The organism is Methylomonas sp. EFPC1, from assembly GCF_016925515.1.
In the GTDB taxonomy this organism is placed as follows: domain Bacteria; phylum Pseudomonadota; class Gammaproteobacteria; order Methylococcales; family Methylomonadaceae; genus Methylomonas; species Methylomonas defluvii.
Window position 1 is genome coordinate 458612 of sequence record NZ_CP070494.1, and the last position, 57014, is coordinate 515625.

53 protein-coding genes and 1 riboswitch (1 of these 54 cut by a window edge) are annotated in these 57014 nt (G+C 51.8%); of the genes, 21 read left to right on the forward strand and 32 right to left on the reverse strand.

Features of this window, described 5'->3' with window-relative positions:
- Nucleotides 1–201: 201 nt before the first annotated feature.
- Nucleotides 202–1206, forward strand: a complete 1005-nt coding sequence (locus JWZ98_RS02145) for a polyprenyl synthetase family protein (protein WP_051669748.1) — start codon at nucleotides 202–204, stop codon at nucleotides 1204–1206.
- A 4-nt stretch (nucleotides 1207–1210) separates the two neighbouring features.
- Here the strand turns inward: JWZ98_RS02145 and JWZ98_RS02150 are convergent, their stop codons facing one another.
- Complete coding sequence (locus tag JWZ98_RS02150; RefSeq protein ID WP_205452931.1) at nucleotides 1211–1615, reverse strand: hypothetical protein; 405 nt, start codon at nucleotides 1613–1615, stop codon at nucleotides 1211–1213.
- Between the two features lie 195 nt (nucleotides 1616–1810).
- Nucleotides 1811–1918, forward strand: a riboswitch (TPP riboswitch).
- Between the two features lie 32 nt (nucleotides 1919–1950).
- Here JWZ98_RS02150 and thiC point away from each other — a divergent pair.
- From thiC to yacG, 7 genes are all read left to right on the forward strand, one after another.
- Nucleotides 1951–3819 carry a phosphomethylpyrimidine synthase ThiC gene (gene thiC / locus JWZ98_RS02155; RefSeq protein WP_205452933.1) on the forward strand — a complete coding sequence of 623 codons (1869 nt, stop codon included), beginning with the start codon at nucleotides 1951–1953 and terminating at the stop codon, nucleotides 3817–3819.
- Nucleotides 3820–4020: 201 nt separating this feature from the next.
- Nucleotides 4021–5736 carry a type IV-A pilus assembly ATPase PilB gene (gene pilB, locus JWZ98_RS02160; RefSeq protein WP_171696693.1) on the forward strand — a complete coding sequence of 572 codons (1716 nt, stop codon included), beginning with the start codon at nucleotides 4021–4023 and terminating at the stop codon, nucleotides 5734–5736.
- A gap of 2 nt (nucleotides 5737–5738) precedes the next feature.
- Nucleotides 5739–6956, forward strand: coding sequence for a type II secretion system F family protein (locus JWZ98_RS02165; RefSeq protein ID WP_205452935.1), 1218 nt, complete (start codon nucleotides 5739–5741; stop codon nucleotides 6954–6956).
- A 75-nt stretch (nucleotides 6957–7031) separates the two neighbouring features.
- Complete coding sequence (locus JWZ98_RS02170) at nucleotides 7032–7898, forward strand: A24 family peptidase (RefSeq protein ID WP_205452937.1); 867 nt, start codon at nucleotides 7032–7034, stop codon at nucleotides 7896–7898.
- A gap of 3 nt (nucleotides 7899–7901) precedes the next feature.
- Nucleotides 7902–8513 (forward strand): dephospho-CoA kinase, encoded by a 612-nt coding sequence (coaE, locus tag JWZ98_RS02175; protein ID WP_205452938.1) that lies wholly within the window; start codon nucleotides 7902–7904, stop codon nucleotides 8511–8513.
- Nucleotides 8510–9283 carry a cell division protein ZapD gene (zapD, locus tag JWZ98_RS02180; RefSeq protein WP_205452939.1) on the forward strand — a complete coding sequence of 258 codons (774 nt, stop codon included), beginning with the start codon at nucleotides 8510–8512 and terminating at the stop codon, nucleotides 9281–9283. The genes coaE and zapD overlap by 4 nt, the downstream gene beginning before the upstream one ends.
- A complete protein-coding gene (yacG, locus tag JWZ98_RS02185; protein WP_205452940.1) occupies nucleotides 9283–9486 on the forward strand; it encodes a DNA gyrase inhibitor YacG in 204 nt (67 codons plus the stop codon). Before zapD ends, yacG begins: the two co-directional genes overlap by 1 nt.
- Before the next feature lie 16 nt (nucleotides 9487–9502).
- Here yacG and JWZ98_RS02190 read toward each other — a convergent pair whose 3' ends face one another.
- The 11 genes from JWZ98_RS02190 to JWZ98_RS02240 form a co-directional block, all read right to left on the reverse strand.
- Nucleotides 9503–10447, reverse strand: a complete 945-nt coding sequence (locus JWZ98_RS02190; RefSeq protein ID WP_205452941.1) for a Nudix family hydrolase — start codon at nucleotides 10445–10447, stop codon at nucleotides 9503–9505.
- Nucleotides 10448–10459: 12 nt separating this feature from the next.
- Nucleotides 10460–11674: a bifunctional glutamate N-acetyltransferase/amino-acid acetyltransferase ArgJ gene (gene argJ, locus JWZ98_RS02195; protein ID WP_205452943.1), complete on the reverse strand. Its 1215-nt coding sequence runs from the start codon at nucleotides 11672–11674 to the stop codon at nucleotides 10460–10462.
- A 436-nt stretch (nucleotides 11675–12110) separates the two neighbouring features.
- Nucleotides 12111–13028: a Dam family site-specific DNA-(adenine-N6)-methyltransferase gene (locus JWZ98_RS02200; protein WP_205452945.1), complete on the reverse strand. Its 918-nt coding sequence runs from the start codon at nucleotides 13026–13028 to the stop codon at nucleotides 12111–12113.
- Nucleotides 13028–13855: an EcoRV family type II restriction endonuclease gene (locus tag JWZ98_RS02205; protein ID WP_205452952.1), complete on the reverse strand. Its 828-nt coding sequence runs from the start codon at nucleotides 13853–13855 to the stop codon at nucleotides 13028–13030. The genes JWZ98_RS02200 and JWZ98_RS02205 overlap by 1 nt, the downstream gene beginning before the upstream one ends.
- Before the next feature lie 496 nt (nucleotides 13856–14351).
- Nucleotides 14352–14576 (reverse strand): sulfurtransferase TusA family protein, encoded by a 225-nt coding sequence (locus JWZ98_RS02210; protein ID WP_205452954.1) that lies wholly within the window; start codon nucleotides 14574–14576, stop codon nucleotides 14352–14354.
- Entirely contained in the window at nucleotides 14573–15616 is a 1044-nt protein-coding gene (locus JWZ98_RS02215) for a tRNA (5-methylaminomethyl-2-thiouridylate)-methyltransferase (protein WP_205452956.1), read from the reverse strand. Before JWZ98_RS02215 ends, JWZ98_RS02210 begins: the two co-directional genes overlap by 4 nt.
- Nucleotides 15617–15800: 184 nt before the next feature.
- Complete coding sequence (locus tag JWZ98_RS02220; RefSeq protein ID WP_205452958.1) at nucleotides 15801–17555, reverse strand: methyl-accepting chemotaxis protein; 1755 nt, start codon at nucleotides 17553–17555, stop codon at nucleotides 15801–15803.
- Nucleotides 17556–17673: 118 nt separating this feature from the next.
- On the reverse strand, nucleotides 17674–20220 hold the full coding sequence (locus JWZ98_RS02225; protein WP_051669752.1) for a GGDEF and EAL domain-containing protein: 2547 nt from the start codon (nucleotides 20218–20220) through the stop codon (nucleotides 17674–17676).
- A complete protein-coding gene (locus JWZ98_RS02230; protein WP_129871332.1) occupies nucleotides 20217–20639 on the reverse strand; it encodes a hypothetical protein in 423 nt (140 codons plus the stop codon). The genes JWZ98_RS02225 and JWZ98_RS02230 overlap by 4 nt, the downstream gene beginning before the upstream one ends.
- 141 nt (nucleotides 20640–20780) lie before the next feature.
- Nucleotides 20781–21413 carry a response regulator transcription factor gene (locus JWZ98_RS02235; protein ID WP_033155855.1) on the reverse strand — a complete coding sequence of 211 codons (633 nt, stop codon included), beginning with the start codon at nucleotides 21411–21413 and terminating at the stop codon, nucleotides 20781–20783.
- Complete coding sequence (locus JWZ98_RS02240) at nucleotides 21410–23998, reverse strand: PAS domain S-box protein (RefSeq protein WP_205452960.1); 2589 nt, start codon at nucleotides 23996–23998, stop codon at nucleotides 21410–21412. Before JWZ98_RS02240 ends, JWZ98_RS02235 begins: the two co-directional genes overlap by 4 nt.
- Before the next feature lie 189 nt (nucleotides 23999–24187).
- On the opposite strand from JWZ98_RS02240, the gene JWZ98_RS02245 reads away from it, so the two are divergent.
- Nucleotides 24188–25345, forward strand: a complete 1158-nt coding sequence (locus tag JWZ98_RS02245) for a PilT/PilU family type 4a pilus ATPase (RefSeq protein ID WP_205454376.1) — start codon at nucleotides 24188–24190, stop codon at nucleotides 25343–25345.
- Nucleotides 25346–25575: 230 nt separating this feature from the next.
- Here JWZ98_RS02245 and JWZ98_RS02250 read toward each other — a convergent pair whose 3' ends face one another.
- The 5 genes from JWZ98_RS02250 to JWZ98_RS23100 all read right to left on the reverse strand — a co-directional run bounded on the left by JWZ98_RS02250 (nucleotide 25576) and on the right by JWZ98_RS23100 (nucleotide 27782).
- Nucleotides 25576–25899: a YqfO family protein gene (locus JWZ98_RS02250; protein ID WP_205452962.1), complete on the reverse strand. Its 324-nt coding sequence runs from the start codon at nucleotides 25897–25899 to the stop codon at nucleotides 25576–25578.
- A gap of 48 nt (nucleotides 25900–25947) precedes the next feature.
- Nucleotides 25948–26097 carry a hypothetical protein gene (locus JWZ98_RS02255; RefSeq protein ID WP_165385910.1) on the reverse strand — a complete coding sequence of 50 codons (150 nt, stop codon included), beginning with the start codon at nucleotides 26095–26097 and terminating at the stop codon, nucleotides 25948–25950.
- A gap of 9 nt (nucleotides 26098–26106) precedes the next feature.
- Entirely contained in the window at nucleotides 26107–26736 is a 630-nt protein-coding gene (lexA, locus tag JWZ98_RS02260) for a transcriptional repressor LexA (RefSeq protein WP_205452963.1), read from the reverse strand.
- Nucleotides 26737–27132: 396 nt separating this feature from the next.
- Nucleotides 27133–27393, reverse strand: a complete 261-nt coding sequence (locus JWZ98_RS02265; protein WP_205452966.1) for a hypothetical protein — start codon at nucleotides 27391–27393, stop codon at nucleotides 27133–27135.
- Nucleotides 27394–27575: 182 nt separating this feature from the next.
- A complete protein-coding gene (locus tag JWZ98_RS23100; RefSeq protein ID WP_225892983.1) occupies nucleotides 27576–27782 on the reverse strand; it encodes a winged helix-turn-helix domain-containing protein in 207 nt (68 codons plus the stop codon).
- Between JWZ98_RS23100 and JWZ98_RS23105 the strand changes: the two genes are divergently transcribed.
- A complete protein-coding gene (locus JWZ98_RS23105) occupies nucleotides 27781–28158 on the forward strand; it encodes a hypothetical protein (RefSeq protein ID WP_240348182.1) in 378 nt (125 codons plus the stop codon). The genes JWZ98_RS23100 and JWZ98_RS23105 overlap by 2 nt on opposite strands.
- 149 nt (nucleotides 28159–28307) lie before the next feature.
- Here the strand turns inward: JWZ98_RS23105 and JWZ98_RS02275 are convergent, their stop codons facing one another.
- The 4 genes from JWZ98_RS02275 to hisC form a co-directional block, all read right to left on the reverse strand.
- Nucleotides 28308–29027: a cytochrome c1 gene (locus tag JWZ98_RS02275; RefSeq protein WP_033155859.1), complete on the reverse strand. Its 720-nt coding sequence runs from the start codon at nucleotides 29025–29027 to the stop codon at nucleotides 28308–28310.
- Nucleotides 29028–29030: 3 nt separating this feature from the next.
- Nucleotides 29031–30428: a cytochrome bc complex cytochrome b subunit gene (locus JWZ98_RS02280; RefSeq protein WP_240348184.1), complete on the reverse strand. Its 1398-nt coding sequence runs from the start codon at nucleotides 30426–30428 to the stop codon at nucleotides 29031–29033.
- A complete protein-coding gene (petA, locus tag JWZ98_RS02285; protein ID WP_033155861.1) occupies nucleotides 30425–31024 on the reverse strand; it encodes a ubiquinol-cytochrome c reductase iron-sulfur subunit in 600 nt (199 codons plus the stop codon). The genes JWZ98_RS02280 and petA overlap by 4 nt, the downstream gene beginning before the upstream one ends.
- Before the next feature lie 148 nt (nucleotides 31025–31172).
- The gene (gene hisC / locus JWZ98_RS02290) at nucleotides 31173–32252 is read right to left on the reverse strand and encodes a histidinol-phosphate transaminase (protein WP_033155862.1); all 1080 of its coding nucleotides are present in this window, start codon (nucleotides 32250–32252) and stop codon (nucleotides 31173–31175) included.
- A 327-nt stretch (nucleotides 32253–32579) separates the two neighbouring features.
- Between hisC and JWZ98_RS02295 the strand changes: the two genes are divergently transcribed.
- Nucleotides 32580–33755 (forward strand): integrase, encoded by a 1176-nt coding sequence (locus JWZ98_RS02295; protein WP_205452975.1) that lies wholly within the window; start codon nucleotides 32580–32582, stop codon nucleotides 33753–33755.
- 153 nt (nucleotides 33756–33908) lie between these two features.
- Here the strand turns inward: JWZ98_RS02295 and fae are convergent, their stop codons facing one another.
- The 5 genes from fae to JWZ98_RS02320 form a co-directional block, all read right to left on the reverse strand.
- The gene (gene fae / locus JWZ98_RS02300) at nucleotides 33909–34460 is read right to left on the reverse strand and encodes a formaldehyde-activating enzyme (RefSeq protein WP_171696673.1); all 552 of its coding nucleotides are present in this window, start codon (nucleotides 34458–34460) and stop codon (nucleotides 33909–33911) included.
- Between the two features lie 257 nt (nucleotides 34461–34717).
- A complete protein-coding gene (locus JWZ98_RS02305) occupies nucleotides 34718–35164 on the reverse strand; it encodes an ankyrin repeat domain-containing protein (protein ID WP_205452976.1) in 447 nt (148 codons plus the stop codon).
- A 5-nt stretch (nucleotides 35165–35169) separates the two neighbouring features.
- Complete coding sequence (locus tag JWZ98_RS02310) at nucleotides 35170–35850, reverse strand: hypothetical protein (protein ID WP_205452977.1); 681 nt, start codon at nucleotides 35848–35850, stop codon at nucleotides 35170–35172.
- Nucleotides 35837–36619 carry a 4Fe4S-binding leucine-rich repeat protein gene (locus JWZ98_RS02315; protein ID WP_205452978.1) on the reverse strand — a complete coding sequence of 261 codons (783 nt, stop codon included), beginning with the start codon at nucleotides 36617–36619 and terminating at the stop codon, nucleotides 35837–35839. The genes JWZ98_RS02310 and JWZ98_RS02315 overlap by 14 nt, the downstream gene beginning before the upstream one ends.
- Nucleotides 36620–37174: a flavodoxin gene (locus JWZ98_RS02320; protein ID WP_205452980.1), complete on the reverse strand. Its 555-nt coding sequence runs from the start codon at nucleotides 37172–37174 to the stop codon at nucleotides 36620–36622.
- Between the two features lie 363 nt (nucleotides 37175–37537).
- Between JWZ98_RS02320 and JWZ98_RS02325 the strand changes: the two genes are divergently transcribed.
- Together JWZ98_RS02325 and JWZ98_RS02330 are read left to right on the forward strand one after the other, a co-directional pair.
- Nucleotides 37538–38536, forward strand: a complete 999-nt coding sequence (locus JWZ98_RS02325; RefSeq protein WP_205452982.1) for a hypothetical protein — start codon at nucleotides 37538–37540, stop codon at nucleotides 38534–38536.
- Between the two features lie 179 nt (nucleotides 38537–38715).
- Nucleotides 38716–39093: a hypothetical protein gene (locus JWZ98_RS02330; protein ID WP_033155869.1), complete on the forward strand. Its 378-nt coding sequence runs from the start codon at nucleotides 38716–38718 to the stop codon at nucleotides 39091–39093.
- A gap of 140 nt (nucleotides 39094–39233) precedes the next feature.
- On the opposite strand, the gene JWZ98_RS02335 is transcribed toward JWZ98_RS02330, so the two are convergent.
- The 4 genes from JWZ98_RS02335 to dcd all read right to left on the reverse strand — a co-directional run bounded on the left by JWZ98_RS02335 (nucleotide 39234) and on the right by dcd (nucleotide 46590).
- Nucleotides 39234–41657: an EAL domain-containing protein gene (locus JWZ98_RS02335; RefSeq protein ID WP_205452987.1), complete on the reverse strand. Its 2424-nt coding sequence runs from the start codon at nucleotides 41655–41657 to the stop codon at nucleotides 39234–39236.
- A gap of 116 nt (nucleotides 41658–41773) precedes the next feature.
- Nucleotides 41774–42757 carry a glucokinase gene (glk, locus tag JWZ98_RS02340; protein ID WP_205452988.1) on the reverse strand — a complete coding sequence of 328 codons (984 nt, stop codon included), beginning with the start codon at nucleotides 42755–42757 and terminating at the stop codon, nucleotides 41774–41776.
- An 8-nt stretch (nucleotides 42758–42765) separates the two neighbouring features.
- The gene (locus JWZ98_RS02345; RefSeq protein ID WP_205452989.1) at nucleotides 42766–45981 is read right to left on the reverse strand and encodes a glycoside hydrolase family 15 protein; all 3216 of its coding nucleotides are present in this window, start codon (nucleotides 45979–45981) and stop codon (nucleotides 42766–42768) included.
- A 42-nt stretch (nucleotides 45982–46023) separates the two neighbouring features.
- Nucleotides 46024–46590 carry a dCTP deaminase gene (gene dcd, locus JWZ98_RS02350; RefSeq protein WP_205452990.1) on the reverse strand — a complete coding sequence of 189 codons (567 nt, stop codon included), beginning with the start codon at nucleotides 46588–46590 and terminating at the stop codon, nucleotides 46024–46026.
- Between the two features lie 295 nt (nucleotides 46591–46885).
- On the opposite strand from dcd, the gene JWZ98_RS02355 reads away from it, so the two are divergent.
- From JWZ98_RS02355 to JWZ98_RS02375, 5 genes are all read left to right on the forward strand, one after another.
- Nucleotides 46886–47482, forward strand: coding sequence for a TetR/AcrR family transcriptional regulator (locus JWZ98_RS02355; RefSeq protein ID WP_205452992.1), 597 nt, complete (start codon nucleotides 46886–46888; stop codon nucleotides 47480–47482).
- 79 nt (nucleotides 47483–47561) lie between these two features.
- Complete coding sequence (locus JWZ98_RS02360; protein ID WP_205452994.1) at nucleotides 47562–47828, forward strand: hypothetical protein; 267 nt, start codon at nucleotides 47562–47564, stop codon at nucleotides 47826–47828.
- Between the two features lie 156 nt (nucleotides 47829–47984).
- On the forward strand, nucleotides 47985–48257 hold the full coding sequence (locus JWZ98_RS02365; RefSeq protein ID WP_205452996.1) for a DUF4242 domain-containing protein: 273 nt from the start codon (nucleotides 47985–47987) through the stop codon (nucleotides 48255–48257).
- 138 nt (nucleotides 48258–48395) lie between these two features.
- Nucleotides 48396–49709, forward strand: a complete 1314-nt coding sequence (locus JWZ98_RS02370; RefSeq protein WP_205452998.1) for a selenium-binding protein SBP56-related protein — start codon at nucleotides 48396–48398, stop codon at nucleotides 49707–49709.
- Nucleotides 49710–50184: 475 nt separating this feature from the next.
- The gene (locus tag JWZ98_RS02375) at nucleotides 50185–50667 is read left to right on the forward strand and encodes a cupin domain-containing protein (protein WP_033155875.1); all 483 of its coding nucleotides are present in this window, start codon (nucleotides 50185–50187) and stop codon (nucleotides 50665–50667) included.
- A 66-nt stretch (nucleotides 50668–50733) separates the two neighbouring features.
- Here JWZ98_RS02375 and JWZ98_RS02380 read toward each other — a convergent pair whose 3' ends face one another.
- Nucleotides 50734–51075 (reverse strand): hypothetical protein, encoded by a 342-nt coding sequence (locus JWZ98_RS02380; RefSeq protein WP_205453000.1) that lies wholly within the window; start codon nucleotides 51073–51075, stop codon nucleotides 50734–50736.
- Between the two features lie 105 nt (nucleotides 51076–51180).
- Here JWZ98_RS02380 and JWZ98_RS02385 point away from each other — a divergent pair, with 105 nt between their 5' ends.
- From JWZ98_RS02385 to phoR, 3 genes are all read left to right on the forward strand, one after another.
- Nucleotides 51181–53106 (forward strand): cytochrome c peroxidase, encoded by a 1926-nt coding sequence (locus JWZ98_RS02385; protein WP_205453006.1) that lies wholly within the window; start codon nucleotides 51181–51183, stop codon nucleotides 53104–53106.
- Between the two features lie 92 nt (nucleotides 53107–53198).
- Nucleotides 53199–53891, forward strand: a complete 693-nt coding sequence (phoB, locus tag JWZ98_RS02390; protein WP_033155876.1) for a phosphate regulon transcriptional regulator PhoB — start codon at nucleotides 53199–53201, stop codon at nucleotides 53889–53891.
- A 6-nt stretch (nucleotides 53892–53897) separates the two neighbouring features.
- The gene (phoR, locus tag JWZ98_RS02395; RefSeq protein WP_205453007.1) at nucleotides 53898–55172 is read left to right on the forward strand and encodes a phosphate regulon sensor histidine kinase PhoR; all 1275 of its coding nucleotides are present in this window, start codon (nucleotides 53898–53900) and stop codon (nucleotides 55170–55172) included.
- Between the two features lie 18 nt (nucleotides 55173–55190).
- On the opposite strand, the gene JWZ98_RS02400 is transcribed toward phoR, so the two are convergent.
- Nucleotides 55191–57014, reverse strand: the 3' portion of a protein-coding gene (locus JWZ98_RS02400) for a sensor domain-containing diguanylate cyclase (protein ID WP_205453017.1). 318 nt of this gene lie beyond the right edge of the window; only the last 1824 of its 2142 coding nucleotides appear in the window; its start codon lies beyond the right edge, outside the window; it ends in the stop codon at nucleotides 55191–55193.

Sequence of the window (57014 nt, forward strand, 5' to 3'; positions counted from 1 at the left end):
TAAGCTCCATCAAGCATAATCTGTTAATAGTGAACAGAGGATTATATTTTTTATTTAAGTCACAGTCAATCTAAAATTCCAGGGGAAGCCTGCTGTCTAACAGGTCTATGCGGGGAGTACTATTGACACTAATCAGTATTCTTCATAGCATGACCGGTTATTCACGTTATACGCTAACGAGCGACAAGTTCACAACATCACATGATAGCTAAAGTTTCAACGCCAGCGTCAGTCACTATAGACTTCGATTCCATCAAAAATTTAACCAGTGCGGAGACTCAAGCCGTCGACCGGTTGATTTTAGAGGAACTGAGTTCCGATGTTGTGCTGATCAATCAAATTGGGCATTACATAATCGGTAATGGCGGAAAAAGATTACGACCGATGCTGTTGCTGTTGGCGGCAAAAGCCTTGGGCAAGGTTGATGACCATCATCTGATTTTGGCAGCAGTGATCGAATTCATCCATACCGCGACGTTGTTGCACGACGATGTTGTCGACGAATCGGCTCTGCGGCGCGGCAAGGAGTCGGCGAATGCGGTGTGGGGCAACGCGGCTAGCGTGCTCGTAGGTGATTACTTGTACTCCAGTGCCTTCGAAATGATGGTCCGCACCGATAACATGCGGGTGATGGCCATTATGTCCAAAACTACCACCGCGATTGCGGAGGGTGAGGTGTTGCAATTGTTGAATTGCAATAACCCGGAGACCAGTGAGGCTCGATATTTAGAAGTCATTGCCCGTAAAACCGCCATTTTGTTCAGTACGGCCACGCGCTTGGCGGCAGTCGTGTCAGCGACAGACTCGGCTACGGAAGAAGCGTTGGCGGTTTATGGTCAGCAATTGGGCGTGGCGTTTCAGTTGATAGACGATGCGTTGGATTACAAAGCCAATAGCGAAGAACTGGGTAAAAACTTGGGTGACGATCTGGCTGAAGGTAAGCCCACCTTGCCGTTGATCTATGCCATTCAGCATGGGAACGAGCAGCAGGCTAAAATTGTGGTCGATGCGATCCGGCAAGGTTCGCGTGAGGCGTTTAACGATGTCTATGAAGTAGTTAAGGCCACCAACGCCATAGAATACACAGAGCAATGTGCGGACAGGGCCGCTGCGAAGGCGATTGCTGCACTACAATGCCTGCCTGATTCCGATTACAAACAGGCTCTTGAAGAGTTAGCGCGCTTCTCGGTGCAGCGCAGTCACTGAGCGTTTACAGCTTATCCGGCATCGCAGTTAGTTGCTGGATGGACGATAGTAGCGGCGAATACAGTTTTTCGATTTTATCGAGCAACTGTTGGAAAAACTCGCCTACTTCGCCCGATTCTTGATCAGCATGAGCTACAAACAGTCGTTGTTCCAGTGTGCTGATCGGATCGCTATCGATTAGCTCGTCCAATATCTCCAGTATCTCCGATTCTGCCAGGGTGGCGTTGAATTCTGCTTTTTTTAAGCCGGCTAATTGGCGGTTTAATGTCTCGATGTTTGTTTTTAGGTTTAGCGCCAGTCTGTTTGTGTCTGCAAGCAAACTCAAATCGCTGGTCAAAAATACTAACTGATTTACTGAGTCCTCTATGTCGTTCAGCAGGCGTTTGCTTTGCTTTTTTTGGGATGCCATGTTTTCTCCTGTTTTTTAGTGCGTTGATTGCTTTGGCGGCATATGCTCTGGTTTGGCTGTGAATGCTTATGATAGCAAGAGCGCCGGGAGGGATTGATGGGCTTTAAAACCCATTGTTTTATAAGCTTTTTGCGCCTTGGGAGCTTGGCGCTGCGCTTGCAATTGGCTCGATTATCATTTAACTTAGCAAGTCACCTGAAAGGCTAGGGGTGCTTTCCGCTGTATGCAAGCCCGGAAAGCTGAGAAAAACCCTTCGAACCTGAACCGGTTAACACCGGCGTAGGAAAGCCCTATCTTCCCTGCGCTTGCGATTTATTGATAGTTTGGAGATAAGCATGAGCGCTGTCCGCAATGAAATTACTACCGATACCGGTAGTAGTGTAAGAATTGATTCCTACCCCGCTTCCGAGAAAATTTATATCCAGGGCAGCCGCGCGGATATTCAAGTGCCGATGCGTAAAATCAGTATGTCGGATACTCCGGCGCACTTCGGTGCGGAAAAAAATCCACCGATTTATGTTTACGACACCTCCGGGGTTTACACTGATCCGAATGTGGATGTGAATTTACATAAAGGCTTGGGTTCGATTCGTGGTAACTGGATTGCGGAGCGCGGCGACACAGAATTATTGAGCGGTCCGACCTCAAAGTATGGTCACGAGCGCTTACACGACCCGAAAACCGCGCACTTACGTTTCGAATTGACCCGTAATCCACGTCGTGCCAAATCCGGCCACAATGTCTCGCAAATGCACTATGCCCGTAAAGGCATCATTACTCCTGAGATGGAATACATCGCCATCCGCGAAAACCAAAATCTTGAAGCAATGCGCGACCGTTACCAAGGTCAGCACCCCGGTTTTTCCTACGGCGCTAATATCCAGTCCTTCATCACACCGGAATTTGTTCGCTCCGAAGTTGCCCGTGGTCGCGCTATCATCCCCGCCAACATCAACCATCCCGAATTGGAGCCAATGATTATCGGCCGCAACTTTCTGGTCAAGATTAACGGTAACCTAGGTAACTCTGCCGTGACGTCTTCTATCGAAGAAGAGGTCGAGAAAATGCTGTGGGGCATCCGCTGGGGCGCTGATACCATCATGGATTTATCCACCGGCAAAAACATCCACGAAACCCGCGAATGGATACTGCGCAATTCGCCGGTACCTATCGGCACGGTGCCGATTTACCAAGCCCTGGAAAAAGTCGATGGTAAAGCCGAGGAACTGACTTGGGACATCTTCCGCGATACGCTGATTGAACAAGCCGAGCAGGGCGTGGATTACTTCACCATCCACGCCGGCGTGCGTCTGCATCATGTGCCGTTGACCGCCAAGCGTCTCACCGGCATTGTTTCGCGTGGCGGCTCCATCATGGCCAAATGGTGTCTAGCTCACCATACCGAAAGTTTCCTTTACACCAACTTTGAGGAAATCTGCGAAATCATGAAGGCTTACGATGTGTCGTTCTCCTTGGGCGATGGTTTGCGTCCCGGCTCGATTTACGACGCCAACGACGAAGCGCAGTTCGGCGAACTGGAAACCCTGGGAGAATTGACTCAAATCGCCTGGAAACACGACGTACAAACCATGATCGAAGGCCCCGGTCACGTGCCGTTGCAAATGATCAAGGTCAACATGGACAAGCAATTGGAAGATTGCTACGAAGCGCCGTTCTACACCTTGGGCCCATTGACCACCGATATAGCCCCCGGTTACGACCATATTACTTCGGCGATTGGTGCTGCCAACATTGGCTGGTATGGCTGTGCGATGCTGTGCTACGTGACTCAGAAAGAACACTTGGGTCTGCCCAATAAGCAGGATGTGCGCGAAGGTATTGTGACCTACAAAATCGCCGCGCATGCCGCCGATCTGGCCAAAGGCCACCCCGGCGCGCAGATCCGCGATAACGCCATGTCCAAGGCGCGCTTCGAATTCCGCTGGGAAGACCAGTTCAACTTGGCGCTCGATCCCGAAAAAGCCCGCTCTTTCCATGATGAAACTTTGCCGAAGGATTCTGCAAAAGTCGCGCATTTTTGCTCGATGTGTGGTCCGCATTTCTGCTCGATGAAAATCACCCAGGACGTGCGCAATTACGCCGAGCAAAAAGGTCTGGAAGAAGCCGAGGCCTTGAAAATTGGTATGGAAGAAAAGTCCAAGCAGTTCCTGGAAGAAGGTGCTGCGATTTATCACGAAATCTGATTCTTGTCCCCTTCGTCGGCGGTGCTGTTCTTGGCACCGCCGGCCGTTCCAAATGATCGCCAGCTTAAAAACAGCGCTTGGCGGCATGCCAATATAACCATGTTAAAGTCTTGGGCATGGCTTGATGAGTTTGGATAAAATCCTTACTTCATCTATAGTTGCAGCACTTAGTTGCAGTAAAACCAATCCAGACTTTTTTTCATGGCGACAGCACCCACTAACATCCATTTCAGCGGCTTGGTCAAATGCCTGATTCAAAAAGGTTTGTTGACCGAGGAATCGGCGGCGACCTGTTTGCAGGAGGCGCAGAAGCGTAAACAAGCGTTTATCAGCTATTTGGTGGAACATAAGTATGCGGACAGCAAAACCGTGGCTACGCTGGCTTCGGCGGAGTTTGGTGTGCCGTTTTTCGATCTGGATGCCATAGATCCTTCATTCTTGCCGATCAAACTAGTCAGCGAGAAATTGATTCGCCAGCATCATGCCTTACCTTTATTCAAGCGCGGCAACCGCTTGTTTGTCGCCACCGCAGATCCGACCAATTTTCAGGCGCTGGACGAGATCAAGTTTCATACCCGGCACAACACCGAAAATATTCTGGTTGAAGAAGACAAGCTGATCCGCATGATAGACACGGCGCTGGAGGCTGCCGATACGTCGATGAAGGATCTGTTGGACGACGATCTGGACAATATCGATATTTCCGCAGGCGACGACAGCAAACCGGCCGACGAAGCAATAGGCTCGGATATTGATGACGCGCCTATCGTCCGTTTTGTAAATAAAATCCTGCTGGACTCGATCAAACGCGGGGTGTCGGACATACACCTGGAGCCTTTCGAGAAGAAATTCCGTATCCGTTTTCGGGCCGACGGTATTTTATCGGAGGTGGCCAGTCCGCCGGTGGGCATTGCCAACCGGATTATTTCCCGGCTGAAAGTCATGTCGAAAATGGACATTGCCGAACGGCGGGTACCGCAGGACGGCCGGATCAAAATGCAGATTTCCAAGAACCGGGCCATCGATTTTCGGGTAAACACCTGCCCGACGTTGTTCGGTGAAAAAGTGGTAATGCGGATTCTCGATCCGACCAGTGCGCAAATTGGTATCGAAAAACTCGGTTTCGAACCGGACCAGCAGAAAAATTTTCTGGAGGCGATCCACAAGCCTTACGGTATGGTGCTGGTCACCGGGCCGACCGGTAGCGGTAAAACCGTGTCGTTGTATACCGGGCTGAATATTCTGAACAGCATCGAAACCAATATTTCCACCGCCGAAGATCCGGTCGAGATCACCGTGGAAGGCATCAACCAAGTCAATGTCAATCCCAAGGCCGGCCTGACCTTTGCCGAAGCGCTACGGGCGTTTTTGCGGCAAGACCCGGACATCATCATGGTTGGCGAGATTCGCGACCTGGAAACCGCCAGTATCGCGGTCAAGGCGGCGCAAACCGGTCACATGGTGTTGTCTACCTTGCATACCAATGATGCGCCGCAAACCATCAACCGGTTGGTGCAAATGGGCATAGAACCGTTCAATATTGTTTCGGCGGTGATTTTGATCATGGCACAACGGCTGGCGCGGCGCTTATGCGAGCATTGCAAGCAAGAAGTTGATTATCCGGAAAGCACCTTGCTGTCGGCCGGGTTTAAGCAGGAGGAAATCGGTACGTTTAAAGTCTACGGTCCAGTGGGTTGTGAACATTGCAATAACGGTTACAAGGGCAGGGTAGGGATCTACCAGGTAATGCCTATCACCGAAAAAATGCGTGCGCTGATTTTGAACGGCGGTAATTCCATGCAAATGGCGGAATTGTCGAAAAGTGAAGGGATCAACGATTTAAGAATGTCGGGGCTGTTAAAAATTAAGCAAGGCGTCACCTCGCTGCAAGAAATTGACCGGGTCACCAAGGAATAATCATGGCAAAGCAAGACGAACAAATCGAGTTCAATTGGGACGGTTTCGATAGGCAAAACAAGAAAACCAAAGGTACCATCAGCGCCAAGAGCGAGGTCATTGCGCGCACCGAATTAAGGCGGATGGGCATTCGGGTCATCGGTATCAAAGCCAAGTCCAAGCCCTTGTTCGGTGCCAGAGTGCAGAAAATCACGCCCGGCGACATCGCGGTGTTCGCCAGGCAGTTGGCGACTATGCTGGCCGCTGGTGTGCCTTTGGTGCAATCGTTCGATATTATCGGCAAGGGACACGACAACGCCAGTATGTCGGAGTTGCTGTTATCGATAAAAGCCGATGTGGAAGGTGGCGATACCCTGGCCCAGGCCTTAAACCGTAAGCCACTGTATTTTGATGCGCTGTTCTGCAATTTGGTCGAAGCCGGCGAACATGCCGGGGTATTGGAAACTTTGCTCGACAAGATTGCCACCTACAAAGAAAAAACCGAATCGATCAAAAAGAAGGTTAAAAAAGCATTGACCTACCCGATTGCAGTGTTGGTCGTCGCGTTTATCGTCACCGCGATTTTGCTGATTTTCGTGGTGCCGGTGTTCGAGGATTTGTTTAAAGGTTTCGGTGCCGACCTTCCGGCATTCACCCAATTTGTTATTGAGCTGTCGGCCTGGGTGCAGGAATGGTGGTGGGCGGTGATTGGAGTGATCGCCATTACCGCTTACGTGTTTAATTATTTTAAAAAACGCTCGAAGGCGTTTAACCATTTTCTCGACAAGACTTTGCTGAAAATCCCGGTTGTCGGGATGATTCTGGAAAAGTCGGCCATCGCTCGTTTTGCCAGAACACTGTCCACCATGTCTGCGGCTGGCGTACCCTTGGTTGAAGCACTGGTTTCGGTGGCAGGGGCTTGCGGCAATATTTTATTTTACGAAGCGGTGATGGCTGTGCGCGACGACGTTTCCACCGGCCAGCAATTGAAGTTTGCTTTGGAGACCACCGGCATGTTTCCGAATATGGTGGTGCAAATGGTGGCGATCGGCGAGGAATCCGGTTCCATTGATGCGATGCTGGACAAAGTCGCGGACTTTTACGAAGAAGAGGTCGATAACCTGGTCGATAACTTGAGCAGTTTGATGGAGCCTATCATCATGGTGATCCTGGGTATCCTGGTCGGCGGCTTGATCGTCGCGATGTATCTGCCTATCTTCAAGTTGGGCGCGGCTATTTAGTTTTTCTTATTCCTCGGCTGCTTGCCATCGTTGGGCCGAGCGCCGGGGCCGAATTACGGATATTCTCTCTTCCTCATGGTTTTTGCCACTCTACAACAATATCCGCTGTTTCTGATCAGCGTCGTTTGCGTGCTGGGCCTTCTGGTCGGCAGCTTCCTAAACGTGGTTATCTACCGTTTGCCGGTGATGATGCAGACGGGTTGGCGGCGCGAATGCCGGGAATATTTGCAGCTCCCACAGGATGAAGCAAGCGAAGTGTTCAACCTGATGTTGCCGGCCTCGCATTGCCCGTCGTGCAAAACCGAAATCAAAGCCTATCAAAACATTCCGGTCATCAGTTACCTGTTGTTGGGCGGCAAATGCGCACATTGCGGGGTGAAAATCGCCATCCGTTACCCGCTTATCGAAGCGTTTACCGGTTTATGTTCGGCCGTGGTGGCTTGGCATTTCGGTTTCGGTTGGGCTTTAGCGTTTGCATTACCTCTGACTTGGTGTTTGATCGCATTGAGTTTTATCGACATCGATCAGCAATTATTACCGGACTCGATCACGCTGCCGATGCTGTGGCTGGGCCTGTTGTTAAGCCTGTTTGATATATACACGAATAGCCACGACGCGATCATCGGCGCGGTGGCTGGCTATTTGAGCCTGTGGAGCGTTTATCAACTTTTTAAATTGCTGACCGGCAAGGAAGGGATGGGCTACGGCGATTTCAAACTGCTGGCGCTGTTCGGTGCCTGGCTGGGCTGGCAATATCTGCCGCTGATTATTCTCCTGTCATCTTTGGTGGGCGCGGTCATCGGTATCGCGATGATCGTGTTCGGCAAACGCGATGCCGGCAAACCGATACCCTTCGGGCCTTATCTGGCTATGGCTGGCTGGCTGGCGATGTTGTTCGGGCCGGAGCTGAATGCCTTATATCTGCATAGTGCCGGTTTGTAGGCGATGCTGAAGATTGGTCTGACGGGCGGCATAGGCAGCGGTAAATCCACGGTTTGCCGGTTGTTTGCCGAATTTGGCGTTCCCATTGTCGACGCAGATCTGATTGCCCGACAGTTGGTCGAGCCGGGGCAGCCTGCTCTGTCGATGATCGCTAGATCTTTTGGGCAACAGATGCTTAACCAGGACGGTAGCCTGAATCGCGCCAGACTGCGCGATGCGGTATTCACTGATAGGGACAAAAAGCGTGAATTGGATGGCATCATGCATCCCTTGGTCTACGCGCAAATCGCGGCGGAGGTAAATACTCTAGCGTCCGACTATTGCATAATTGCCGTGCCGCTGCTGCTGGAGTCGAAAAATCCCTATGCCGTGGATCGAGTGTTAGTAATCGATTGCCCGGTGGATGTGCAAATAGCGCGGGTTACCGCGCGCGATAAACTTACTCGCCAGCAAGTGCAAGCCATCATCGACAGCCAAATGAGGCGGCAAGACCGCTTAAGCAAAGCGGACGATGTCATCGAGAATATCGCCGGCCCGGAGCAACTTGCAGAACAGGTTAAAAGACTGCACAATTCCTACACTTTATTAGCCACCGTCAGGACACAATCGGCTTGAATACACAAACTATCTACGAATTCCCTCTCAATGAACGAATTCGGGTGTTTATGCGCTTGGAGCAACTCTTTCAACAGCTCAGTCACTTCATGTTGGGCGCTTCGGTCTTCGATAAACGCGCCGCCATTTCGGTTTTACTCGACATCTTGATGATCTTCAGCCGCAGCGACTTGAAATCCGAGTTGATCAAAGAGCTGGATAGGCACACCAAAGTATTGAATCAACTGGCGCATACCCACGGCGTCGATGATGAAAAATTGCAGGAAATACTGCTCGAGCTGAATCAAGCCAGCCGTAATCTGTATAGCGCGAACGGCAAAATCGGCATCAGCGTAATGGAAAGCGATTTGTTTCAAAGTATCTCGCAGCGCAACTCCATCCCCGGCGGCAGCTGTTCTTTCGATTTGCCGGCCTTTCATTACTGGCTGGAGCAACACGAAGCCGAGCAGCAAAAAGACCTGGAACGCTGGACTCAACCGTTCGTGGATATTCGGGTGGCGATCGATTTGATCCTGGGTTTTATCAGGCAAAGCAGCGTGCCCACCCAGGAACTTGCCAAGGCCGGATTTTTCCAATTGGCGCTGGATAATAAAAATCATCCGGTGCAACTGCTTCGAGTTGGCTTGGCGGCTGATACTCCGTGTTTTGCCGAGATCAGCGGTGGCAAGCATAGGTTCAGCATTCGTTTTATGAACCCGTCTGTCGATGAAAACCGGCCCAGCCAAACGCTGGACGATATCGAGTTTTCTTTGACCCGCTGCATGTTCTGATGGCCACGAATACCCCGACTACGGTGGCATGCCCCACTTGTCGCAAGCCGGTCGCCTGGATAGCCGCCGAACTATTCAAGCCGTTTTGTTCTGAGCGCTGCAAAATGATCGATTTGGGCGATTGGGCTACCGAAGCTCACAAAATCCCCGGTCCGCCGCTGCTTGACGAAGACGGCGAAAATTCGGATTTCGAATCCTACTAAGCCGGATTTTATCCTGCTAATCTGCCGCTAAAAAGGTGCTGATGCCGGCTATGCCCTGAGCGCCGGCGGCAAGTGCTTTGTCTAGGTCGTGCCTCCCCAAACCACCCAAGGCAAACACCGGCAAATTGATGTGCTCGAGCAATTCGGTCAAGGCCTGCCAGCCTAGCGGCGTGGCGTCCGGATGGGATGCGGTCGCTTGGATGGGCGCCAAAATCGCAAAGTCCAGGCCCAGCGCTTCTGCGTGTTTCAGTTCATCAAGGTTATGACACGATGCCGCTACCCAGCGGTAGCCGTTTGGCCGTTCATGACAGGCCAGCAAAGCGCGGCTGCTCAGGTGCAGGCCTTGCGCCTGAACTGTATCGACAGGCAAATCGGCGTTGACTAGCAAGTTAACCTGTTGCTTTCGGCAAAGCTGAGAAACTTGCTCGAAGACAATTTGCAAATCGGCAATAGGTAAAGACTTAACCCGAAATTGCAGCAGTTTGACGCCGGCCGCCAAAATTCGTTGGCAATTGTCCCATGCTTCGGCAGCGTTGCGGCCTTCCAGGATGGCGTAATAATGCGGAAGTTGCGCGGCGGCGATGATGGGGATGTTGGCGGCCGGAAAACTGAACTCTCTGAGTTGTTCGGCGTCAATCCAGCGCATGGCCTGGCCTTCGCAGCCTCTGGCCTGGCCGGTAAAAGCCGTGACGTTCCAAACATCCAGCAATACCTGCCAGTCGCCGTAATCATGGTTGATTTTGATCAGCGGCGTCGCGGTTTGTACCTGAATACCGACTTCCTCCGCCAGTTCACGGGCTAGTGCTTGCTGTACCGGTTCATCGGCTTCCAGTTTACCGCCCGGAAATTCCCACAAGCCGCCTTGATGCGCGTGTTTGGCCCGCTGGGTAATCAAAATCTTGCCGTCGCCGTCGCGGATTACGCCGACCGCGACATGCAGGCACTGCTTAGGCATGGACATGCTTTCCCGCGCTTAGGTACGGTATTCAGCGTTGATTTTGACGTAATCGTAGGAAAAATCGCAGGTCAACACTTCCTCGCTAGCTGTGCCTCGTCCCAGTCTAACCGTGACAACGATTTCCTCCTGATTCATCACACGTTGGCCGTCTTGCTCGGTGTAAGAGCGGGCTCGGCCGCCGTTTTCGACGATGCACACGGTGCCCAGATAAATTTCGATTTTATCCAAGTCCATGTTTTCGACCCCGGCCCGACCGACCGCCGCCAGAATCCGCCCCCAGTTCGGATCGCTGGCGAAGAAGGCGGTTTTCACCAGCGGCGAATGGGCGATGGTTTTAGCGACTTGCACCGCCTCGGCGCTATCGCGGGCTTGCTCGACGACGATGCGCATCAGCTTGGTCGCACCTTCGCCGTCCCGAATAATCAGTTCAGCCAGGCGTTTGCAAACTGTCATCACGGCCTCGGCGAAGGCCGCATACTCCGCACTGCCGGCCAGAATTTCCGGCGCCGAGCTACTACCGCTGGCCAGCAATACGCAGGCATCGTTAGTCGAGGTATCACCGTCTACGGTAATCCGATTAAAGGATTTTTCCGCCGTCGCGCTCAGGCACTGTTGCAACAGAGATTGTTCGATATTGGCATCGGTGGCGACAAAACCCAGCATGGTGGCCATATTGGGTTGAATCATGCCAGCGCCCTTGGAAATGCCGGTGATCGTCACCGGATGCCCGGCGATATCGATGATGAGCGAAGCGCCCTTGGGAAAGGTGTCTGTCGTCATGATGGCGCGCGCGGCTTTGTCCCAATGCGCTTCGGCCAAATTCGCAACGGCGCTCGGCAACGCTGCCGTGAGCTTTTCCACGGGCAGTGGTTCGCCGATGACGCCGGTCGAGAACGGCAACACTTGTTGTGCCAAGGCCTCGACTTCGCCGGCCAGATTGGCGCAGCAGGCAAAGGCATCTTGCAGGCCTTGCTTACCGGTGCCGGCATTGGCGTTGCCGGAATTGACCAGCAACCAGCGCGGATTTTGCGATAAATGGGCTTTGGCGATATGTACCGGCGCCGCGCAAAAGGCATTTTGGGTAAACACCGCCGCGCAACTGCCGCCCTCCGCCATTTCGATGACTAAAATATCTTCACGAACGGTTTGTTTGATGCCGGCATTGCAGGTGCCGAGTTTGATGCCTTTGACGGCATGCATGGTGGGGAAGTCGATTTGTCCTACTGCCATTGTTGTAGCCTAATTTAAATTGATTAGTCGCTCTAGTTTGTGTCGCTATCGCGACGAATATTTTAATGTCGGTTCGCGGACCGACAACCGCGATACTTTCTTTTGCGTCGCCAAAAGAAAGTATCCAAAGAAAAGGCGACCCGGATGCCGCTTTTATCCTGCGCTCCTCGCTTTTGAACGGGGTTGCCGAAAGGGGCTCCTGCCCCTTCAGCAACGCGATGCATCCCTGCATCGCCCCTGCGGGCTGATCCGTCCAAAAGCTCCGGTGCTCGGCGCGGCATACGGGACAAAACCATCCTGAAATTCAAGGCAACATCGGAAAAATGTAGGGGCTGCATTGTGTACCAACTTCAATTTTACAGAAGAGCGCGGCCAACAAATTTAACCTAACTTACTTGCCGTAACGCAACGTAAATGGGGTGGCTTGAGAGTCGTATTATGCCGTTACATATTTAGCGGGTTGTTCAAAAAGAGTGTATTGAATTGGACGTTCAATTATTTTCTCAACAGGTGCGACAAGAAAGTTTGTAACCAATGCCTCAACCACCGGATTTCTATTCTCTTCTTTTCCACCCAGATGATAGAAGTGTTCACGGGTGATAACGTTATATTTTGACCATAATGTCTTTATGTATTCGTTTTCTCGGTAATCATTATGGTGCCACGTCGATAAAATAAATTTCCCTTTAAACTCTGAAAGTTTATTAAATAACTCGCGTTCGTGGCTTTCATCCCAGCCGTTATAATAATCAACATGCCTATCGATGTAAGGCGGGTCGCAATAAATTATGTCTTGTGATGAAGCCTCACCAATTGTTTTGGTGAAATCCTGGCATTTAAACGAGAGGTGTTTTGCTTTAATAATTTTACTCGCCCAATCCACTTGATTGACAATTTTTGTTACATAGGCTTGGGCAAAACGCTGAGGTTTACGGCAAAAAGGAATGTTGAAGCCACCTTTTCTATTGAAACGGATCATTCCGTTAAAACCTGCCCGATTGACAAAAAGAAAATCAAGTGGCGAGTGCTCGGCGTTAAATCGGTCTCTGATGAAGTAATAGTGGTCTTCACCTTTTTCTAAAAGCAATGCGCCTTCACGTGTCAGATAGTCTTTAACCACTTCGGTAGTTATTTCTCCAGAAGCAACACTAGAGTAAAAATTAATAAGGTGGGGATTCGTGTCGCTTAATAGCGAATGTTGCGGAGCGACATTAAAAGCGACCGCACCGGTTCCCATGAAAGGCTCAATCCACAAGCCATCAAAATCGTTAGGTACGATGCTTTTTATCCAAGGCACGAGTTTGGTTTTAATACCTTGGGATTTTATCGGAGGAACGTATACTTTGATGCTCATTATTCACCGTTCCTTTTATCGACCACCAACGAAACATCGCCGTTTTTGTACGCGACAAACTCACGCAATGTGGAGATTTTTTTTGTGCCTCCTTTCCCATCTTGAATGGTGATTTTACGGTAATTCATCCAATATTCATCGAACCAGTTTTCGCCTAACTTTGAAAACATGCCTTGACCTGAAATGATGTCGGCAATGTTATTGATACTTCCAATATTCGCGGTATTACCGCTACCACCTTTATCGCTGGCGATTTTCCATTTTTCGGCAATAAAGAACTGAAAGTTTTTTACAACAGAGGCAATGGATTGTAATTCGTCTATGCGATGAACTTTAGTTTCATCAATGGTTGCTCCGTCAGCTCTATCATAAATAATGCCCAGGCAAAAATGGCCTGAATATGAACTGTAAGGGAACTGGATATTTTTAGTACTGGTACGATTTTCGAAATACGCGCCGTGTGAACCAAGTGTAAACCCGTTGCATAAATGCGGTTTCTTTGGGTTTCTATAGGTAGTCTTAAAATCGACCGCAAATTTAATAGATTCATTATCTGTTTTTACAAACGAAATGTCTGGGTAATAGTTTTGGTGTTCTGCAAGTACTACTTTGTAACCAATTGATTGGGCAAAGTGCAAAATCTTAGGGAATAAATGAATTTCAAGAATTTTTGAAACAATCTTGGTGTCGGCTGAGATGGTGTATATGTTTTTAAATATATCAATGAAACCTTTTACATTCCATTGCCCATCTTCCGCGCTGACATAATCCTTAAGTTCAAGGACAAATTTTTCAAGATTTTCTGCGAAAATTTCTTTTTCGGTCATTTGGTTACAGCTTTGGTTTTGATTGGCTTCAAAATTGTACAGGCTATGTATCCTGATGAAATATGGTGATTATTCAAACGCATGGCAAATGATTAAATGATCCTACATAGCATCCCATGCTCTTATATAAACCGTTTCTTACTATCGCGACGGTTTTTCTCCCGTATGCCGCGCCGAGCACCGGGGCTTTCGGCGGGAATAGCCCGCAGGGGTGCGGCATGGATGCCGCACATCGACAGAGGGGCAGGAAGCCCCTTCTGTCGATCCCCGTCGAAAGCTTCGGAGCGCAGGATCAAAGCGGCATCCGGGTGGCGTTTCTTTTGGTGACTTTTCTTTGGTCAAACAAAGAAAAGTCACTCGGCTGTCGGGCCGACAAATCGGCAGGATAGCCAATTTGCATGCGTTAGCACCCGAAGGGCGAAAAACAAGGACGTTTTTCGTGAAACCGACATCTAAAACCTGTCGCGACAGCGACACAACCAACCAATCAAACAACTCAACCCACTTCCAAAACAATCACATACTCCCCATCACCCGTACGAGTGTCCAAAACCTTATGCCCATTAATCCGACACCAAGCCGGAATATCCTGCATCACCCCAGGATCGGTACATTCAACAGTCAGCACGTCACCTGTCACCAGGGTTTTTACCTTGTCCTGCGTGCGGATCACCGGCAATGGACACAACAATCGGCGGGCGTTCAAAACATGTTCACTCATACGAACCACTCTTGTGGAATGTCGTCGGCAAGCAAGGGCTTAACGAACACATTGCGCTCGTTGCCTTCTCGGTCACGGATGGTCACTTCCACCTGTTCGGCTTCGCGGCCTTGGCCGTAGCGCGCGGTAATCTGCGCGGCTTGCAGCAGATCGTCTTCGCTGGGTGTGCCGTCGATCAAGGCTAGCGGGCCGCGATGGCTGGCGCAGTTCATACTGATAAATTCTTTTTTATAACCGCTCATGAAGCGGGCTTCACCGTCTTCGCGCGCTATGATGACTTTGAAATGTGGTTTGGGGCGGATATGCCGGCCTACTTTCAGTAGCATCACATCGTCCAGATCGTAATCGCGTTCGCCGCGGGCTTTCCATAGATCAACCAGCTTTAATGAATAGGCTTCGTCGGTCAAGAAACAACAGCCGCCGGCGGGTTGGGCGTAGTCGGTAAAGCCGTATTCTTTCGCCAAGGTCATTTGCGGTTTGCGTGACCGGCCGCTGAAACCAAACATTTTCTCACGGCTGATCCAGCCTTCGCGTTCCGGCAAGGTGGCGGGTAGGTTTTGCGCAGATAAGGGTCTAACCAGTAAATCGTCGGCACCCGATTGAGCGGCGACGATGGGCATGGTTTGCTTGCGCTGCGACATGGGGCGTTGGCCGACCACTTCGCCGGTGATGATGAAATCGAAGCCGTTTTCCACCATCCACTGTTTGGCCTTATTGACCATGAAAATCTTGCAATCCAGGCAAGGGTTTAGGTTGGCACCGTAACCGTGCTTGGGGTTTAGCAGGACGTTTTTGTATTCTTCGATGACGTCGATGATATGCAGTTTGATGCCCAATTGCTCGGCTACCCACAGCGAGTTGTTGCGCTTGACCTTGTCGGCGTCTTGCTTACGTATTGCATGCGTGTGGCCTTCCACGCAAAAGCCGGTGAAAAAATTGATGCCCTCGACGTGGATACCTTGCTCAAGGATGGCTTGGGTAGCCAGCATGGAGTCCAGGCCGCCGGAAATCAGCGCCACCGCTTTTCTTTGTTGACTCATAACTCAGATGTCTAGCAGGAAAAACGCCGCATTATACTGTGGATTTCAGCAATATGCGGCTGTCAGCAACGTGGGCAAACAATTAATTGGGCAACTTTCGGCGGGAAAATCCACCAAAAAATCAGGGGTTTGCCTTGGTGGGTCGGTGATTCGCCGGCCGCTGACGGCCGGCGAAGCGATGGCTTTAAATTCTAAAATGGCCAACCGTCTGGCGTAATTGATTGGCCAGCTCAAGCAACTCGTGGCAGGCATCGGCGGTGTGTTTGGCGCCGCTGGAGGTTTCTTGGGACACATGGCTGATATTGCTGACATTACGGTTAATTTCTTCCGCGACCGCTGTCTGTTGCTCTGCGGCGGTGGCGATCTGATTATTCATGTCGTTGATGGTAAATATTCTCTCGCTGATGGTATTGATCGAATCCCCGGCCGAAGCGGCTTGCTCAACACTGGAGGCGGCGCGTTTTCTGCCGTTTTCCATCACCGAAACCGCTTGTTTCGCCCGGCCTTGCAACCTTTCTATGGTTTGGCGGATTTCCAGCGTCGAGTTTTGCGTGCGGCTGGCCAAGGTGCGGACTTCATCCGCCACCACTGCAAAGCCGCGGCCTTGCTCGCCGGCGCGGGCCGCTTCAATGGCTGCATTCAACGCCAATAAATTGGTTTGCTCGGCGATGCCCTGAATCACGCTTAATACTTCGCCTATGCTGTTGCTGTCGGTTTCCAGATCGTGAATCACATTGGCGGCATTTTCCACTTCGGTGGCTAATTCGTTAATACCGCCAACCGCTTGCGTAACGATATTTTTGCCTGACGTCGCTTCCCGGTCCGCATTTTCGGCGGCTTCGGATGCTTTGACCGCGTTTTTGGCAACCTCTTGTACAGTCGATGTCATTTGTTTCATTGCATTGGCCACCAGCGTGGTTTCTTGCAATTGCCGCTCTACGCCTTGTTGGGTGGATTGGGTGATGGTTGCCAGTTTGTTGGCGGCCTGCGCCAGTCGGTCGCTGGTCACGCTGATTTCTTCAACGGTTTTGGCGATTTTCTTCACGAAGGCATTAAAACTGGAAGCCACCCAGGCAAACTCGGATTTACCCGACGCGCTGAGCCTGGCGCGCAAATCGCCGTCTCCGCTGCAAATGGCTTGCAGGTTCAGCGCCAATGCAGTCAGTGGGCCGATGATGATTTTGCTCATCACCAGATAACCGGTGATACCGATGATTAAAAGCGTCAAACCCAAAAAGCCGACTGCGTAAAACACGGTTTGCTTCAACTCGCTAAAGGCGTTGCTAAAAGGAGTGATAATTTCGAATGCGCCGTGCAAGTCGCCGGTCCGGCGGTTTTCCATGGCATAACCGAGTAAATCCTGGCCCTTGCCGTTGCCCCATAAGGCTTGCGAGGTCTGTGGGTCGCCGTGACAAAGCTCGCATTGTTTGGTCATTTTCACCGGTCTGAAATAGCGAATTTCTTGTTTCTCTTCGTCGACCATGCTGTATTCGGTTAGCGCCGGGTCTTTTTTGAATTTGTCCAAAACCTGTTGTTCCAGTTGGTCCGGCATGTTTCTGGGCGGATTGCGGGGATTCAGTGCCGGCGCTTTAAAACGAAAACCGCCTTCCTTGGCTTTGGCTTCTATCACGTCCCAGGCATTGGCGGTGGGGACGGTCGCGATAATCAACGACCGGCGGCTGGCTTCATCCTTGCCTTGCACCAACTGCCGGAGGTACTCCGGCGAGTAAAGGCCGCTTTCCCAATTTTTGGCTACATTGTCGCGAATCGATTCGGAAAGCAGCAGTAATTGTCGGGACGATTCAATCTTGCGGTCTATCAGTTTTTGTTTTTCGATGTTGGCAAACATCAACAACAAGCCCAAGCTCAGGACGAAGAGTATGCCCGTGGTAATGGCTACCACTTTGACTCCCACCGAATGCCAGTTCATTAAGAACATAAGATTTCCCCCGTTAAATTTATTGTTATAAGAGTGAGTGAAACGGCGGATGGACGATCAAACATGCCATGTCGCCAAGTCGTGTAGACAATCAATGAGGGCTTAAAATGACGGCCATTTAGCTGCCGTTGCGGATGTTTTCCGGTCGAATCGCCCGGTTCAAGCTGTGTATTACACGTTCGAATTCAGGTAAGGGCATGGGTTTGCCGAACAGGTAGCCTTGAAAGGCATCGCAGCCTATACGCTCCAGGCAGATGCGTTGATCCTGGGTTTCCACCCCTTCCGCAATCACATTCAGGCCCAGGTTGTGGCCCATGCCGATAATGGTTTGGGCAATGACCGCATCGTTAGGGTCAACGATAAGGTCACGCACAAAGCTTTGATCGATTTTGAGTTGGCTAAGCGGCAACTTCTTTAGATAACTCAGTGAGGAATATCCGGTGCCGAAGTCGTCCATCGAAAAACGTACGCCCAATGATTTCAGCGTTTGCATTTTTTCAATGGCGTCTTCGACATCGTGCAATACCATGCTTTCGGTCAATTCCAGTTTGAGTTTTGCCGAGTTGGCGCCCGAGTTGTTAAGAATTCGGCAGATCGATTCGACGAAATCGGCTTGACGGAACTGTCTGGCGCTTACATTGACGGCAAGCTGTAAATGCTGGGTGAGCGGATTTTGTTCCCAGGCCTTGAGTTGCTCGCAGGCACATTGCAACACCCATTCGCCGATAGGCAGAATCAAGCCGGATTCTTCGGCTAGCGGGATAAACTCGGCCGGCGAAATCATGCCTTTTTGCGGATGTTTCCAGCGTAATAGCACTTCTGCGCCAAAAATCTGGGCGTTTTTATCGACCTGGGGTTGGTAATGTAGGCTTAGCTGATCTTGGGCCTGGGCATGGCGTAAATCGAACTCCAGCAGTACGCGCGATTCCAACAAGGCCTGCATCTGTGGATCGAAGAAGCGCAGCGTGTTGCGGCCGGCATCCTTGGCCTGGTACAGCGCCGCGTCGGCGCGCCTCAGCGTGTCGTCGAACGAGTTGTTGTGTTCGTCGAATATGGCAATGCCGATACTGATGGAGCCGAGATGTTCCTTGCCGTTTAACAACATGCCGGTATTGATGGCGCACAATATTTTGTGTGCAACGTCTTCGGCATTCGCGGTTGCCTCTGCTTGCGCGCTGCCCAGATTTTCCAGCAGCACGATAAATTCGTCGCCGCCCAGCCGGGCAACGGTATCGCCTTGACGGACGCAGGCCTTTAGGCGCGAGGCAATCTCTATTAGTAGCTGATCGCCGATTTGGTGGCCCTGGGTATCGTTAATCGTTTTGAAGTTATCAACGTCGATCATCAACACCGCGCCGTGCTTACGCGCGCAACGGCTGTTGTGTAAGGCCTGCTGTAGCCGGTCTTGCAACAGGCGGCGATTGGGCAGGTCGGTGAGTGGATCGTAATAAGCCAGGCGGTGAATGGCGGCTTGCGCTTCCTTGTGCTGGCTAATGTCGGTAAAGGCCGCCACGTAGTTGCAAGTGTGGCCGTCCGCGCCGGTTACTACGCTGATTGTCAGCCACTTCGGGTAAACGTCGCCGTTTTTACGCCTGTCCCACACCTCGCCTTGCCAGAATTTTTCGCGCTTCAGAGCGGCCCACATTTCCCGGTAAAACTCTTGGCCGTGACGGCCGGATTTTAAAATCGAGGGTTTGTTGCCGATGACTTCGTCCGGCTGATAACCGGTCAGCCGGGTGAAGGCGTTGTTGACGCGCAGGATGATATTATTTTCATCGGTAATCATGATCCCTTCCTGGGATTCGATAGCGCGCTCGGCGATGCGCAATTGGCTCTCCGCCCAGCGGATGTTGCTGATGTCCCGGCTAATCACCACCATGCCTTTGCGTTGGCCGTTTTCTTGGTAAATCGGCGTTTTGCGTACCTCTATTTCGATCAAGCGGCCCTCGTCGTTGAGAATATGATCTTCGAACATGATCAAGTGTCCGGCCTGCCATACCGCTTCTTCATCCGAAAATAGTTTTATATGCTTGTCCAGTGCGTCCGGCTGTTGATCGGCCAGTTCCAGATAGGTCTTGCCCTGCCAATCCATACCGTCAAATCGGAATAACTGTTGCGCGTGCTCATTGGCGAATAACAAGCGGCCGTCGCCGTCTTTGAACAGAATAGCGTCGGGAATGGCTTCTATCAGGCTGATGAGTTGCTGGCTGAGGGCTTTTAGCTTGCTTTCGCTTTCCTGTAGATCCTGTTGCGCCTGCGTGCGCACGGCAATTTCGGCTGCCAGTTGCCGATTGCTCGGTAGTTTCAATGCATGCGGCACCAACTTGATCAGCAATATTGCCGCTGCCAGGGAGATGGTCGCCGTCAAGGCTTTTATGGCGGTATCCAACCAATACAAGGGTTGCCAGATCAGGAAGATGGACATCAAGTGCGATGCCCCGCAGGCCAGAATAAATGAGCTGAACATCAAATAGATGCCGCGAAATTTCAGGTCTCGGCGCTGTGATACGACATAAGCCAGAATGACGGCAATCGCGAAATAGGCCAGAGTGATTAAGGCATCGGAAATCACATACGACCACAGCAGGCCGGGCGTCCACTTTAGGCAAAACCCGTGCGGCATCAGTCCGCCCGCACTGAAAAAATCGAAGAATGGTGTTTTCACGCTAATTTTCCAGCACGGTTTGGTCCGGACGTAACCGTGGGCGGGTTTTGCGTATCGGGCAATCCTTGGCTAAACGCGGCTTTGTGCGCTCCAGGCACATGGTGGGTGGTGCGAATGTAGGGGGTGTGTTTGCTGAAGTATTTATCGAATATGCCGGTATCGAAAATCTGATGTACGTCGCCGCCACAGCCTTGCAGATTCAGCTCGACGCCGGCCTGCATCCAATCGCAGATTAGCGAGATGGTGGCGATGCCGCACATATTGAATGTAGGGATATTCTCGAGTGTTATCCTGGCGCCGGCGCGCGTATTGACTTTGGTGTGAGCCTTGCACGACGCCAGTAATTCATGGCATTTTGCAAACTCCAACGTGTTACGGATAGTCACCTCAAACCATTCACCTGTTACCGATACTTGCATAGATGAACCCCGATGCATTCAAAATTCTGGATCCTGCATCATATTTAAATGTAGAGCGGCTGAATATCAGTCAATCCGAAATTTCAGGCAGGTAAAAGTGTAATTTGTTGTAGGCTATTTCCTTCTTATGCGGGCATGGGACTACATGTTCAGGCGGTGTGCATCATAGTAGCGTATCAATTCGGCGTTATTGCTGATGTGCAATTTTTCAAACAGCCGGGCTTTGTATGTACTGACAGTCTTGTTGCTGATTGCCAGGTCCCTGCCGATGTCGTTCAGGCTTTGGCCTTTAGCCAGTAACTGCAAGATTTGAAACTCGCGTTCGGATAGTTTTTCATGCGGTTTGCTTGGCTCGGAGCTCTCGAATTCAAATACCATTTTTTCGGCGAGTTTAGGGTCGATAAATCGGCCGTCGCCGGCGACTCGGCGGATGGCTGTCAGTAAGGTTTCCGGGTCGTTATCCTTGGTTAGATAGCCATTCGCACCGGTTTTTAATGCGCGCGAGACGATTTGCAATTCGTTGTGCATGCTCAAAATCAGGATGGGCAATGCCGGATATTGGCCGCGAATCCGGCTGATCATCTCCACGCCGCCAAGATCGGGCATGGTCAGATCCAGTAGCACCAGATCAACGGCGTTTTCATCGAGAAAACTCAACAGTTGCTGGCTATTTTCGGCTTCGCCGACGACGGTAATATCGGTGGAGAGTGCGAATAGTTGTTTCAGACCGCCCCGCACAATGGCATGGTCGTCGGCAATAATTAATCGGATCATAGTTCTGGTCTTTTAGGGTTAGCCGGGATACGTACCTGGATAGAGGTACCTTGGCCCGGGGCACTGGAAATACTGGTTTCTCCGCCCAACATCAAGGAGCGTTCACGTATGCCGATCAGGCCAAAAGACTTGGTCTTAGTGGGCGCATGGGTGTCGAAACCACGACCATTATCGTCAATTTTCAGGCAATAGTGGTCCTTATCCAAATTGACGGCAATTTTTACCTTGCTGGCTGCCGCATGCCGCAGCACATTGGTCAGCGATTCTTGGGCGATGCGAAAAATCACGATTGCGCATTCCTCGTCCATATCGAAATCATCTTCCGGATACAACAGATCGCACTGAATCCCGGATTGTTCCGCGAATTTCCTTACCAGCCACTCCAAAGCCGGCACGATTCCCATTTCTATCGCCGAGGGACGTAGGGAGGTTGCCACGTCGCGGGTAACCTGGATGGTTTGGTCCAGCAATTCCATAATGTTGCGGATTTGTTCGGCCAGCTCTCGGTTGTTGATGGCGAATTTCATGCGCAGCAGCGACATTTCCATGCGCAGGGCAGTCAACATTTGTCCCAGCTCGTCGTGAACTTCACGGGCCATGTGCTTGCGTTCTTCTTCACGGGCCTTTTCCCGACGAGCGGCCAGTTGCCGTAATTGCAAGCGGGACGATTCCAGGTCTTTTTCTATTATTTTCAGTTCGGTGATGTCCTGCGATGTGCCTATGCCGCGCACGAAACTGCCATCCCCGGCAAATACCAGATCGGCGCGTTCCCTCAGCCATTTTATTTTACCGTTCGCCACGATACGGTGTTGGATGTCGTAAGGCGCGCCACGCATGGCCGCTTCCCAGGCGTGGCGTACGTAATGTCGGTCAGCCGGATGCACACATTTCAAGAAGCGCTCGTAGCTTATCGGCGTGCCCAAAGGCATGCCGAAAATGCGGTAATTTTCGTCAGACCATTTCAGAGAATGCTCTCTAAGGTTTAAGGACCAACTGCCCAAATGCGCCTGGGCTTGGGCGTGAGCCAGATGTGCTTCGCTTTCGCGCAAGGCATTTTCGATCAACTTAAAATTGCTGACATCTCTGTTAACCCCGACGATTTTTTGCCCGCCGCTCTTGGGATCGCCGGCTATGATGGCTGAAGCCTGAATGAAGCGTAAGGCGCCGTCGCTTTGCCGGCGAATCCTAAATTCCCAATGCTTTTCCTGCTGGTCTCGAATCAGCTTGCGCAGGGTGGCTTCGGTGCGCGGTAAGTCTTCAACCACCACCAAGGCAGACCAGGTCTGGTAGTCTATGGGCGTTCCCACAGGAATGCCGAACATTTCGTACATGCGTTCATCCCAATCCCCGACGCCCAACGCCAGATCCCACTCGCAAATGCCGATTGCGGCGGCTTTGGTGGCCAAGCTCAAGCGTTCGCTGTAATTGCGGAGTCGCTCCTCCGCGCTGCGGCTTTCGGTTATATCGCGTGCCAGACCGATGGTGCCCAGCACATCGTCTTTATCGTCGACGATGGGGGCTTTGATCGTTTCGGTCCAGGTTTCCCGTCCAGCGTCGAAGGCTCTCTCGGTCAGCGATATTTGTTGCCGAGTCAGCATCACTTCTTGGTCAACAGCGCGGTAATGCTCGGCCAGGCCTTCCGGCCAGATATCGAAATCAGTCACATCGTTTGAATCGTGCAGATGGTCGATGCCCACGGCGTTTAGCCAATGTTTGTTGGCTTGAATATATTTCCCGTTTCTGTCCTTCATCCAGGCCAAGAACGGCAAGCTATCGTACATGGCACGCAGACGGGCTTCCGATTCGCTAACCCGTTTTTGTGCAGACTTCAATGCGGTAATGTCGGTCACCAAGACGAAAAATCCTTTTACTTGCCCTGCTGCGCCATCCGGCAAATAGGCGGATTGGGTATGGCGAACTGCGCCCGCGACATTGACGATGGTACGCTCAAAATACTGCGGTTCTCCTTTCAGAACGGCATCGATAAACGGTTTATTCAGCGTGTATAGATGATCGCCGATGACTTCGCGAATATGTTTGCCTAGCAAGTTTTCCGAAGTAAAGCCGAACCATTCTTCATAGGCTTTGTTGCCAAATTTGTTGATAAGATTTTTGTCCCAGTAGCCGATCATCGCCGGCATATGGTTGAGGACGGAGCCCAAGTTCTGTTGGCACTCTAAAATTTCGGCATGTTTCTCCGGGTTATTGGGCACCGGAATGTCCGAAAGTATCGTTAGCCACGCCGATATAGTGCCATGCCGGTCTACTAGGCCTCGACCGCTAACGCTGACGCGGACTGCGCTGCCGTTTGCGCGCTTTACAATTAATTCGATAGCCTCTTCCGTCATGCCTGGGTCAACAGGCTGGAAACACGGTAAAAGCGCAACGGGAAAAGGCGTGTTGCCGTCGGCGGTAAACAGGTAATGTCGATTCTCCCAATCGGCTGTTGAGCCAATCCCCAGCATAAGTTCAGCGGCGCGGTTGACGCAGACGATTGTGTGCGTCGTGTCGAAAACAATGACGGCTTCTTTAATGCTGTCTATGATCCCGTAAAGCAAGTCGGTTTCATGGGCAAAATTACTCAAGTTGAGTCGGCGGTTTGGCATCTCGACGAATTAGTAATGGTTTGGGAAGGCAAGCATAAACGAGCTACTACATTTTTCGGCGAAGAAATTAACAGGCATTTTTTAGGCAACCGAGCGAATAGCGTCCCGGCTTCACTTGTGGGCGGATTGGCCTACACTTTGGGCATTATCAATTCGAGAGCCGCCCGCATGGAATTTAAAGACTATCTAAAAATCCTCGTCCAACACGATGGTTCGGACCTTTACCTGACGGCGGGCGCTCCACCGGCGGCCAAGTTCCAAGGCAGCTTAAAACCGTTGGAAAACGTCAAACTTAGCCGTGAACGCATCAAGGAAATTGCTGACGGTATCATGGACGCCGAGCAACGCGCCGCCTTCGAACAGGTGCCGGAAATGAATCTGGCGATCACCGAAGAAGGAATCGGACGGTTTCGGGTGAATATTTTTAAACAGCGCAATTGCCATGCCTTGGTAATTCGCAACATCAAGGTCGATATTCCCAGTGCCGACGCCTTGGGCTTGCCGCAAATCCTCAAAGATAAAATCATGGAAAAGCGCGGGCTGATTTTGTTTGTCGGCGGCACCGGTTCCGGTAAATCGACGTCCTTGGCGGCCTTGATAGATTATCGCAATAGCAACTCATCCGGGCATATCATTACCATCGAAGATCCTATCGAGTTTGTGCATCCGCATAAAAAATCCTTGGTCAATCAACGCGAAGTCGGTGTCGATACCCTCAGTTATGAGGATGCATTGAAAAACACTCTGCGGCAGGCGCCGGATGTGATTCTGATTGGCGAAATTCGCAGCCAGGAGACCATGGAACACGCTTTGGCTTTTGCCGAAACCGGGCATTTGTGCTTGTCCACCTTACACGCCAATAACGCCAATCAGGCCTTGGACCGGATCATCAACTTTTTCCCGGAAGAGCGCCGTCCGCAGTTGTTGATGGACTTGTCCTTGAATCTGCAAGCCTTTATTTCCCAGCGCCTGGTGCCTACTGTCGAAGGTAAGCGGGTGGCGGCTATCGAAATTTTGCTGGGTACTAAATTGGTCAGCGATTTGATCCATAAAGGCGATATTCACGCCATCAAAGAAGCGATGGAAAAATCCGAAAATATCGGTATGCAGACTTTTGACAGCCATTTACTCAAGCTCTATAAAGGCGGCGTGATCACCTTGGAGGAGGCCTTGCGCAATTCGGATTCGCCGAACAATTTAAAACTTAAAATCAATTTGAGCGAAGGTTTGGGGTCGGCGACCAAAAAACCCAGTTCTTTGGCCGGCGGTCTTGCTTTGGAAGAAATCACCAAGAAAGAGGGTGATGAGGATAGTGGGGGACATTAAGGAAATTCCAAAGAATCTCTCAAAAATCTTTGCTTTGTGTTGCCGCGAAAGCGTCAAGCGGGCAAGTTCGAAAACTGGATTCCGGTTGTGGGAATGACGGGTCTATCAAGACATAAAAGCCGACGATAGGCCATTTTACCAGCGAGTGGCAATCGATAGACTTCGTCTGGATGGCTTGGAATCCCAATGGAATCAGCTTGTGCACAGATCCTAAAACTGATTTGAACAGGCTAGGATAAGTCTGCGATGCTGAGGATCTTATAAACCTCGTAGGCCGGCTGCTGATAAGGGTGGCAAGCCAGCAAGGTTTGCACCACCGTTTTTATCAAATCATCGGCGCAGACCATTTCTATCTTATATTCGGCGACCTGCTCAATTTTACCGATACTGCCCAGATAGGGTTCGCTACCGGCAAGAGGCCGGAATTGGCCCTCTCCCAGCACTTGCCAGGCGCAACTATCGTAATCGCCGATACGCCCGGCGCCCTGCTCGAACAACGCTTGTTTTAGCTGCTCGGCATGGCTCACCGGCACATAAAAACTCAGCTTATACATCGTGCCGGGTGCCAGGTGGTCATGCCATGCAGCTTATGGTTACGAACATCAGCCGGTAGCCAGTAAAAACACGCCCCACAGCACCACAACCAACGTAATTTCCTCGATCATGTTGATGGCGGCCTGTCGGTCCGCTCTGTTCAGCATGGCTGTTTGATTGGCTTTTTGATCGCGCATATGAACGGATTGATGAAGCATAATCTCCTCCTAGTGGTGGTTGGTATAGCTACGCATTTGTCCGACTAATACCCCTTGTATTTCCACTTGCTCGGGCCGGTAACGCATGGCCTGCATCTTGGAATTGGCGGGGATTAGCAGGGTTTCGTGTGGGTACTGCTCGATAAATTTCAATGTTGCTTCGGCTTTTTCAACCAATGCCACGACGATTTCGCCGTTACGGGCATGGCTGCGTTGTTCGATGATGACCCAGTCACCGTCGAAGATGCCTTCTTCCTGCATCGAATCGCCCTTTACTTTCAGTACATAACAAGGGTTCTCGGTTTTCAATTCTTCCGGTACTGCCATATAAGAAATGTTTTCGATCGCTTCTATCGGCCGGCCGGCGGCTATGGTGCCGACAAAAGGCAGCATGCCGGATGCCTCGGTTTTGTTGACCAGCGATTTGGCGTGTTCGGTCAGGCGGATGCCGCGTTGCTTGCGCTGCGGCGCTTCGATCAAATCGGCATCGATTAGCGCCTTAATCTGGCTATGCAATGAACCGCGTGATTTCAAGCCCATCGCCGCGCACAATTCTTCCAATGTCGGCGGATGACTGAATCGCTCCTGATTTTGTAGCAGGAAGTCGAAAATTTCTTGTTGTTTACGGGTAAGCGTCATATTTGTTCTGTGTTTGTTTTGATAAAGCATACAACTAAAACAAATACAGAACAAATAATTTTTTTCGTTACCGGAAAAATTTTGTATCGATGGGCTGTTGCTGCTTGGGTGAGGTAAAGCGGTCTTTTCGAAACCGCTATGGTTAATCCGGTTCTTAAGTTTCTTTAGGTCGTCATTCCCGATAAGAGCGGACTCCAGTGCGGCAACTGGGCTCCCGGCTTTGCGGGAGCGAGCTTATTGAGGCGCGGCGTTAATAGCTGTTGCGCATATGTCAGTGGGACAGAAACACGTTGTCCCACAAAAAACGCATTTTCGGAGCGATTGCAACTATGGGGGCAAGCAGAAATTCGTTGCTGGCGTTCCTGAGGGGCGGAGGATTGGCGTTTATCGAAAGTGCTATTTACTTGCGTCTGCGACACATTTCTTGGTGAAACTGTTCTTGGCCGCGCCTTTCAAGTTTTTCTCGGCCGCTTTTGCATCGCAACTGGCTTTAGCGGCAGCGATCTTGGCGTCTTTCTCGCATTTTTTAAGAAAGCTATTTTTGGCGGCGCCAGCCAGCTTTTTTTCAGTCGCCTTCGCTTCGCAATCTGCGTCGGCCGCATACGCCGTTTGGCCTAAGAACAATAAAGCTACGATCGCCAAAATAATGTTTTTCATTGTTTATCCTCCGAATAATTGATAGTGCGCTTATTCGGTCATTGCTGAGGTTTGGATGGCTCTCGCAATTGACCGTCTGTTGCTTGTCGTTTAAAGCCAGAGGTCTTTATGCCTCAACAATCGTTATTTTCATGGCAAGCGGCTAAGTGTTGCGCAGGGAACGATTCGCTCAGTCGCAAATACTAGCCCTTCAGCACGATGGTTTCGACTTGGTCACCACCTCTGGCCGACAGCGTGATTTTGTCCTCTTGAGCTAACCAACCGATACTTCTTTGAATGACGGCCTCTTCCTCCGGCAGTACATAAACTAATTTGGCAACCGGTGTCGCGCCGTTTTCAGCCAAATGATGCCAGATAACGCCAGCGGTCAAACCTATGCGTTCAAGCATGGAAATCTCGACTGGCGCAGTGCCACTTGGCTCGGCTTCCACATTAGGCTCTACTTTGGCGGCCTTTGGTTTTGGATTGGCTTTTTTCGTGGCTGCTTTGGCAGCGGCAGCTTCCGGCGCTTTTTCGATACTTTCCGGGGCAGCCGGTGCTTCAGCCGTTGTTTTTACGGCTTTAGGCGTTGTAGTTGCTTTGGGTTTAGCTTTGGTTTTGCTCGGTGCGGCGGAGGCTTCTTGTGCTGTTTTAACGGCAACGGATTTGGTAGGGGATTTTTTAGTCGCTTTCGCTGGAGTGGGCTTTTCAGCGGTAGAGACTGGTGTTTCGGAGGTAGGCGTAGTTTTTTTCATATTGGCTTTCAGACGGTCAGGGATAGAGTAGTTTCCAGCGTTCGAGCTTATGGCTATGCGGGGAGTTTACCCGAGATTTTAACCGGATTTACAAATCGATTGCTTGTTAAACCCGCGGCCATAAAAAAACCGGTATCAGCTCAGCCGATACCGGTTTGATATAACGCGCTCAAGCTGTGGTTAGTGTACGTCTTTCCAGTACTCTTTTTTCAGCAGATAAGCTAGAGCGATAAACATCAGGATAAAGAACAGCACGTATTTACCCATTTGTTGTCTTTCCAACTGTACCGGTTCACCGACGTAAACCAGGAAATTGACCAAGTCGTTGACCATTTTGTCGAATTCCTGGGGTGTCATTTGGCCTGGTTGATCCAGTTTCAGACCAGTAATCACGTCATGGCCGTCGATTTTCTGCGTAATTGCCGACTGCGTACCTTGCAGTTGCCAGAACACGTTGGGCATACCGACATCAGGGAATACCGCGTTGTTAACGCCTAAAGGTTTTCCCGGTTCCGCATAGAAGCTGCGCAGGTAGGTATATAGCCAGTCGGCACCGCGCGAACGGGCGATCAGCGATAAATCCGGCGGTGTGGTGCCGAACCATTTTTCCGCGTCGTGCGCGTTCATGGCTGAATGCATCTGATCGTAAATGCCTGCCCCGAAAGGCGCTACCACTTTCAGAACTTCCGCTTCATCCAGTTTCAAATCGATCGCGATACGTTTGTAGCGGATGTGTTTTGCCGAATGACAGCCCAAACAATAAGTGACGTAATACTTCGCGCCGCGCTCCATCGACAGGTTGTCGCTCAAGTCGATGTCGGCACTATCCAGTTTGACGCCGCCACTGGCCAGCACGTTGAAAGGCAGCAAAAACAAAAGAGTGTAGAGTATTTTTTTCATGGCTTAATCCAGGCTCTTTTTTAGGTTTTTTGCAAAACGAATCAGCACGGCTGAGATGCCGGACCAGTTCGGCCTTTTCTTAGCGATAGTGCCCCCCATATTGTCGGGAACTTGCTGTACCTCAACGACTTCATCGACTAAGGCCAACAGAGCGGGAATGCGATCTTCCAGGCTAGGCTGGCTGGTCAGGCGATTCGGTACCGGTTTGGTTTTTTCCCAGCGGGTATATAAAGGCATCAACAGGAAAAATCCGAAGTAAACGGCGGTCAATATCCGCGCAACCGTCGTGGCGCCTGGTGTAGCAGGCTGGGTACCCAAATAACCCAAGCCGATAAACGCCACTACAAACAATGCCACGGCTTTTTTGAAGATGCCGCCACGGTAACGGATTGATTTGACCGGGCTGCGATCCAGCCAAGGCAGCATGAACAGCACCACAATCGCGCCGCCCATCGCAATCACGCCGGCAAACTTATCCGGTACCGCGCGCAAAATGGCGTAGAACGGGGTGAAGTACCAGACCGGGGCGATATGTTCCGGGGTTTTCAATGGGTCAGCCGGGATAAAGTTGGCATGCTCCAGAAAGTAGCCGCCTAATTCCGGCATGTAGAAAATCACCGTGGCGAAGAAGAACATGAACACGCCGACGCCGACGATGTCCTTGACCGTGTAGTACGGATGGAAGGGAATGCCGTCGACCGGATGTCCCCAAGGGTCCTTTGATTGCTTGATTTCAACGCCGTCGGGGTTGTTGGAACCCACTTCGTGCAAAGCCACGATGTGCAGGAATACCAGGATCAGCAATACCAGTGGCACAGCGATGACGTGAAACGCAAAAAAGCGGTTCAAGGTGGCGTCGGAGACCACATAATCGCCGCGTACCCACAGCGATAGCTCGTCGCCGATTACTGGAATCGCGCTAAACAAGGAGATAATTACCTGGGCGCCCCAGTAAGACATTTGGCCCCAAGGCAGCAGGTAACCCATAAACGCTTCGGCCATCAAACAGACGAAGATCAGCATGCCGAAAATCCAGATCAGTTCGCGCGGTTGCTTGAACGAGCCGTAAATCAGGCCGCGGAACATGTGCAGATAGACGACGATGAAGAACGCGGAGGCGCCGGTGGAATGCATGTAACGCACCAGCCAACCCCAGTTGACGTCGCGCATGATGTATTCGACCGAATCGAAAGCCAGTTTGGCGTCCGGCTTGTAGTTCATGGTCAGCAAAATGCCGGTGATGAACTGGTTGACGAGCACGAACAGAGCCAGAGACCCAAAGAAATACCAGATGTTAAAGTTTTTGGGCGCGTAGTAGTGCGCCATGTGTTCATTCCACAAATCGGAGAGTGGAAAGCGCTCCAGCAGCCATTCGCTGCATTGATTCATTTTACGCTTCATGCTTTGTCTGCCTCGCTGTCTTCGCCCACGACAATCAGATTGTCTGTTTCATATCGATAAGGCGGTATTTCAAGATTGGTAGGGGCGGGAACGCCGCGATACACACGACCGGCCAGATCGAACCAGGAGCCGTGACACGGGCAAAAGAAACCACCTTTCCAGTCCGGGCCTAAATCATTAGGGGCAATTTCCGGGCGAAACGTAGGAGAGCAGCCTAAGTGCGTGCATAGGCCGACCGCGACAAAAATTTCCGGTTTAATGGAGCGCAGCGGATTTTTGCTGTTCTCCGGCTGCATGGATTCGTTGGATACCGGGTCAGCCAGTTTGCTGTCCAGCGTCGCCAGAGTGGATATAACCTCCGGCGTCCGGTTCAAGACCCACACCGGCTTCCCTCGCCAAGCTACACGAATTAGCTGGCCGGGTTCCATCTTGCTGATATCGACATCGACGGGCGCGCCTGCTGCCATGGCCTTGGCGCTGGGCTGCATTTGCGAGAGAAAAGGGACGGCCAAATAGCCGGCACCCACTGCACCAACCACCGACAGTGCCGAGGTCAGAAACTGGCGTTTGGAATGATCGACGCCTTCGTGGTTCATAAGTAACACTCCTGATGATGTGATGTATATCGCGATACATCGATTATTATAATTTTTAGCAAATATACCCTACTGTCCGTGATTATTGAAATTGTTCTTGCGACAGCGCTATTCAAGGGTTTCAGGCGTTTGCGGATGCTGAGAATTATCACTTTAAAGCAACTGCCAGCGCGTTTAGAAAGGCTTGATTTTCTTCCGGTTTCCCGATGGTGACGCGCAGGCAATTGTGTAACAGCCCGCCTTGCGGGGACAGATTCTTGATCAACACGCCTTGCGACTTCAAAGAAGCAAATACATCGTCTGCGGCGTTGTTGAGGGTGCGGAACAATATGAAGTTAGCGGCGCTGGGGTATGCGTGGACGCCGGGTGTCTCGTCTAAGGCTTGAAGAACTGAAGCGCGCTCCGCTCGCAGCGTTTGGGTTTGCTCTAACAGAAACTCGCCATGATCCAACGCAAAGCCCACCGTGATTTGGGTCAAGCTATTGATATTGTAGGGTAAGCGGACTTTATGCAGCTGCTCCACAATGGCCGCATCGCCGGCCAGAAACCCCAGGCGTAAGCCGGCCAGCCCCAGTTTGGAAACGGTACGCATCACCAGTAAATTAGGATAATGTCCTAGCTCGCCGATAAAACTGGCGTCGGCAAACGGCGCATACGCTTCGTCGACTACGACCAAGCCCGGTGCAAGGCTGAGTATTTCCTTGATGGCGTCGGCATCGAATAAGTTGCCGGTGGGGTTGTTGGGATAGGCGATAAAAATCAGGGAGGGTCGCGATTCGGCAATCGCCGCGCGCATGGCCGGCATGTCCAGTTCAAAACAGTCTGCCTGCAACGGCACGCCAAGGTAACGCAGGCCCAGGCTTTGCGCCACTTGCTTGTACATCACAAATCCGGGTTCCGGTGCCAACACAGTGGCATCGGCGCTCAGAGCCATCAGCAATATTTGAATGATCTCGTCCGAGCCGTTGCCGAGCAGCAAGGCCGCTTGCTCCGGTATGCCGTTCGCTCGGCGCAATGCGGCCGCCAGGGTCTTGGCTTCCGGGTCCGGGTAGCGGTTGATCGGGCAGGATTTCAGTGATTCCAGCCAGCGTGTTTGAATGTCTTCCGGCCAGCTATAAGGATTTTCCATGGCATCGAGTTTGATGAAGTTACTGGCATCGGCGACATGGTAGGCCGACATGGAGAGAACTTCTGAGCGGAACAGCGTTTCGAGCGGTTGGGTTGGCATGTGGTCAAACTCTGCGGAATTGGAACGAGCGGCATGGATATTACACCCTAGCAAACTGGGCAGGCCGCGAGGGCAAAAAATCGGCGGATTTTAACAAAGCGGAGGGCGAACGTATAACCTTGAAAACCAGCCTCTTGCGTCTCCGTTGACGCGAATCGCTCGCTGCGGTGCGGGCGGATACGGCGCGGGATAATAACACTGCTTGCTGGAGGTGGCAAAGGGATTAGGCTGCAGCGAATTGCCTCAAATTAAAAGTAACCCAAGGGGTCATTAAAAACGGGTCGTTGCCTCACATTGTGTGTAACCGAAATCAAGCGGGTTACCACCATGGGAAAACACGAACGACGAGCCTATTTACAGGCTATCCAAAAGCGCTATCGACAAAGCGATAGGGCCACGAAACAAACGATCCTAAACGAGTTTTGCGAAGTCTGCGGCTACGCCCGTAAGTACGCGATCCGTTTGCTGAATCGAAAAGCCAAGCCAACCGCTTCGCCTAGCAAACGGCCCGGCCCCAAGCGGAAATATCAAGCCGAGGTGTTGCTGGAGCCATTGAAGCGCATCTGGTTTGCTAGCGATCAACTGTGCGGCAAGCGCCTGAAAGCCGCGATACCGATCTGGCTGCCTCATTACGAAGATCAATACGGCCCCTTGGCGGATGGCGTGCGCGCCGACTTGCTCAAGGTGTCGGCGGCGACCTTGGATCGCTTGCTCAAACCCTTGCGCGTCCAGCACCCCAAAGGCTTGTCCGGCACCAAACCCGGGTCTCTGTTGAAAACCCAGATTCCCATCCGCACTCATCACTGGGACGAGACCCAGCCCGGTTTTGTCGAAGCCGATACTGTCGCTCACTGTGGCAATTCGCTGGCCGGCGATTTCGTCTGGAGCCTGACGATGACGGACATTGTCACCGGCTGGACCGAATGCCGGGCCACCTGGAATAAAGGCTCGCAAGGTATCCTGGAACAGATTCAGGCCATCGAGAACCTGTTGCCATTCCCTTTGAAAGGCTTCGATTGCGACAATGGTTCTGAATTTCTCAATCATCACCTGGTTCGCTATTTCACCGACCACCCGCAAAAGCCGGCGTTTACCCGCTCCAGGCCTTACAAGAAAAACGACAATGCCCACGTCGAGCAGAAAAACTGGACTCACGCCAGGCAATTATTCGGCTACGACCGGCTGGATAATGCCGCGCTGGTGCCGTTGATGAACGCGGTCTACAGCACGCTTTGGTGCCCTTTGCAGAATCATTTCTGTCCCAGTCTGAAACTGCGGAAAAAACACCGAGACGGCGCCAAAGTCGTGAAAAAATACCATGCCCCGCAAACCCCTTACCAACGGGTGATCAATCATCCTGACATCCCGGAAACCACCAAACAGACTCTCCAGGAACATCATGCCGAACTCAATCCATTTGCTCTTAAGGCCGCCATTGAGCAACAATTGAAACTCATTTTTTCACAAGTCCAGGTTACCTCTAATGTGAGGCAACGACTTTGACCCTTCGGTTACCTTTTTCTATGAGGCAATACGTGCAGAGCGGGCGGATTTGCCTGTGAATGCGATGATGCTTGGACAATACGCTTCTATGACGGATCAAGCAGTCAGTCAGGTTGCCGCTATCGCGGCTCCCTGACGATTTGCTTTACAAGCCTACCACTGTGATTCGCCAGTTTCCGGGTCGTACATTTCGTGGAATATTTTGTGGCGGTTGGCGATCAATTCGTCGATGCTGGGCGAGTTGCTCATGGCTCGGGAAATTGCCAGCTTCATGGCTTCGTAGTTGGTGCGGTACAAATCCTTGCGGTCCAGCTCTGGGTTTTCCGCGCAGGAGGGATCTATCCAGATCATGGCGATGATGCACAACTCGTTGGCTTGCAGGCGCGGAATGACGCCGTCGGCGACGCTATCGATGACTGCGTCGGCGACCGCCGACTGTACCGGACCGCCCAATAAATTGACATAAGCCGAGGATTTGATCGTAACTTTCGGCACCATGATGGTGGCCGGGCGCACTTGTTGGTTGGTGGCGCGGATCGCAAACATGCGCGTGTGGCCGGCGGTTTGGCCCATCAGATTGGCAAAAGCATGGCCGGCCGGGCCTTTGACGTCGCCAATCAGAATTTCCGGCATGGCGTCGGTGCCTTGCCCTTCGCTGGAAAATACGGTGGCTTCGCCGGTTCTAAACCAATAAGAGTCTGACATGGTGCGTCCTCGGAGTATGTTGAGAAAGGCCGCATTCTATGCCCGCGCTGGGCTTGCGGCAATAGGCGGACTCCGGCTTAGGGTTTAGATTGGTGGCTAAGCATGTGGGGGTAGTGCTGTTAGCGCATGCGATCCCGATACGCGCAGGTAAGGCTGGAAGGTTGTGAGACGGCGCAACCACTTCAGCGTAGCTGCTGGTCTCCCGCCTTCGCGAGAGCGCCACTATTTAGGGTAAGAGTGAATAATGTCCGGTTCCGCTATGCCTGCACGGCTTTCGTCGCACTACGCAACAACTGCAAACATTGGCGATTGGCGGCTAGGTCCAGCGCGCTGAAATCGTCCTGCGTAGTCAGTAGCGGATCAGCGCCGGCATCCAGTAATTGCTTGACCACCGCGTGCTTGCCACTGGATGATGCATAAGTCAGCGCGCTGGCGCCGCTCGGGTTTTGATAGTTAATATCGATGCCGGCTTCCAGTAACAAGCCGATGCAATCGCCGGCTTCGGCAAAACATGCGGCCCACAGCGCGTTGTTGCCGTAAGCGTCCAGCGCCGTAAGATCTGCACCTTGCTCCAACAGAAAGGCCAGCACGTCGCTCCGGCCTTGTTGGGCGGACAGAATCAATGGGTGTTTGCCGTGTGGATTGAGGCCTAATTGAAAGCCATTTTCCAGTAGCCAGGCATCTATTTCGGGCGTAAGAGGCATATAGATCAGACCAGAGAAGGGCGGTGGAGTAAGGACAGATGGCCGACACCGGCGGTTTTCAGTTTGTCGGCCAACTCGTGACGGGCTAGTTCGCCTTTGCCGCGCAGATACTTCAATTCGCTGCCGGTCAGCAAGGTGATGGCAACCAGTTTTATCTGGCCACCCGCTAACATTAGGGTTTTGCCGGATTCGCTGTTAGTGCCCAGCAGTGCACCGATTTGCCCTCGGCCGTCTTTGATATGGTCGATTGCGAATTCCATCGATAATAGCTCGCCGTTCAACAAACGTTCGCTCAAACGCGGAAAGCCGGCCAGGGTGTGGCTGACTTCGGCGGTTAAAGGAAATAACCAGGTGTCAGCGAGTTTGCTGAGCGGCGCATCGGCGGCGGTGCCGGAATCCGGGCTTTCGATAAACACTTCCAGGCCCAGGCCGGTTTCCGGTCGGTCGCGCTCCACCCAGGGATCGGATAAACCATCCGAGATCACGCAGGCGTTTTGACCATGCCGTGCTGCCAGCCAGGCTGCGCCGGCCGGCCATTCCGGCCCGTCGCTCATCGGCCCCATCAGCGAGGTCAGCGCCGCCAATTCAGAACCCAGCTGTTCCTGCAGCGCTTGATGGCGAGATTCGGTTGCCATGCGCAATCGATCCGCATAAGTCAGGCCGACGATGTGTTCAGTTTGCGGCATGCGCTATCTCCATGGTGAGGGCTTCCCAGCGCTCGCGGGCGGTAAAGCTGACTTCTTCGTCGGCATCGTCGAGCATCTGTTTCAGCAGTTCCGGCTCGGCGCGCAAGGCCACCTCGTAACGTACGGTCCAGTCTTCGTCTTTACTCATCATGACCAGATCGTCGACGTCCATGCGTTGCGCGACGATGCGGCGGATGTTGACTTCGTGATCTTCGGCCATCAAGCCCAAACTGACACTGGGTATGCGTTCGGCGACGGTGCGGCGCACCTCATTGTCCGGGTCGGCGACCAGGCGGAACAGCCGCCCGGCGGGCAAGCGCTTTGCTACGTAGGTTCGCACCAAATAATCCGGATCATTCGCCATCAGTTCAAGTTGTGTTTCGGGCAGACGATCAGCTACGGTGACCCGGACTTCTCTGTCGCTGTCCTGACTCAACTCCAGTAGCCAGTCAACGGGGACGCGGTAGGCCAATACCCGGCGCACCGCTTCGTCGGGATCGGTTAGTAGCGGGCGTAAATGATTGGTGGGGAGATAGCGGGCGGCGATTGCCCGGCGTTCCCAGAACGGATCATTGGCGTAATTCGGCGCGAAGCCCGGATGAACTTTAAAAAAACGGTCGATTTGCCGGCCGCTTTCGGCGACCACGCAGCGGTCGCCCGGTTTGCAAGTGCCGGCAGCCAATAAGCTATCCCGGTAAGCACAAGTCGAGCAGTCGGCTAACGGGGTTAGATCCACGGAATCGTGCTCTGCTAGGGATGAGGCCACCATTTAGGCGGCCTCCGCTAAGACCGGCAGTAGCTGCGGCGTGATTTGCGCCAGCCAGATTCGAATGCGCTCGTCGGTCAAATGAGGTTGACCGCGTTGATCCAGCACCAGACCGACGAATTGGTTGTCGATTATCGAGTCGGAATGTTCGAAAGTGTAGCCTTCCGTGCTCCAGCGGCCGATCATTTCGGCGCCGTAGTCGTAAAACACCCGGTAAAGCTGGATCAGCGAGCTGGCGAAACGCGAAGCGTAGCGTTCTTGATGACCCAGGCCGAATAGCGCGATGCGTTTGCCGGAGAGATCGGCGCCGTCCAGGGAGGGTACGAACTCTTGCCAGCTGCGTTCCTGGCATCCGGCTCCCAGGCCCGGCAAGTCGCCTATGCCATAGCTGGGCGTGCCCAAAATCAGCGCGTCGTACTGCAATAATTCTTCGGGTTTTACTCGATTGATATTTTTGGGCTTGTCGGCCAGCTCTTCGCCTAACAGACTAAAAATTTTTTTTGCCACTAGCCGGGTGCTGCCGGTATCCGTTCCGAAAAAAATGCCGATTTTGCTCATAAATCACCTGTGATCGAGAGTGCGGGATAAGGCTTGTGCAGCCGTTTTAAACTTCTCAGCAAATTTTGATCCAGATTCAAAGATAACCGGCGCATCTGGTTTTTTGTTTTATATCAGTTAGATAGGATTTTTTGTCGCATTTTCAGGTTGAGGTCTGTGCAGGCATGTCTACAATTGCCAGACCGATGGGGTGATTTGTGACACGGCGGCCGGCGTTATCCGTTAGTTTCAGGGTGGATTGTTAGCGTCAAGATGCGGCTCTTCAGTGAGCTAAACGCCAATTTTTAGTGCAAGCTGATTGCGTGGTTATTTTGAATTTAGCCAAGTACAGTCATTACCGTAATAAATATTCAAGGACGCCATATGGCAATTCTGCGCTGTAACAATTGTGCCTATTTACGTGAAGTGCCGAACGAGCATGTGGGCAAAACGGTTAAGTGTCCGGTTTGCGAACAAGCCTCGGCAATTCACGATACCGTGGTTTTTTTGAAGAAACTGATCGATAAATACGGGGTGCTACTGGCTAAATACCGTGAGTTGGAACAGGCGAGTAATCCTGTAACGGAAATGGCGCCATCCGATATTCGCTTGCCTAAAGACGAAGAGGTGGATTTGCACAACACTGCTGTGATGACTAACAGTATGCAGTACAAACCCATCATCAGCTGGTTCGAACGTAAAAATATCCAGGTCGAAGTAAATCATAACGCCTTGGATACGCAAGGTTTTTATGATGAAGTGGCGGTTGAATTGGGCGATAACTTTCCGGTTTTGCAGGATGTACTGGATAGAATTAGGAAAGCTCAAAGAAATAACTACGCATCGGTTGTTTTGAATTTAAGCGATTACAGTCAAAATCAAATTAAAACCATTACCGGCTTTTGTAAAAACCTTTACGAATTCTCGTTTGTCGCCAAGTATTTTTATAATAAAAATGAAAAGAGAGTCCATCTGACGTTACAGAGTATGTCGGCCATTGTCGGATTTTTTAATGGTGAATGGTTGGAGTGGTATGTGTTTATGAAATTGCTGAAACATTTCTACGAAAGCAAAGGGCTTTTCTCTTGCTTAAGAAGCTTTAATATTCAGTTTGCCAATGAAGATAAATATGAAGTGGATGTATTTTTTCTAATTAATGGGCGTATACCGGTATTTATAGAATGTAAATCCGGAGAATTTCGTTCGTTTATCGACAAGTACTGCAAAATGCGGCGCAGGCTGGATATTGCCAAGGAAAACTTTCTGTTACTGGTCTTGGGTGTTAGTGATGAGCAGGTGTTGGGGTTGACTAGAATGTACGATATTACCTTCGTCAATGAAGCCGGCTTTATCAAACATATTGCCGGCTTGGCGTCGCAATAAATTATACCTCTTAATATTTGTGGTAATTAGGCTATTTTTCCCGGTTTTGCTGATATTTTCAGAATCTATGGTAGGATGAAAAGGCTTTGAGCAAGCAACCGGATTAAAATATACAGTCATAAATTTGTAATTTTAATGTGGTTTAAAAAAACACTTAGTTATCAATTGATAGGATTTGTATGAACACAGTAAAAAAAACCTTGGCTTCATTTTTGGTGATCGCCGCAGCATTGGTTTCCACATCCGCTAATGCAAACAGCGCTGGCGACGCCAAAGTACGTGCAGCCGGTGAAGCTACCGTTGCCAAAGTAGAAGAAGCTGTAAGCTTGTTGGAAAAAGGCGACAAAGAAGGTACTTTGAAAGCACTGGGCGACGTTCGCCAGTCGCAAAAAGAGTTCCGTTATGAGCAAACCGAGCGTTTGCGTCAAAGAGCTGGCGACAAACTGAAAGTGGCCCGCGACGAGATCGAAAAAGGTGATGCCAACGCCGTAGCCAGCTTGAAAGCGACTCTGGACCTTTACAAAGAAATGATGAAAGTTTACAGCGCCGCTCACTAAGGACGCATCTAATCAATCCAATCCGGATTGATTAACGGCTGCCACCGGAAGACGTGTTTTCTCGGTGGCTCCCAACTAAACTGTTTTCGATGTTCATGCCTGCTTGGCATACTTCCCTTACTCCCTCCGCTGCCGATCTTTCAAAGCTTGCAATCGGCAAACAATTGCTCAAATTCCTGGGCCGGTAACGGTTTGGCGAACAAATAACCCTGTCCAAAATCGCAACCTGCCGCAGTGAGCAAATCCCGTTGGCTTGAGGTTTCTATGCCTTCGGCAATCACTTTTATACCCAATTTGTGAGCCATCACGATGATCGCCTCGCATAAGGCCATGTCGTCGGAGCCAACTGCCAGATTGCGGACGAAGCTCTGATCTATTTTCAGATAATCGATGTCGAATTTTTTCAGATAAGACAACGAGGAATAGCCGGTGCCGAAATCATCCAGCGACACCTGAATGCCGGCGTCGCGGAACGACAACAGTTGCTCGGCCACGCTGCTATTGGCATCCAGTAACAGGCCTTCGGTAATTTCGATGACGACACTTTGCCCGGAAAGACTCAGTGCCTCCAGTCTATCCAGCCAATCGCGATGGCTTTCGCGCTCATTCCGAAACTGCACCGGCGATTTATTGATACTGATCTGGAATTTTTCGTGTATCGATTGCCGCCAGCGACTGGTTTGCTCGGCGGCTTCCTGAAAAATCCAATTCCCTATGCTGCTGATCAAACCGGTTTCTTCAGCAATCGGAATAAAATCCGCCGGGTTGATCAGGCCGCGTGTTGGATGTTGCCAGCGGATCAGCGCTTCCGCTTTGCGTACAGTATTAGTAGCCAGTTCGACGATGGGTTGGTAGCACAAATAAAACTGCTGCCCGGCCAGAGCCTGTCGTAGGTCGTTACTGAGCCGCAGCCGCGCTTGTGCGGATTCCTGCATGGTAGGGATGAAAAAACAATATTGGTTCCGGCCCTGGCGCTTGGCGGCATACATCGCCTGGTCCGCATGCTTTAACAGCGATTTCAGGTTGTCGGCGTCATCCGGGAAAAAAGCGATGCCGATACTGGTGGAAATATAAGCAATTTCGTTACCCAACTGAAAACATTCCGTCATTTTGTGCAACAGCTTGCCGGCTATACGCTCGGCGTTGTCGGGGTCGCCGACATCGCTCAGAATCAGAGTAAACTCGTCGCCGCCCAGGCGGGCTACCGTGTCGGTTTCCCGCACGCTGGTCAAAATCCGTTGGGCGGCAATTTGCAGCAGCTCGTCGCCCATGTCGTGTCCCAGTGTGTCGTTCACTTCCTTGAATAAGTCCAGGTCGATAAACAACAGCGCCAGACGCTTGTGTTCCCGGTGGGCTTTTTTGATCTCCTGACTCAGCCGGTCGTAAAACATGCGCCGATTCGGCAATTGGGTTAATGGGTCGAAATTGGCTTGTTGCCAGATCACGCCTTCGGTTTTTTTCTTTTCGGTAATATCGGAAAACAAAGCCACCCGTCGCTGCATGGTCTGTTGAGCATCAAAGATGGTATTGACGGTTAACCACTTGGCGTATAACTCGCCGTTCTTACGTTTGTCCCAGATTTCGCCCTGCCAGCTGCCCTTGCTTTGAATGGCTTGCCACATAGCTTCGCTGTGGATGCTGCTGTTTAAAATGCCAATGTGCTTACCGACTACTTCATCGGATTGATAGCCGGTAATGGTGGTGAAGGCGGCGTTGACTGTCAGGATGCGATCATCCGAGTCTGCCAACAGCATGGCTTCGCTGCTGTTTTGATAAATCAGTGCGGCCTGTTGCAGGGCTTCTTCGATACGCTTACGTTCGCTAATGTCCCGAGCGATAGCCAAGTTATAACCGACATTGGCGTATTCAAAATAATTGGCCACGACTTCCACCGGAAACAACCTGCCATCCTTGGTTTTGTGGATGGTTTCCAACTTGTTCGAGCGCTTAATTTTCAGCTCCGCCCAGTGCGCGGCCCAGACTTGGCGCGGAAAGCAAGGGTCTACATCGAATACGCTCAAGCGCAACAGCTCTTGATGGCTATAGCCTAAAGCCTTGCAGGATTGGTTGTTGATATAAATGAAGCTGGCATTCTCGGTAATCAAATAAGCGCTGTCATGCATTTGATCCATACCAAAGCTTAATTGGGCTAAGCGCCTGCGCGAGGTTTTTTGCTCGGTGATGTCCCGAAAACTCCAAACCCGGCCCGCCGGTTGCCCGTCCAGATATTGTGGTTGGCAATAGCTTTCGATAAAGCGGCCGTCTTTAAACTCCAGTTCGCTGGCGTAACGTTGCTTAGGGTATTTATAAATCTCTTCGATTCGGTTTAGGAAGGCGGTTCGGTCTTTTAGCAGTTTCAGGGCGTAGCTCAGGGATTTCTCATCGTCGCCGATCTTCAAAGAACCTGGCGGGATGCCCCAAATCCGCATGAATTGCGGGTTGAAAGTGGCGATCTTGCCGAACAGATCGACTACCAATATAGCGTCGGTGCTGGAGTCGAGCGCGGCTTGAAGGATTGATAGCGATTTTTGCAAACTGGCTTGTTTCTGCTTGGGTTGGACCATGACTCGGCTACACTGCTAGCAAGTAAATCTAGCAAAGGCTTATTTAAAAGGTTGATTTATAAGCCTAGCCGATTCCGACGCTGCCGTACCTTTTTCTATAGCTTGATACGAAATGCTTATTGCGCGGCAAAGTAGTGCATTGCTCCCAGCAAAGGTGTGCGCGGATTCAAAGCCAGTTTGACCGATAGCTTGGCGAGCATGGGCTGAAACCGGCCTTTGGCGACAAAAGCCTGGATAAATTCCCCGGATTCCAGCACCGATCTGATTTTGGGGCCGATGCCGCCGCCGATGAATACGCCGCCGGTAGCGAAGGCTTTTAAGGCCAAGTTACCCGCTTCGGCGCCGTAAAGTTCCGCAAACAAGCGCACGGTTTCGCGGCACAAGGGATCTTCATCGTCCACGCCCAAGCGCGAAATCAGCGCATTGCGATCAACGCCGCTGGCATTGGCGGGTGCAGGCACCGCCGGGCAGGGCGGGGCGAAGCGGGCTTGGACCAGAAAGTCGTAGATATTACTGAAGCCGATACCGGACAATATCCGTTCGCAGCTGACATGCGCAGGATAACGGCCGCGCAGGAAAGTCAGCAGTTGATCTTGTTGCGGGTTTTGCGGGGCAAAATCGCAATGACCGCCCTCTGTGGCGATGGGGTGATACTGTTCGCCATCCCAATGCAGCATCGCTTCGCCCAAACCGGTGCCGGCGGCGATCACCGCAATATTGCCGGTTTGCGGCTCGGCGTTGGGATTTAGTTCGACGAAGTCCTGTTCCTGTAGGTGCAGCATGCCGATTGCCATGGCTTCCAAATCGTTCAGCAATTTCACCCGGTCGGTGCCCAGTCGAGCTTTGAGTTGTTCGCCATCCAATAGCCAGGGCAGGTTGGTGGTTTGGCAGCGTTGATTGACGACCGGGCCGGCTATGCCGAAACAAGCCGATGTCACCGTTGGGGTGTCGCTCAGAAATAGATCCAGAATTTCCTCAAAAGTCTGAAACTCGCCGCTGGCAAAAGTTTGTTCCTGCAAACAGCTCAGCGTGCCGTCGGCTTGTCTGTCGAGTAAGGCCAGAACCGTTTTGGTTCCGCCAATGTCGCCGGCTAGAATCATAGTCGTCCTCATGAGGTTGGGGTGGCGTTGTTGAGCAGGTGGATCAAGGCATCGAGTATCGCGTTGGCCAACGCATGCGGCGGCAACTGGTAAAAAGCCTGCCAAGCCAGCGATACGCATTCTTCGTAATGATCGCGGTAGTGCGGGTGCTGTTGCAGCCAACTTATTCTGACCGCATGGCCGATCAAAATATCCGTCACCAAGGTGTCGTCAATGTACAGGTCGGGATAATCGCGGACAATGGAGGCCAGCGCGCGCAGGGCTTCCACGCTCAATTGCCGATACACCGGCGCCTGAATTTTATTCAGAATATGGTTGATATGTAATCTAAAGCTTTGTTCGCCGGCGGTCATTTGCGCCAGCATGATTTCGCTGTCGATCCGGCGTTTGCTGTTGTATTTTTCGCCGACCATCAAACCCTTGCAGTGATGCAACAAGTCCCATACGCCAGCGAAGAAGGCTTCGTTTTCCCGGCCGACGCTGCCTTGCTGTTCGCGCCAGGCATACCAGTCGTCGGCGTCGCCGCGGTCTTTCGGGTTCATCGACTCCGGAAAGCGCGCGGCGGTCAGATCGCGCTGCGGGCCTTCGCAATGCAAGGTTTCGACTTGCCCCAGCTGGTTTTCGCTGTTGTTGTAATCTTCCAGGGTTTCCTGCAATAGGTCCGCCACCTGATGTGGCGGCAGCGACAAAATATCGCTAAACGCCTGGTCCAGAGAGGTGCTGCTCAGGCGTTTTTGTCTGGCAATGATCAATTGCAGAATGTGGCCGACGCGAATGGTGTGCATGTCGGCGAACAATTCCGGCTTTAACTTGATCAGCATGCCCAGGTAGATGATTAACTCCTGGACGATGATTTGCTGGCTACTGTCGTTGGGGTTAAAGGTGCGGATAGTGTCCAGAATTTGCCAGGAGTCGGTGGGGCGGCGCAAGGTGGCTTTGCCGCTGTAAGCGCGGCCTACCGTCAAGCCATGCTGGCGCACCAGAATCTCGGTGGCGGCTTGTTCCAGGTTGATGTCGTATTTGCCCAGTAAGCTGGCGCAACGCCGCACCACATACCAAGCATGGCGGTCGCCGGCTCGGGCATACACTTCTTCTAGCAAGTCGCGCACGTACCCTGGCTGGTTTTCGTCGTTGCGTAAGCCGGTGTCGTAATCAAGTCCGTGGCGTTGGCAGAGCAAGGTGAGGGCTTCCAACTGGGCATAGAGGTTGGGGTTATTGCGCAATTGTTCTACTAAGCGGCCATCGTCACCAATTTCCCACTCGGTCAGTACGAAGCTATCCAGTGCTTGCGGCGCTTGGTCGTCGTGGGCCAGCAAATTAGCGAAAGGCCGTTCGACCTCTTCCCAATTCGCTTCCGAAAAGCTAAAGCCATGTAAGTTGCCGATTTTTTCGTGGCTGGCCGTTTGCACAAAATCAGTCAATCGTCCCAGTTTCACCGGTGTGCCTTGCACATTGCCTTGGCTGAGTTGCTCGATAAAACCCAACAATACTTGGCGGTCTTCGTTGCCGAGCATGTTGTGCTTGATGTTGATGACCAACAAGGGCTGAGCGGGATTGTCCCAGTGGCGGATGATGTAGGCCAGTTCAGTACGCAGCCGTTGAATCAGTAACTGGTTGTCCATGGCAATATAAAAACCTTTTTGGTTCATGAATTGCGGTAAAAACAATAAAGGCTCGCCCGCCAGCACGTAAAGCTTGGAGGTGGCTAGCGTGCGTAATTGTCTTAGGGGTCGTCCAGTGAGTCCAATGCGGTCGTTGCGGCCCACTTGGGTGTAAGCAGCGGCTAATTCGCTGGCGTCTCGCACTTGGATCGGCGCGATTTCAGTTAAAGTTTGCGAGGGGATGCCGCGCCCGCGCAATTCGTCTTGTACCTGTTCGTCATCGGCCAGTAGGGCAATCTGCAATGTGGAGTTCGGGTACAGACGGGTGGATTTGTAGCGCCCCAGCGGATCGATGTCGTCCACGCTGATCAAGCCGTCTTGCAGCAAACCGCCCAGGATATACAAGCTTTGCGCCCAGACCAGGGGTACGTTTTCGTTGGGAATGCGGGTTTGGCTGTGCGGGTGGCGTTTTTCAGCGGGGATGGCACTTTCCGGCACGATGTATAGTTCCGGCAACAGCCATTGGCCGTTCTGCTCCACCAGCAAGTCTTCCAGGCGGCGGCGGTAATCACCAACCCCTTCAGTATCGCCGGCAAACAGTTTATTCAGTAATAAGTAGCAGAAAAACAGCGGCCATTCGCATTCTATGTCCATGAATTGCTTCAACTCATTGGGTTCGTAATGCAGGCGTTGATGATCTTCGATGACGGTTTGATGGCCGTCCAGCAGGAAGCGTTTACAACCGTAACGGCCTTGCAGTTTGTCGACAATCAAAGCCTCGGTGCGTTCGCGTAGCGCTTTATTGTCTACCGCGAAGGCCGGAAAGCCGGTCACACTCAGTACTGCTGAGTCGACTTCCTTGGAGATGGATTCACGTGGCAGTAAGGCTTCCAGGGTAATGCGGGTGCGGGCGATGTCGTCACTGATTACGTGGATGATCGCGGTCTGGCCGCCGTCCTTACCAAACAAATTGCAGCCGGACATCGCTTCCAGCGCCGCCTTGGCCATGCCGATCGAGCTGGCATTCAATTCCGCCAGGCCGTGATTCATTTTATTGCCGCGTTCCCAGATGCCATAGTCTGGTGTGCGATAGGCCCGGCTGACGTAATGCACCAGGTTTTGCACGAAATTGACTTCGTCGATGCTGAACACAATCCGCAAGCCCGAGGCGGTCATTTGCGCCAGCATCAGCAAGAATAAGGAGGTGGCGTCCAGTTGCAAATGGCCCCATTCGCTGTCGCCCACCACGACTTCGCCGCTAGTGGTTTTGTATTTGGCGTGCAGCGCGTCCAACGGGTCCTGGCTGTGCTTGAACTTTTCCACTTTTGCCGCTTGTCGCATCATCGCCGTCAACAGGCCGCGCATCAATTTGACGACGCTTTGTTCTAGTAAATAGGTGCGTTCCTGCTGGCCCTCCACTTTGCGGTACGCCAGCCCCAATCCCCAGGCTGCCAAAATGCTGTAGACATTGTCCCGCACCCAAGCGTCCGTGTAATTGCCGTGGGTGGTGACGGCGGTACTGGCCGGTAGCAGGCCACTAATCCAATCCTGGCGTTTCAGGATGATGTCTTGAACTTGCTGATAATACTGGTCGAGCGTCTCGGTTTGACTGGTCGGCATCATGTATTTAATGGAGTGTGAGGTGGCGTTTAAAGAATTGGGCACTCAAGCCTTGGGCAAGGTTACTCCGGTTTGGCCTTGATACTTGCCGCCGCGATCCTTGTAAGAGGTTTCGCAGACTTCGTCGCCGCCGAAAAACAGCATTTGTGCGACGCCTTCGTTGGCGTAGATTTTTGCCGGCAGCGGGGTGGTGTTGGAAAACTCCAGCGTCACATGGCCTTCCCATTCCGGTTCGAGGGGGGTAACGTTGACGATAATGCCACAGCGGGCGTAGGTCGATTTGCCCAAACAGATGACCAGCACATCGCGCGGAATCCGGAAAAACTCCACGGTGCGGGCCAGCGCAAACGAGTTGGGCGGAATAATACAGACGTCGGATTTCACATCTACAAAGCTGCCTTCGTCAAAGTCTTTGGGATCTACGATGGTGGAATTGATGTTGGTGAAGATTTTAAACTCGTTGGAGCAACGGACGTCGTAACCGTAACTGGAGGTGCCGTAGGAAATGATGCGTCCTTGCGCGGATTCACGGACTTGCCCGGCCTGAAACGGCTCTATCATGCCGTGTTGCTCGGACATGCGGCGAATCCATTTGTCTGATTTTATGCTCATGTTGCTGGTTGGGTAGGGAAAAATAACAGAGCGTTCAAAATAGCATATTAGGGCGGAAAAATCGCTAGTTGGCTTGCTGAAAGGGGCTAATTTGTTGAGTCTGGCGCTTGCTTATTTTCGGTTACAGGGCGATAAACAATCTCAGGTAGGTCACGTTGCCGTGAATGCGCTTACCTAACAAGTTTAAATTGTCAGGCAATGCCTGCGCACATCCTGACCTACACCGACCAGGCGTTTTTATAAATTAGAAAAAACTTATTTACAAAGCAAGACGACCGGTCGCATAATACGGCCCATGGCGAAATTGGCACCCAAACAGCTAAAAAAAGACAAGCTCCTGGAGCAGGGCGTGAGCTTGCTGTTGGAAAAAGGCTACCACGCCACCGGTTTGAAAGAGATCCTGGATACTGTGCAAATACCCAAGGGCTCGTTTTACGCCTATTTCGAAAGCAAGGAACGCTTCGCGGCGGAAGCAATTCATCACTACATCGAGCCGTTTATTGTGCGTTTATCCGGCCATTTGCAAGACCCGGAAACGGACGGCTTGGCGGCTTTGAAGGCTTACTACTTGGGATTGATAGCCGAGGTGGCGCAAACCGGTTTCAAGGGCGGTTGTCTGCTGGGGAATTTGATGGGCGAGATCGGCGATACCAGTCCCTTATGCCGCGATGCCTTGCTGGATGCGGTCGGTCGCTACAGTGCCTTGCAGCAAGGGGCGTTGGAACGCGGACAAAAGCAAGGCTCCGTAAGACTGGATCGCTCGGCGAAAAGCATGGCGGATTTGATGTTGAACGGCTGGCAAGGGGCGTTGCTGCGGATGAAAGTTGAGCAATCGGTGGAGCCTTTGCAGGCGGTTTGTCGGGATTTGTTGGATGATTATTTTCGGGCTTGATTGAGTTCCGGCTTTATCACATGCTAGCGCTAAATTGGAGGTGACTTATGGATGCGAAGACGATAGCGGTTGATAATGCATGATCGAGAAAATACTATTTCTTGCAGCTTTTTTCTCTATTATCTGGTTCTTAAAGCTGTTTTTATTTTGGATTTTTGTTCCCGCGTATTCTAATGAAAAAATCGCTGCAAAAAAAAGATACGCCGAGTATTCATCGAAGGAAGGAATTGGAAATGAATTTTTAAAATGGTTGTTTGTTATTTTTAACTCTGACATTTTATTCCCGGCTAAGGGAGCAATGATCGCCTTGGTTTTTATGGTTGCGTTCATTGTTTATAGTGCGTAGGCTGGGTAGAGCTAAAGCCAAACCCAGTATTGACAGACTTTAGCTGAGTTTCGCTTTAGCTCTACCCAGCCTACGAATCGAAATAACAGCTGCCAACCCGGCAGCATTTTTTAACGCCGGCAAATTAGACGACCGGTCATTTATTAGGAGGTCATCATGCCCAAATACATTATCGAACGCGATATTCCCGGCGCCGGCCAGCTGACTCAAGCCGAGTTGCAAGGTATTTCCCAAAAATCCTGCGGCGTGCTGCGGAATATGGGGCCGCAGATTCAATGGCTGCACAGCTATGTAACCGGCGACAAGATCTATTGCGTCTACATCGCCGATAGCGAACAAGCGATTCGTGAACACGCCGAGCAAGGCGGTTTTCCGGCAAATCGCATCGAACAAATTACCACCATCATCGATCCGACCACGGGCGACTAAGCTGAGTTTATGGTTCCCACGCTCCGGCGTTGGAACCGAGCCAGGGACGCTCCGGCGTCCTGAACCGCTAGAGCGGTTCAACATGCATTCCAACGCTGGAGCGTGGGAACGATAACAACAACCAGGGGAGAGAACATCATGACATTCAAACTAAGCACCTTTACCGCCGCGCTAATGTTCGGCACCGCCAGCTTGTCCGCCAATGCCGACGAAACCTGCGCCTCGCCATACATGGCGAAAATCGCCGGCCAGGAAGATTTTGTGTACATTTGGACTTTAGGCGCGGAAGGCGTCGGCGACGAGCAGGACAAGCTGGTCACCGTCGATGTGAATCCAAAGTCCAAGCAATATGGTAAGGTCATCGACAGCCTGTCTGTAGGCGGCCGCAACGAAGCCCACCATTCCGACTTTACCGACGACCGTAAATTTCTCTGGGCCGGCGGCCTGGATACCAACAAGATTTTCATCTTCGACGTCGCCACCGATCCGGCCAAGCCTAAGCTGAGCAAAACCATCACCGATTTCGTCGCCAAAAGTGGCGGTGTTGTCGGTCCGCATAGCTTGTACGCCTTGCCGGGGCGGATGATCATCACCGGCCTGTCCAATAACAAAGACCACGGCGGCCGCACCGCGATTGTGGAATACAGCAACGCCGGCGATTACATCGCCACCTACTGGCTGCCGACCGACAGCAACCTGGAAGGTGCGATCAAATCCGGCAAATACGCCGACGGCTACAACTACGACGTGCGGGTATTGCCGCGCAAGAACCTGATGCTGACCTCGTCATTCACCGGCTGGTCAAACTACATGATGGACTTCGGCAAAATGCTGGCCGACCCGGAAGCTATGAAACGCTTCGGCAATACGGTGGTGCAATGGGATTTACATAGCCGTCAACCCAAGAAAGTCTTCGACGTTCCCGGTGCGCCCTTGGAAATTCGTTGCGCCTGGGCGGAAGAGCATAACTACTGCTTCACCAGCACCGCGTTGACTTCAAAAATCTGGCTGATTCATCAAGACGACAAAGGCGAATGGCAAGCCAAGGATGTTGCCGACATCGGCGAACCGGCCAAAATCCCGCTGCCGGTGGACATCTCGATCTCCAGCGACGACAAAACCCTGTGGGTTAACACCTTCATGGACGGCATGACCCGCCGCTTCGACATCAGCGATCCTTTCCACCCCAAACAAGTGTTCGAGCAAAAAATCGGCGCGCAAGTGAATATGGTGTCCTCCAGCTGGGACGGCAAGCGCTTGTATTACACTTCGTCGCTGTTGGCGAACTGGGACAAGAAGGGCGCGGATAACGAGCAATTCTTCAAGGCCTATAGCTGGGATGGTAGCAAGTTGACCGAGCAGTTCTCGATTGATTTTACAAAAGAGAAATTGGGTAGGGCGCATCAAATGCGGTTTGGGGCGTATGCTTTGTATGGTGGTTCGCCTAAATAGATTTGTTGTTCAGGATAGCTTCCGGATGTGTCGTATTTGTGTCGCTGTCGCGACGGGGTGTTTGGATGTCGGGTCTCGGCCCGACAGCCGAGTAACTTTTCTTTGTTTGGCCAAAGAAAAGTCACCAAAAGAAACGCCACCCGGATGCCGCTTATTCCCTGCGCGCCGAAGCTTTTATCGAGGGTCGGCAGAAGGGGCTTCCCAGCCCCTCCGCCGACGCAGCGCATCCATGCGCTGCCCCTTCGGGCTGATCTCGATAAAAGCTTCGGTGCTCGGCGCGGCATACGGGGGGAACCCCATGCCAAATCCGACGGCTTATTATTTACGAAGTGTTTTGTAGGGCGCATTAGCGATAGCGTAATGCGCCGAATGATTTAAAGCCAACATACGGCGCAATACGGCTACGCCTATTGACGCCCTACACGCGCCCTAATCAGAGCTATGAGCTTAACAACATAGAAAATGGAGAAACCAGATGAGATTTTATTTGATAGCTTTAATACTTATTTCTTTCGCGGATTTCGCACTAGCTCAGGACAAAATTGAACGGATGAGCGCCGTTACCACGGAATCTTTTGTTCCGGATACAGTTAAGTGGAATGACGAACCGATACTCCCTAAAGGTGCCAAAAGCGCCATTGTATTAGGGGACCCAAACAAAGCGGGAGTTTTTATCGCTCTGCTGAAATTTCCAGCCAATTATCCAATCCCACCGCACATACACCCGTTCACAGAGGTAATTACCGTTCTCCGTGGCAAATTAGGCAATGGCATGGGTGAAACATTTGACACCAAAAAAGGTGAGATTCTGAATGTAGGTTCAGGCTTTGTATTGCCGGCCGGACACACTCATTATGTGTGGACCACTGATGAGGAAACAATCGTCGAATTAATCGCTACTGGGCCATGGGGTATTACTTATACGAATTCGGCCGATGATCCGCGCAAGAATAAGTAGCAAGTAGCCTCGATGAAACGTAGTGGAATCGAGGATAATCGAAGTTATCTTCTCCTCGATTCCGTTTCACTGCGTCAAGGCTGCATTTTTTATAAAAACAAAGTTTCTTTCAAATGCCGGGATGGTTTCCTCCCGTATGCCGCGCCGAGCACCGGAGCTTTTGGACGGAATAGCCCGAAGGGGTGCGGCATGGATGCCGCACGTTGCCGAAGGGGCAGGAAGCCCCTTTCGGCAACCCCGTTCAAAAGCTTCGGAGCGCAGGGAATAAGCGGCATCCGGGTGGCTTTTTCTTTGGATACTTTCTTTTGGCGATGCAAAAGAAAGTATCTCGGCTGTCGGGCCGAGACCCGACATTAAATCAAGCTGTCGCGCCAGCGACACCAAATCCCAAGAGTAAACAGCATCCATGAAGCTTCCTGATCGCCCCAGTCTACTTTTTCCTAAAGCCGACGCCGGAGCGTCCGCAGCTGCGTTCCCACGCTGGAGCGTGGGAACGATAGGAGCAGCAATCTCATGAAACTCCCTTATTTACTCCCTATCTTCTGTTTACTGACAAACACCGCAGTTCTCGCCGAAGAACAAAAACCAAAACCCTTAGCCCCCGGCTACACCGCATTACCTTTCGAACCCGCAAAACCCGGCACCTACACCCTGCCGGTCATCAACAAAGCCGCCGACGGCGAAATCCTAACCACCAACAACCAGCCCAAACACCTCCACGACTTAATGGGCGACAAACTGGTACTGCTAAGTTTCATCTACGCCGCCTGCAGCGACGTCAACGGCTGCCCGCTGGCGACCCAGGTGTTGCATAAAATCAGCCGACAATTGCAAAGACAGCCGGAGTTGGCTGACAAACTCAGATTATTAACGCTGAGCTTTAATCCGGCCCAGGACACGCCGGAAATGATGCGCCATTACGGCGAGGGCTTTAAAACCGGCGATTTCGATTGGCAATTTTTGACCACCAAAGACGAGGCCAGCTTGCAGCCCATCCTCGACGGTTACCAGCAAAACGTCCAAAAAGTCTACGACGACAAAGGCCAGTTTACCGGCACGTTTTCGCATTTGTTGCGGGTGTATTTGATCGATAAAGACAAGAACGTTCGCAATATTTATAGCGTGGATTTTCTGCATGCCGACACGCTGATCAACGATGTAAAGACCTTACTGGCTGATGCCAAGCCGCAAGTCGCCGCAGTGCAAGCAGTCAAGCCCGAAATGTTGTTCCAGCCCGGCGACAATAAACAAAACTATCAGCAAGCCGATTACCAAACCCGCTCCCTGGCACTGGAACAGCGCCGGGGGCAGCCGGCAAAGTTGATCGACTTTGCGCTAAAGCCGCCACTCGGCTTGCCGAAATTACCGGTGCCCAAAGACAACCCGCTCACGCCTGCCAAGATCGCGTTGGGTCGCAAGCTGTTCTTCGACCGGCGGCTGTCGCTGAACAATACCTTTTCCTGTGCCATCTGCCACATCCCGGAACAAGGTTTTAGTAATAACGAAATGACCACGGCGGTGGGTATTGAAGGGCGTAGTGTGCGGCGAAATAGCCCGTCTTTGTATAACGTCGGCTATGCGCAATTGCTGTTTCACGACGGCCGCGAAAACAGTCTGGAGCAGCAAGCCTGGGGACCTCTGCTGGCGCATAACGAGATGGCGAATCCGTCGATTGGTTATGTGGTGGATAAACTGAAAGCCAGCGCCGATTATCGCGGGCTGTTTGAAAAAGCCTTTAACAAAGGGCCGACCATGGAAACCATCGGTCAGGCCTTGGCTAGTTATCAGCGTACGTTAAATTCGGCTGATTCCCCCTTCGACCATTGGTATTACGGCAAACAAAAAACGGCGATTAGCGAGGCGGCGCAACGGGGTTTTGCTTTGTTTACCGGTAAAGCCGCTTGCAGCAGTTGTCACGTGATTGGCGACAAGTCTGCGTTGTTTACCGATCAAAAACGCCATAACACCGGTATTGGCTATGCCGAATCCATGCAAAAGTCGCCGGAAAATCAACGGGTGCAAGTGGCGCCGGGCGTGTTTGTGGATGTGAATAGCGAGTATCTGAAAGGTGTAAATACCGAGAAACCCGGCGATTTGGGCTATTACGAGATCAGCCAAAATCCCGCCGACCGCTGGGCTTACAAAACCCCTTCGCTGCGTAACGTCGCGCTCAGCGCGCCTTATATGCATAACGGTTCCTTGCCTAGTCTGGCGGAGGTGGTGAAGTTTTATAATCAAGGCGGCGCAGCCAACGAAAATTTGTCGCCCTTGCTCAAGCCGCTGGGCTTGTCTGATCGGGAAATCGCTGATCTTGTAGCGTTTCTGGAAGCGCTGAGCGGCGGCAATATAAGTACTTTAGTGTCGGACGCCTTTGCCGCGCCGGTTGGGGATAGTGGCGTGACGGCGCGGCCGATGCCGGACTCTGGCAAGGGACGATAGCTCGGGGATTGGCCGGCTTTTTTTGTCACAAAACGGTAATATAGCGCTGCTAAATTAGCCTAATCCTTGGACCCTTTAGACTAAACATGCTTATGTCGAACTTGAAAATCCTGGTCGTGGAAGACGAAGAAGCGATCAGGGAGATGCTGGTCATGGTGCTGGAACAGGCCAATTTGACGGTGATCGCCGTTGGCAGTGCCGAGCAGGCCCGGGAGAGTTTGGCCGATAATATGGTGGATTTGATTATTCTGGACTGGATGCTGCCGGGCATCAGCGGCGTGGAATTGGCCAGACGCTTGAAAAACGAGCCGGGTTACAAGGAATTGCCTATTATTTTGCTCACTGCGCGCGGCGAGGAAGAAGACAAAATTCGCGGTTTGGAAATTGGTGCCGACGATTATGTGACCAAGCCTTTTTCGCCCAAAGAACTGATCGCCCGCATCAAGGCCGTCATGCGTCGCAGCGGCAAGCTGTCGGAATCCGGACAGCTCAGCGTCGGCGATCTCACTTTGGATGCCGAGCAACACAAACTGACTATCGCCGGCCGCAGTCTGGAAGTCAGTCCTACCGAGTTTAGATTGATGCAGTTTTTTATGACCAATCCCGACAAGGTCTACAGCCGAACCCATTTGCTGGATCAGGTCTGGGGGCGTAGCGTGTACATAGAGGAGCGTACCGTGGATGTGCATATTCGCCGCTTGCGCAAAATTCTGGCCGAATATGGCCGCGAGGAACTGATCCAGACCGTACGCGGATTCGGTTACCGCTTTTCGATGGCAGACTGATTATTCATGCAGCGTTGGCAGCGGGAAATAAATATTGCTATTGCTTTACTGATACCGGCTTTACTGCTGAGTTTTTTTGTCGGGCACCTCAGCTATTTCTTATGGGCAATCACCCTTTTTCTCTACATTAAGCAATCGATCAACGTGAGCCGCCTGGAGCGTTGGTTAAGCCAGGGCGGCCGCGGAGAGCGCCCCGATTTTAAAGGGATCTGGGGCGACATCTACTACCACTTTTATAAAATTCGCAAAAGCCAAAAGCGCCAGAAGAAGAAGTTGGGCAAAATGCTGGATGGGTTTCGCAAATCGACCAGCGCCTTGCCTGACGCCATTGTGGTACTAGGCAGCTACGGCGAAATCGAGTGGAGCAACAAAGTGGCCTATGACTATCTGGGCCTGAAGCGTTCCGATAACGGACAGCGGATTCCTAACTTGGTGCGGCACCCGCTGTTTATTCAGTACCTGAAGGATCAGGATTACCACAACAAGGTTTGTATTCCTTCGCCTATCAACGAAAACATGATTTTGCAAATCGGTATCTTCCCTTACGGTGCCGGCTTACGTTTGTTGATGGCGCAGGATGTCACCCATCTAAAGAATATCGAACGGATGCGTACCGACTTTGTGGCCAATGTCTCGCACGAATTACGCACGCCGATTACCGTGTTGCGTGGTTATCTGGAGACCTTGCAGGAACTTGACGACGGTAGCAGTCCTTACACCCGCTCATTCCAAAACATGGCGGCACAGACCGAGCGCATGCAAGCCTTGATCGATGATTTACTGCTACTGGCGCGCCTGGAGAGTAAAACCAAGAAATTCGAATGCGTGAATATTCCTGATTTGCTCGTGCAGGTTTGCCAGGAAAGCGATTTGTTGGAAAAGGATGAGCGCCGGGTCGAGCTGGTGTTGGATAGCCGAGCCAATGTGCGTGGCGATATGGAGGAGTTGCGCAGTGCTTTCAGCAATCTGTTGGTTAATGCCATGAAATATTCGCAGCCTAGCTCGCCGGTTAAAGTGAGTTGGCGGGGCAAGCCCGACGGCAGCGTTTATTTTGAAGTGGAAGATTTTGGCGACGGGATCTCCAGTGTGGATATTCCCCGGATTACCGAACGCTTTTACCGCGCCGAAGTGAAGCGCAATCAAAAAATCCCCGGCACGGGTTTGGGGCTGGCCATCGTCAAGCATGTGTTGGTCAGGCACGATGCCAAGCTGGACATTGAAAGCCAACTGGGCAGAGGTAGTAAATTCCGCTGCGTGTTTCCGCGGCAGCGCCTGTGTTGAGGCTTGGCTGAATCGCGGTTAAAACGCGGTCGGCGGATTGGCGAATCGGTAAGTTTGTGAGGCGGCTTTTTTTACGGCATTCATAGCGGCTTGTTTCAGCGCTTCGGTATTGTCGGCATGGTCAGGGCAGATGGCGATACCGATACGGCAATTGAGTTGGGCTGTATCGTGTTCCAGCGTAAACGGTTCGGCGAGTTTTTCGATAATTAATTGCGCGATGCGCTCCGTGCTGTCGGTTTTTTCCAGCTCGGTAAGGATGACCGCAAATTCCGCACCATCCATTCGCGCCACCAAATCGGTTTCCCGAACATTCGCTAGCACGCGCTGCGCGGCTTCCTGCAAAATGCTGTCGCCTTGCGCATAACCAAAGCGCTCGTTGATGTCTTTGAAGTGTTCGATGTCCACCACCAGCAATGCCAAAAACCAGCCGCCGCGCTGCGCTTTTTTAATGTCTTGCTCCAGTCTGTCGTAAAACAGGCGGCGATTGCCAACACCCGTGAGCGGATCTAAATTGACCTGTTTCCACAGTTGTTCTTCACCAAGCTTACGCTGAGTGATGTCGAAAAACAGGCCAATACGCTTTAGCGGTAGTCCGTTGCGGTCGAAAATGGTGTTGATGTTGAGCTGCTCGACATAGAGTTCGCCGTTTTTACGTCGATTCCAGATTTCGCCCTGCCATTTCCCTTTGCTATTGATGATTTGCCACATGGATTGGAAAAAACTATCGTCATGCCGGCCGGAGCCTAGAATCCGGGCGTTCTTGCCGATTATTTCGTCGGCGGAGTAACCGGTAATGCGACTGAATGCCGGGTTAATCGAGACGATGGTGGCATCCGCTTCGGTGATCATCATCGCTTCGCTGCAATTTTGGTAAAACAACATACCTAGTTGCCGATCTTCTTCAGCCAATTTGTGTGCCGTGATGTCTTGCAAAATACCGGTCATGCGCGGGCTATTGCCGATTTGGTGGCAACCGGAGCCGCGAATCCAGCGGATTGCGCCGTCGATGCGGCGAATTCGGCATTCGAAATTCCAATTGCTGTGTTGGGTGCAGGCAGTTTGGAAACCGGCATTGACCACATCTCGATGTTCCGGTGTGACATGGCCGAGAAATGTATGATAGGTCCAATGCGGCAGCAGTTGGCTGTAGCCGAAAATTTGATCGTGTATGGCCGTGCGTTGCACCGAATAATCTTGCAAATCCAGATCCCAGGCGCCGGTATCGATGGTTTCCAATGCAAAACTCAAGCGTGCTTCACTTTGTTGCAAGGCCTGGTTGATTTGTTGTTGATGGAATAAAGTCAGGGCCAACGGTATGCCCACGCTGGCCAGGATGAACAAGTAAAACCAGATGTTTAACAGGCCGCTTTGCAGGTGTATGGTGGCGAATGCGCCCAACTGATGTTGCAATCCCCACAGGGATTGAATGGCGGTCATGGTCACCAAAAGCAGGACGCCGTGACGGCCGAATCTGACAGCCGCCCAAACCACAAACAGGAAGGCCCAATAGGTTTCGCCGTAAGCGTTCAGCAGGTTGGGAAACCAGCTTAAAAACACCGCCTGGCCGCTCAAAAAACTCGTTGCTATGAAGGCCAGCGTTTCCAGTAAGCGTTTGGGGGCGAACCAGTCTTTCGGCCAGTGTCGCCAGATCAGAATTAAAGGCGTGACCAAGGCGATTCCCAATACGTCGGCCATCCACCAGTGCCGCATACTGGGCAGCAGGGCTTCGGCAGGCAGATACTTGCTTAAAAACAAGGTCATGGGGCCGATCAGTGCGCTGAAACAGGCGGCGATGATGCCTGTCAAAGTCAGCCAGGCAAAATCCCGCGGGTGCCGTAGCGA

Excerpts from the sequence above, each read along its gene's own strand:
- JWZ98_RS02325 (WP_205452982.1), top strand. The coding sequence starts at position 37,538 with ATGGCAATTCTGCGCTGTAACAATTGTGCCTATTTACGTGAAGTGCCG.
- JWZ98_RS02295 (WP_205452975.1), top strand. The coding sequence starts at position 32,580 with ATGGGAAAACACGAACGACGAGCCTATTTACAGGCTATCCAAAAGCGC.
- JWZ98_RS02190 (WP_205452941.1), bottom strand. The coding sequence starts at position 10,447 with ATGTCCATGCCTAAGCAGTGCCTGCATGTCGCGGTCGGCGTAATCCGC.
- JWZ98_RS02280 (WP_240348184.1), bottom strand. The coding sequence starts at position 30,428 with ATGAAGCGTAAAATGAATCAATGCAGCGAATGGCTGCTGGAGCGCTTT.
- pilB (WP_171696693.1), top strand. The coding sequence starts at position 4,021 with ATGGCGACAGCACCCACTAACATCCATTTCAGCGGCTTGGTCAAATGC.
- phoR (WP_205453007.1), top strand. The coding sequence starts at position 53,898 with ATGCAGCGTTGGCAGCGGGAAATAAATATTGCTATTGCTTTACTGATA.
- JWZ98_RS02320 (WP_205452980.1), bottom strand. The coding sequence starts at position 37,174 with ATGAGCAAAATCGGCATTTTTTTCGGAACGGATACCGGCAGCACCCGG.
- JWZ98_RS02150 (WP_205452931.1), bottom strand. The coding sequence starts at position 1,615 with ATGGCATCCCAAAAAAAGCAAAGCAAACGCCTGCTGAACGACATAGAG.
- JWZ98_RS02245 (WP_205454376.1), top strand. The coding sequence starts at position 24,188 with ATGGAATTTAAAGACTATCTAAAAATCCTCGTCCAACACGATGGTTCG.
- JWZ98_RS02345 (WP_205452989.1), bottom strand. The coding sequence starts at position 45,981 with ATGATGCCGACCAGTCAAACCGAGACGCTCGACCAGTATTATCAGCAA.
- JWZ98_RS02145 (WP_051669748.1), top strand. The coding sequence starts at position 202 with ATGATAGCTAAAGTTTCAACGCCAGCGTCAGTCACTATAGACTTCGAT.
- JWZ98_RS02355 (WP_205452992.1), top strand. The coding sequence starts at position 46,886 with ATGGCGAAATTGGCACCCAAACAGCTAAAAAAAGACAAGCTCCTGGAG.
- JWZ98_RS02275 (WP_033155859.1), bottom strand. The coding sequence starts at position 29,027 with ATGAAAAAAATACTCTACACTCTTTTGTTTTTGCTGCCTTTCAACGTG.
- phoB (WP_033155876.1), top strand. The coding sequence starts at position 53,199 with ATGTCGAACTTGAAAATCCTGGTCGTGGAAGACGAAGAAGCGATCAGG.
- yacG (WP_205452940.1), top strand. The coding sequence starts at position 9,283 with ATGGCCACGAATACCCCGACTACGGTGGCATGCCCCACTTGTCGCAAG.
- JWZ98_RS02360 (WP_205452994.1), top strand. The coding sequence starts at position 47,562 with ATGATCGAGAAAATACTATTTCTTGCAGCTTTTTTCTCTATTATCTGG.
- dcd (WP_205452990.1), bottom strand. The coding sequence starts at position 46,590 with ATGAGCATAAAATCAGACAAATGGATTCGCCGCATGTCCGAGCAACAC.
- JWZ98_RS23100 (WP_225892983.1), bottom strand. The coding sequence starts at position 27,782 with ATGCTTGAACGCATAGGTTTGACCGCTGGCGTTATCTGGCATCATTTG.
- JWZ98_RS02330 (WP_033155869.1), top strand. The coding sequence starts at position 38,716 with ATGAACACAGTAAAAAAAACCTTGGCTTCATTTTTGGTGATCGCCGCA.
- JWZ98_RS02235 (WP_033155855.1), bottom strand. The coding sequence starts at position 21,413 with ATGATCCGATTAATTATTGCCGACGACCATGCCATTGTGCGGGGCGGT.
- fae (WP_171696673.1), bottom strand. The coding sequence starts at position 34,460 with ATGTCAGACTCTTATTGGTTTAGAACCGGCGAAGCCACCGTATTTTCC.
- JWZ98_RS02215 (WP_205452956.1), bottom strand. The coding sequence starts at position 15,616 with ATGAGTCAACAAAGAAAAGCGGTGGCGCTGATTTCCGGCGGCCTGGAC.
- JWZ98_RS02315 (WP_205452978.1), bottom strand. The coding sequence starts at position 36,619 with ATGGTGGCCTCATCCCTAGCAGAGCACGATTCCGTGGATCTAACCCCG.
- JWZ98_RS02250 (WP_205452962.1), bottom strand. The coding sequence starts at position 25,899 with ATGTATAAGCTGAGTTTTTATGTGCCGGTGAGCCATGCCGAGCAGCTA.
- glk (WP_205452988.1), bottom strand. The coding sequence starts at position 42,757 with ATGATTCTAGCCGGCGACATTGGCGGAACCAAAACGGTTCTGGCCTTA.
- JWZ98_RS02305 (WP_205452976.1), bottom strand. The coding sequence starts at position 35,164 with ATGCCTCTTACGCCCGAAATAGATGCCTGGCTACTGGAAAATGGCTTT.
- JWZ98_RS02375 (WP_033155875.1), top strand. The coding sequence starts at position 50,185 with ATGAGATTTTATTTGATAGCTTTAATACTTATTTCTTTCGCGGATTTC.
- argJ (WP_205452943.1), bottom strand. The coding sequence starts at position 11,674 with ATGGCAGTAGGACAAATCGACTTCCCCACCATGCATGCCGTCAAAGGC.
- JWZ98_RS02335 (WP_205452987.1), bottom strand. The coding sequence starts at position 41,657 with ATGGTCCAACCCAAGCAGAAACAAGCCAGTTTGCAAAAATCGCTATCA.
- JWZ98_RS02210 (WP_205452954.1), bottom strand. The coding sequence starts at position 14,576 with ATGAGTGAACATGTTTTGAACGCCCGCCGATTGTTGTGTCCATTGCCG.
- JWZ98_RS02385 (WP_205453006.1), top strand. The coding sequence starts at position 51,181 with ATGAAACTCCCTTATTTACTCCCTATCTTCTGTTTACTGACAAACACC.
- JWZ98_RS02200 (WP_205452945.1), bottom strand. The coding sequence starts at position 13,028 with ATGAGCATCAAAGTATACGTTCCTCCGATAAAATCCCAAGGTATTAAA.
- JWZ98_RS02230 (WP_129871332.1), bottom strand. The coding sequence starts at position 20,639 with ATGCAAGTATCGGTAACAGGTGAATGGTTTGAGGTGACTATCCGTAAC.
- JWZ98_RS02220 (WP_205452958.1), bottom strand. The coding sequence starts at position 17,555 with ATGTTCTTAATGAACTGGCATTCGGTGGGAGTCAAAGTGGTAGCCATT.
- JWZ98_RS02265 (WP_205452966.1), bottom strand. The coding sequence starts at position 27,393 with ATGAAAAACATTATTTTGGCGATCGTAGCTTTATTGTTCTTAGGCCAA.
- petA (WP_033155861.1), bottom strand. The coding sequence starts at position 31,024 with ATGAACCACGAAGGCGTCGATCATTCCAAACGCCAGTTTCTGACCTCG.
- JWZ98_RS02205 (WP_205452952.1), bottom strand. The coding sequence starts at position 13,855 with ATGACCGAAAAAGAAATTTTCGCAGAAAATCTTGAAAAATTTGTCCTT.
- JWZ98_RS02365 (WP_205452996.1), top strand. The coding sequence starts at position 47,985 with ATGCCCAAATACATTATCGAACGCGATATTCCCGGCGCCGGCCAGCTG.
- JWZ98_RS02170 (WP_205452937.1), top strand. The coding sequence starts at position 7,032 with ATGGTTTTTGCCACTCTACAACAATATCCGCTGTTTCTGATCAGCGTC.
- JWZ98_RS23105 (WP_240348182.1), top strand. The coding sequence starts at position 27,781 with ATGGAAATCTCGACTGGCGCAGTGCCACTTGGCTCGGCTTCCACATTA.
- hisC (WP_033155862.1), bottom strand. The coding sequence starts at position 32,252 with ATGCCAACCCAACCGCTCGAAACGCTGTTCCGCTCAGAAGTTCTCTCC.
- JWZ98_RS02255 (WP_165385910.1), bottom strand. The coding sequence starts at position 26,097 with ATGCTTCATCAATCCGTTCATATGCGCGATCAAAAAGCCAATCAAACA.
- JWZ98_RS02370 (WP_205452998.1), top strand. The coding sequence starts at position 48,396 with ATGACATTCAAACTAAGCACCTTTACCGCCGCGCTAATGTTCGGCACC.
- JWZ98_RS02310 (WP_205452977.1), bottom strand. The coding sequence starts at position 35,850 with ATGCCGCAAACTGAACACATCGTCGGCCTGACTTATGCGGATCGATTG.
- JWZ98_RS02165 (WP_205452935.1), top strand. The coding sequence starts at position 5,739 with ATGGCAAAGCAAGACGAACAAATCGAGTTCAATTGGGACGGTTTCGAT.
- JWZ98_RS02380 (WP_205453000.1), bottom strand. The coding sequence starts at position 51,075 with ATGGATGCTGTTTACTCTTGGGATTTGGTGTCGCTGGCGCGACAGCTT.
- lexA (WP_205452963.1), bottom strand. The coding sequence starts at position 26,736 with ATGACGCTTACCCGTAAACAACAAGAAATTTTCGACTTCCTGCTACAA.
- thiC (WP_205452933.1), top strand. The coding sequence starts at position 1,951 with ATGAGCGCTGTCCGCAATGAAATTACTACCGATACCGGTAGTAGTGTA.
- coaE (WP_205452938.1), top strand. The coding sequence starts at position 7,902 with ATGCTGAAGATTGGTCTGACGGGCGGCATAGGCAGCGGTAAATCCACG.